This window comes from Saccharopolyspora thermophila (assembly GCF_014646075.1).
GTDB lineage: Bacteria > Actinomycetota > Actinomycetes > Mycobacteriales > Pseudonocardiaceae > Saccharopolyspora > Saccharopolyspora thermophila.
Map to the genome: position 1 here is coordinate 1 of NZ_BMMT01000017.1, position 56,640 is coordinate 56,640.

51 protein-coding genes (1 of these 51 only partly in view) are annotated in these 56,640 nt (G+C 71.0%); 22 read left to right on the plus strand and 29 right to left on the minus strand.

Going from position 1 to position 56,640, the window contains the following annotated elements:
- Position 1: 1 nt before the first annotated feature.
- The gene (locus tag IEY17_RS20340; RefSeq protein WP_229680312.1) at positions 2 to 88 is read left to right on the plus strand and encodes an IS3 family transposase; all 87 of its coding nucleotides are present in this window, start codon (positions 2 to 4) and stop codon (positions 86 to 88) included.
- 155 nt (positions 89 to 243) lie between these two features.
- Here IEY17_RS20340 and IEY17_RS20345 read toward each other — a convergent pair whose 3' ends face one another.
- Complete coding sequence (locus IEY17_RS20345; protein WP_188990177.1) at positions 244 to 939, minus strand: TetR/AcrR family transcriptional regulator; 696 nt, start codon at positions 937 to 939, stop codon at positions 244 to 246.
- Between the two features lie 99 nt (positions 940 to 1,038).
- Here IEY17_RS20345 and IEY17_RS20350 point away from each other — a divergent pair, with 99 nt between their 5' ends.
- Both IEY17_RS20350 and IEY17_RS20355 read left to right on the plus strand, forming a co-directional pair.
- The gene (locus IEY17_RS20350) at positions 1,039 to 2,220 is read left to right on the plus strand and encodes an FAD-dependent monooxygenase (protein WP_229680360.1); all 1,182 of its coding nucleotides are present in this window, start codon (positions 1,039 to 1,041) and stop codon (positions 2,218 to 2,220) included.
- 66 nt (positions 2,221 to 2,286) lie between these two features.
- Positions 2,287 to 3,909, plus strand: coding sequence for an alpha/beta hydrolase (locus tag IEY17_RS20355; RefSeq protein WP_188990181.1), 1,623 nt, complete (start codon positions 2,287 to 2,289; stop codon positions 3,907 to 3,909).
- A gap of 79 nt (positions 3,910 to 3,988) precedes the next feature.
- Here IEY17_RS20355 and IEY17_RS20360 read toward each other — a convergent pair whose 3' ends face one another.
- Positions 3,989 to 4,150, minus strand: coding sequence for a hypothetical protein (locus tag IEY17_RS20360; RefSeq protein ID WP_188990183.1), 162 nt, complete (start codon positions 4,148 to 4,150; stop codon positions 3,989 to 3,991).
- A 283-nt stretch (positions 4,151 to 4,433) separates the two neighbouring features.
- Complete coding sequence (locus IEY17_RS20365) at positions 4,434 to 6,248, minus strand: phosphoenolpyruvate carboxykinase (GTP) (protein ID WP_188990185.1); 1,815 nt, start codon at positions 6,246 to 6,248, stop codon at positions 4,434 to 4,436.
- A 133-nt stretch (positions 6,249 to 6,381) separates the two neighbouring features.
- On the opposite strand from IEY17_RS20365, the gene IEY17_RS25575 reads away from it, so the two are divergent.
- On the plus strand, positions 6,382 to 6,645 hold the full coding sequence (locus tag IEY17_RS25575; RefSeq protein ID WP_229680361.1) for a hypothetical protein: 264 nt from the start codon (positions 6,382 to 6,384) through the stop codon (positions 6,643 to 6,645).
- 18 nt (positions 6,646 to 6,663) lie between these two features.
- On the opposite strand, the gene IEY17_RS20370 is transcribed toward IEY17_RS25575, so the two are convergent.
- The 4 genes from IEY17_RS20370 to IEY17_RS20385 all read right to left on the minus strand — a co-directional run bounded on the left by IEY17_RS20370 (position 6,664) and on the right by IEY17_RS20385 (position 11,477).
- The gene (locus IEY17_RS20370; protein WP_188990187.1) at positions 6,664 to 7,413 is read right to left on the minus strand and encodes a DUF6802 family protein; all 750 of its coding nucleotides are present in this window, start codon (positions 7,411 to 7,413) and stop codon (positions 6,664 to 6,666) included.
- A gap of 143 nt (positions 7,414 to 7,556) precedes the next feature.
- Positions 7,557 to 9,416, minus strand: coding sequence for a dynamin family protein (locus IEY17_RS20375; RefSeq protein ID WP_188990189.1), 1,860 nt, complete (start codon positions 9,414 to 9,416; stop codon positions 7,557 to 7,559).
- Between the two features lie 64 nt (positions 9,417 to 9,480).
- Complete coding sequence (grpE, locus tag IEY17_RS20380) at positions 9,481 to 9,930, minus strand: nucleotide exchange factor GrpE (protein ID WP_373289910.1); 450 nt, start codon at positions 9,928 to 9,930, stop codon at positions 9,481 to 9,483.
- A 5-nt stretch (positions 9,931 to 9,935) separates the two neighbouring features.
- Positions 9,936 to 11,477: a dynamin family protein gene (locus IEY17_RS20385; RefSeq protein WP_188990367.1), complete on the minus strand. Its 1,542-nt coding sequence runs from the start codon at positions 11,475 to 11,477 to the stop codon at positions 9,936 to 9,938.
- Positions 11,478 to 11,711: 234 nt separating this feature from the next.
- On the opposite strand from IEY17_RS20385, the gene IEY17_RS20390 reads away from it, so the two are divergent.
- The 3 genes from IEY17_RS20390 to IEY17_RS20400 all read left to right on the plus strand — a co-directional run bounded on the left by IEY17_RS20390 (position 11,712) and on the right by IEY17_RS20400 (position 14,351).
- Positions 11,712 to 12,512, plus strand: a complete 801-nt coding sequence (locus IEY17_RS20390; RefSeq protein ID WP_229680362.1) for an HAD family hydrolase — start codon at positions 11,712 to 11,714, stop codon at positions 12,510 to 12,512.
- Between the two features lie 169 nt (positions 12,513 to 12,681).
- The gene (locus IEY17_RS20395) at positions 12,682 to 13,629 is read left to right on the plus strand and encodes an ABC transporter ATP-binding protein (protein ID WP_188990195.1); all 948 of its coding nucleotides are present in this window, start codon (positions 12,682 to 12,684) and stop codon (positions 13,627 to 13,629) included.
- On the plus strand, positions 13,626 to 14,351 hold the full coding sequence (locus IEY17_RS20400; protein WP_188990197.1) for an ABC transporter permease: 726 nt from the start codon (positions 13,626 to 13,628) through the stop codon (positions 14,349 to 14,351). Before IEY17_RS20395 ends, IEY17_RS20400 begins: the two co-directional genes overlap by 4 nt.
- Before the next feature lie 397 nt (positions 14,352 to 14,748).
- Here IEY17_RS20400 and IEY17_RS20405 read toward each other — a convergent pair whose 3' ends face one another.
- Entirely contained in the window at positions 14,749 to 15,216 is a 468-nt protein-coding gene (locus IEY17_RS20405; RefSeq protein ID WP_229680363.1) for a universal stress protein, read from the minus strand.
- A gap of 233 nt (positions 15,217 to 15,449) precedes the next feature.
- On the opposite strand from IEY17_RS20405, the gene IEY17_RS20410 reads away from it, so the two are divergent.
- From IEY17_RS20410 to IEY17_RS20420, 3 genes are all read left to right on the plus strand, one after another.
- Positions 15,450 to 15,998: a hypothetical protein gene (locus tag IEY17_RS20410; RefSeq protein ID WP_188990200.1), complete on the plus strand. Its 549-nt coding sequence runs from the start codon at positions 15,450 to 15,452 to the stop codon at positions 15,996 to 15,998.
- A 116-nt stretch (positions 15,999 to 16,114) separates the two neighbouring features.
- Positions 16,115 to 16,759: a tRNA (guanosine(46)-N7)-methyltransferase TrmB gene (gene trmB / locus IEY17_RS20415; protein WP_229680376.1), complete on the plus strand. Its 645-nt coding sequence runs from the start codon at positions 16,115 to 16,117 to the stop codon at positions 16,757 to 16,759.
- A gap of 200 nt (positions 16,760 to 16,959) precedes the next feature.
- Positions 16,960 to 18,156 carry a nitric oxide synthase oxygenase gene (locus IEY17_RS20420; RefSeq protein ID WP_188990371.1) on the plus strand — a complete coding sequence of 399 codons (1,197 nt, stop codon included), beginning with the start codon at positions 16,960 to 16,962 and terminating at the stop codon, positions 18,154 to 18,156.
- Between the two features lie 297 nt (positions 18,157 to 18,453).
- On the opposite strand, the gene IEY17_RS20425 is transcribed toward IEY17_RS20420, so the two are convergent.
- Together IEY17_RS20425 and IEY17_RS20430 are read right to left on the minus strand one after the other, a co-directional pair.
- A complete protein-coding gene (locus IEY17_RS20425) occupies positions 18,454 to 20,679 on the minus strand; it encodes an FtsX-like permease family protein (RefSeq protein WP_188990204.1) in 2,226 nt (741 codons plus the stop codon).
- The gene (locus IEY17_RS20430; RefSeq protein WP_188990206.1) at positions 20,676 to 21,383 is read right to left on the minus strand and encodes an ABC transporter ATP-binding protein; all 708 of its coding nucleotides are present in this window, start codon (positions 21,381 to 21,383) and stop codon (positions 20,676 to 20,678) included. The genes IEY17_RS20425 and IEY17_RS20430 overlap by 4 nt, the downstream gene beginning before the upstream one ends.
- Positions 21,384 to 21,605: 222 nt before the next feature.
- Here IEY17_RS20430 and IEY17_RS20435 point away from each other — a divergent pair, with 222 nt between their 5' ends.
- From IEY17_RS20435 to IEY17_RS20445, 3 genes are all read left to right on the plus strand, one after another.
- Entirely contained in the window at positions 21,606 to 23,405 is a 1,800-nt protein-coding gene (locus tag IEY17_RS20435) for a sensor histidine kinase (RefSeq protein WP_188990207.1), read from the plus strand.
- Entirely contained in the window at positions 23,402 to 24,061 is a 660-nt protein-coding gene (locus IEY17_RS20440; protein ID WP_188990208.1) for a response regulator transcription factor, read from the plus strand. The genes IEY17_RS20435 and IEY17_RS20440 overlap by 4 nt, the downstream gene beginning before the upstream one ends.
- Before the next feature lie 362 nt (positions 24,062 to 24,423).
- Positions 24,424 to 25,749, plus strand: coding sequence for an amidohydrolase family protein (locus IEY17_RS20445; protein ID WP_373289913.1), 1,326 nt, complete (start codon positions 24,424 to 24,426; stop codon positions 25,747 to 25,749).
- 265 nt (positions 25,750 to 26,014) lie between these two features.
- On the opposite strand, the gene IEY17_RS20450 is transcribed toward IEY17_RS20445, so the two are convergent.
- Complete coding sequence (locus IEY17_RS20450) at positions 26,015 to 26,698, minus strand: SDR family oxidoreductase (protein WP_188990210.1); 684 nt, start codon at positions 26,696 to 26,698, stop codon at positions 26,015 to 26,017.
- Positions 26,699 to 26,799: 101 nt separating this feature from the next.
- Between IEY17_RS20450 and IEY17_RS20455 the strand changes: the two genes are divergently transcribed.
- Complete coding sequence (locus IEY17_RS20455) at positions 26,800 to 28,119, plus strand: MFS transporter (RefSeq protein WP_188990211.1); 1,320 nt, start codon at positions 26,800 to 26,802, stop codon at positions 28,117 to 28,119.
- Positions 28,120 to 28,242: 123 nt separating this feature from the next.
- On the opposite strand, the gene IEY17_RS25580 is transcribed toward IEY17_RS20455, so the two are convergent.
- From IEY17_RS25580 to IEY17_RS20465, 3 genes are all read right to left on the minus strand, one after another.
- Positions 28,243 to 28,617, minus strand: coding sequence for a TetR/AcrR family transcriptional regulator C-terminal domain-containing protein (locus IEY17_RS25580; protein ID WP_308424013.1), 375 nt, complete (start codon positions 28,615 to 28,617; stop codon positions 28,243 to 28,245).
- Positions 28,512 to 28,862 carry a TetR/AcrR family transcriptional regulator gene (locus IEY17_RS25585; protein WP_229680365.1) on the minus strand — a complete coding sequence of 117 codons (351 nt, stop codon included), beginning with the start codon at positions 28,860 to 28,862 and terminating at the stop codon, positions 28,512 to 28,514. The genes IEY17_RS25580 and IEY17_RS25585 overlap by 106 nt, the downstream gene beginning before the upstream one ends.
- Before the next feature lie 208 nt (positions 28,863 to 29,070).
- On the minus strand, positions 29,071 to 29,454 hold the full coding sequence (locus tag IEY17_RS20465) for a cupin domain-containing protein (protein ID WP_229680366.1): 384 nt from the start codon (positions 29,452 to 29,454) through the stop codon (positions 29,071 to 29,073).
- A gap of 203 nt (positions 29,455 to 29,657) precedes the next feature.
- On the opposite strand from IEY17_RS20465, the gene IEY17_RS20470 reads away from it, so the two are divergent.
- Positions 29,658 to 32,177 (plus strand): helix-turn-helix domain-containing protein, encoded by a 2,520-nt coding sequence (locus IEY17_RS20470; protein WP_188990212.1) that lies wholly within the window; start codon positions 29,658 to 29,660, stop codon positions 32,175 to 32,177.
- A 64-nt stretch (positions 32,178 to 32,241) separates the two neighbouring features.
- Here IEY17_RS20470 and IEY17_RS20475 read toward each other — a convergent pair whose 3' ends face one another.
- Entirely contained in the window at positions 32,242 to 34,299 is a 2,058-nt protein-coding gene (locus tag IEY17_RS20475; RefSeq protein WP_188990213.1) for a PhoX family protein, read from the minus strand.
- 471 nt (positions 34,300 to 34,770) lie between these two features.
- Here IEY17_RS20475 and erm point away from each other — a divergent pair, with 471 nt between their 5' ends.
- Positions 34,771 to 35,508: a 23S ribosomal RNA methyltransferase Erm gene (gene erm, locus IEY17_RS20480; protein WP_188990214.1), complete on the plus strand. Its 738-nt coding sequence runs from the start codon at positions 34,771 to 34,773 to the stop codon at positions 35,506 to 35,508.
- 132 nt (positions 35,509 to 35,640) lie between these two features.
- On the opposite strand, the gene IEY17_RS20485 is transcribed toward erm, so the two are convergent.
- Positions 35,641 to 35,865, minus strand: coding sequence for a hypothetical protein (locus tag IEY17_RS20485; RefSeq protein ID WP_188990215.1), 225 nt, complete (start codon positions 35,863 to 35,865; stop codon positions 35,641 to 35,643).
- A 102-nt stretch (positions 35,866 to 35,967) separates the two neighbouring features.
- Here IEY17_RS20485 and IEY17_RS20490 point away from each other — a divergent pair, with 102 nt between their 5' ends.
- The 4 genes from IEY17_RS20490 to IEY17_RS20505 all read left to right on the plus strand — a co-directional run bounded on the left by IEY17_RS20490 (position 35,968) and on the right by IEY17_RS20505 (position 39,177).
- Entirely contained in the window at positions 35,968 to 36,804 is an 837-nt protein-coding gene (locus tag IEY17_RS20490; protein ID WP_188990216.1) for a helix-turn-helix domain-containing protein, read from the plus strand.
- A 9-nt stretch (positions 36,805 to 36,813) separates the two neighbouring features.
- Positions 36,814 to 36,996, plus strand: coding sequence for a DUF397 domain-containing protein (locus IEY17_RS20495; protein WP_188990217.1), 183 nt, complete (start codon positions 36,814 to 36,816; stop codon positions 36,994 to 36,996).
- Positions 36,997 to 37,114: 118 nt separating this feature from the next.
- Positions 37,115 to 38,275 carry an NAD(P)/FAD-dependent oxidoreductase gene (locus tag IEY17_RS20500; protein ID WP_188990218.1) on the plus strand — a complete coding sequence of 387 codons (1,161 nt, stop codon included), beginning with the start codon at positions 37,115 to 37,117 and terminating at the stop codon, positions 38,273 to 38,275.
- Entirely contained in the window at positions 38,272 to 39,177 is a 906-nt protein-coding gene (locus IEY17_RS20505; protein ID WP_188990219.1) for an RNA polymerase sigma-70 factor, read from the plus strand. The genes IEY17_RS20500 and IEY17_RS20505 overlap by 4 nt, the downstream gene beginning before the upstream one ends.
- 18 nt (positions 39,178 to 39,195) lie before the next feature.
- Here the strand turns inward: IEY17_RS20505 and IEY17_RS20510 are convergent, their stop codons facing one another.
- Together IEY17_RS20510 and IEY17_RS20515 are read right to left on the minus strand one after the other, a co-directional pair.
- Positions 39,196 to 41,184: a PhoX family protein gene (locus IEY17_RS20510; RefSeq protein WP_188990221.1), complete on the minus strand. Its 1,989-nt coding sequence runs from the start codon at positions 41,182 to 41,184 to the stop codon at positions 39,196 to 39,198.
- 302 nt (positions 41,185 to 41,486) lie between these two features.
- Positions 41,487 to 43,220 (minus strand): hypothetical protein, encoded by a 1,734-nt coding sequence (locus tag IEY17_RS20515; protein WP_188990223.1) that lies wholly within the window; start codon positions 43,218 to 43,220, stop codon positions 41,487 to 41,489.
- A gap of 522 nt (positions 43,221 to 43,742) precedes the next feature.
- On the opposite strand from IEY17_RS20515, the gene IEY17_RS20520 reads away from it, so the two are divergent.
- Positions 43,743 to 44,144: a hypothetical protein gene (locus tag IEY17_RS20520; protein WP_229680367.1), complete on the plus strand. Its 402-nt coding sequence runs from the start codon at positions 43,743 to 43,745 to the stop codon at positions 44,142 to 44,144.
- Between the two features lie 101 nt (positions 44,145 to 44,245).
- On the opposite strand, the gene IEY17_RS20525 is transcribed toward IEY17_RS20520, so the two are convergent.
- The 9 genes from IEY17_RS20525 to IEY17_RS20565 form a co-directional block, all read right to left on the minus strand.
- Entirely contained in the window at positions 44,246 to 46,546 is a 2,301-nt protein-coding gene (locus IEY17_RS20525; protein WP_229680368.1) for an ATP-binding protein, read from the minus strand.
- A gap of 93 nt (positions 46,547 to 46,639) precedes the next feature.
- Positions 46,640 to 47,998, minus strand: a complete 1,359-nt coding sequence (locus IEY17_RS20530) for an MBL fold metallo-hydrolase (protein ID WP_188990225.1) — start codon at positions 47,996 to 47,998, stop codon at positions 46,640 to 46,642.
- Positions 47,998 to 48,345 (minus strand): cupin domain-containing protein, encoded by a 348-nt coding sequence (locus tag IEY17_RS20535; RefSeq protein ID WP_188990227.1) that lies wholly within the window; start codon positions 48,343 to 48,345, stop codon positions 47,998 to 48,000. Before IEY17_RS20535 ends, IEY17_RS20530 begins: the two co-directional genes overlap by 1 nt.
- Before the next feature lie 67 nt (positions 48,346 to 48,412).
- Positions 48,413 to 48,781 carry a fluoride efflux transporter CrcB gene (gene crcB, locus IEY17_RS20540; RefSeq protein WP_188990228.1) on the minus strand — a complete coding sequence of 123 codons (369 nt, stop codon included), beginning with the start codon at positions 48,779 to 48,781 and terminating at the stop codon, positions 48,413 to 48,415.
- Positions 48,778 to 49,119, minus strand: a complete 342-nt coding sequence (locus IEY17_RS20545; RefSeq protein WP_188990229.1) for a DUF190 domain-containing protein — start codon at positions 49,117 to 49,119, stop codon at positions 48,778 to 48,780. The genes crcB and IEY17_RS20545 overlap by 4 nt, the downstream gene beginning before the upstream one ends.
- Positions 49,119 to 49,562 carry a fluoride efflux transporter FluC gene (locus tag IEY17_RS20550; protein WP_188990230.1) on the minus strand — a complete coding sequence of 148 codons (444 nt, stop codon included), beginning with the start codon at positions 49,560 to 49,562 and terminating at the stop codon, positions 49,119 to 49,121. Before IEY17_RS20550 ends, IEY17_RS20545 begins: the two co-directional genes overlap by 1 nt.
- Positions 49,563 to 49,762: 200 nt before the next feature.
- Positions 49,763 to 50,518 (minus strand): MerR family transcriptional regulator, encoded by a 756-nt coding sequence (locus IEY17_RS20555; protein ID WP_188990231.1) that lies wholly within the window; start codon positions 50,516 to 50,518, stop codon positions 49,763 to 49,765.
- A gap of 114 nt (positions 50,519 to 50,632) precedes the next feature.
- Positions 50,633 to 51,433, minus strand: a complete 801-nt coding sequence (locus IEY17_RS20560) for an ABC transporter permease (protein WP_229680369.1) — start codon at positions 51,431 to 51,433, stop codon at positions 50,633 to 50,635.
- On the minus strand, positions 51,430 to 52,392 hold the full coding sequence (locus IEY17_RS20565) for an ATP-binding cassette domain-containing protein (protein ID WP_188990232.1): 963 nt from the start codon (positions 52,390 to 52,392) through the stop codon (positions 51,430 to 51,432). Before IEY17_RS20565 ends, IEY17_RS20560 begins: the two co-directional genes overlap by 4 nt.
- 251 nt (positions 52,393 to 52,643) lie before the next feature.
- Here IEY17_RS20565 and IEY17_RS20570 point away from each other — a divergent pair, with 251 nt between their 5' ends.
- The gene (locus IEY17_RS20570) at positions 52,644 to 54,488 is read left to right on the plus strand and encodes an acyl-CoA dehydrogenase (RefSeq protein ID WP_188990233.1); all 1,845 of its coding nucleotides are present in this window, start codon (positions 52,644 to 52,646) and stop codon (positions 54,486 to 54,488) included.
- A gap of 39 nt (positions 54,489 to 54,527) precedes the next feature.
- Here IEY17_RS20570 and IEY17_RS20575 read toward each other — a convergent pair whose 3' ends face one another.
- A complete protein-coding gene (locus IEY17_RS20575) occupies positions 54,528 to 55,877 on the minus strand; it encodes a glycosyltransferase family 87 protein (protein ID WP_188990379.1) in 1,350 nt (449 codons plus the stop codon).
- Between the two features lie 8 nt (positions 55,878 to 55,885).
- Positions 55,886 to 56,640 carry the 3' portion of a deoxyribonuclease IV gene (locus IEY17_RS20580; RefSeq protein WP_188990234.1) on the minus strand. 13 nt of this gene lie beyond the right edge of the window, so the window shows 755 of its 768 coding nt (coding positions 14-768); its start codon lies off the right edge, out of view — the gene reads right to left on this strand; its stop codon occupies positions 55,886 to 55,888.

Here is a 56,640-nt window from a genome sequence, read left to right on the forward strand (position 1 = left end):
CATCACCTGGTTCAACACCACACGAGGCCACACACACTGCCAGGGTCTGAGCCCGGTCCAATACCGGGCCCAGACCCTCGCCGCCTAGACTCTTAATTAACGAGTCCAACCACGGGGGACCAGTTCAAACTCGGAGGTGCCCTTCACCGGCTGCTGAACCAGAGGACGTGCCGCTGCTTGGGCGCACCCCACCCGGCAGGGGGACCTTCCAAGGGCCGTTGAGCAGCAGCGGGAGCCCGGGAGTCAGGGGCTGCGGGTGGTGATGAGGGTGGCGAGGCCGTCGAGGATGCGGGCCAGGCCGAAGTCAAGGGCTTCGTCGTGGAAGTCGGCTTCGGCGAGGGCGGCGGTGACCGCGGGGTAGCGGTCGCCATGGTCACGCAGGAGGTCGGCCAGGGACGTGTGGAGCTGCCGCTCCGGGGAATCGTCCGGGGTCGCCGCGGCTTGCTGAGCGATGCCGCGGACGTGGCCGACCAGCACGACCACGGCGTCCAGCTGCTCGCTGCCGCGGAGGCCCGTGCCGGAGAGCGCGCTGACGGCCGCCTCCATCCACGCCAGTTCGTTCGGCCCGGGGATGCGCGGCCCGGTCGTCACCTCGAGGACCCACGGGTGCTGCACGAACCGCGGCAGCAGCGCGCGGGCCCACGCGTCGAGCCGGTCGCGCCAAAAGCCGTGGAGCGCGGGTGGTTCCCCCATGGCGAGGTCCGCCATGAGCGCGACCAGTTCGGCCTTGCCCGGCACGTAGCGGTAGAGGGACATCTTGGTGAAGCCGAGCTCCCCCGCGACGCGCTGCATCGACACCGCGGCCAGCCCCTCGGCGTCGGCCACCTCGATGCCGGTGCGCGCGATCCGCGACAGGCTGAGCGCGGGTTTCGGCCCACGTCGCGGCCCAGGCCGGGACCCCCACAGCACCTCGATGCACCCCGCTCGCTCACCGCCCACTCCGGCCCTCCCCGGTGCTCGCCACGAAATTGCGTCTAGAGTACACAGAAAATACTGCTTCCAACGGACACAGAGACGAGGCGGACCATGCGGGCAAGGGTGCTGATCTCAGGTGCGAGCGTCGCGGGCCCGGCGCTGGCGGGCTGGCTGGGCCGTTGCGGCTGCGAGGTCACCGTGGTGGAGATCGCCCCGGCGCCGCGAGGCGGCGGGGCCGCGGTCGACTTCCGCGGCGAGGTGCACCGCACCGTGCTGGAGCGCATGGGTGTCCTGGAGGAACTGCGGCGGCTCCAGACCGGCGGCAGCCCCATGACCTTCGTCGACAACCGCGGCCGCCCCCTGCTGCACCTGCCCGCGGAATTCGCCGGCGGCGACCTCGAGGTCCTCCGCTCCGACCTCTCGCGCGTGCTGCACAACCACAGCGCGGACGTCGCCGAGTACGTCTTCGGCGACCACATCGCGCACCTGGTCGAGGCGGATGACGGCGTGGAGGTCACCTTCGCCTCGGGCGCGCGGCGCTCGTTCGACCTGGTGGTGGGCGCGGACGGCGTGCACTCCGGGGTCCGGCGCCTCGTCTTCGGCCCCGAGGAGCGGTTCGTCCGCCACCTCGGCTACTACGTCGCCACCTGGGCGGTGCCCGATTTCCCGGACCTGCCCGGCGGCGCGCTGTGCCACGGCGCCCCGGGCCGGATGATCTCCGTCGGCCCGGACAACGACGCCGCCAGCGCGTTCGCCATCTTCAGGTCACCGCGGCTCGACTACGACCGGCACGACCCGGAGCAGCAGCGCGCCCTGATCGCGGGCGCCCTCGCTGGGCTGGGCTGGGAGACCCCACGCCTGCTGACCGCGCTGGACTCCGCCCCAGACCTCTACTTCGACTCGATCAGCCGCGTCGACATCACCCCCTGGTCGCGCGGCCGCGTCGCGCTGCTCGGCGATGCGGCGTGCGGCGCGACGCTCGGCGGGATGGGCACCGGCACCGCGGTCGTCGCGGCCTACGTGCTCGCCGGTGAGCTGGTCGCCGCGAACGGGGACCACGCAACGGCTTTCCGGCGCTACGAGTCCCGGATGCGCGACTACGCGCGGGCGTGCCAGAAGGGCGGCGACCGGACGGGGAAGTTCCTGGCCCCGGGGCGCATCGGCAGCTGGCTGCGAAACAGGTTGCTGAGCAACGAGGTCCTGCTGAACTGGATGCTCCGGCAGGGTGAGGACCTCAGCAGCGCGATCGATCTGCCGCACTACGACCTGACATTTGTCGCTGAAAGTGATGCCGAACGGAGGTAGCAGCCCAAGCATTCCCCTGATTGAGTGATCTTGGTTCATCGAAGGTCACCACAAGGAGGGGACTGCATGGGAAGCGCGCGACGCGCGTTAGGGGTCACCGCCGCGCTGGGGGCGTTGCTCGCCACCGCTCAGCCCGCACTGGCACAACCGACCGCGCCGATGTTCGAGGTTCCGGCGAAGTTCGCCGAGCAGCGCATCCAGTGGGCGCCCTGCTTCGCCGGCGAACTCCCACCAGAGCTGCCGCCGGGCTCCGAACGCCTCCAGTGCGGCACCTTCACCGCGCCGCTGGACTGGCACAACCCGGACAACGGCAAGGAGATCAGCATCGCGGTCAGCCGGCTGACCCCGGCGGACGGGCCAACCGGCCGCGCGCTGTTCACCAACCCTGGCGGCCCGGGCGGCGCGGGCCTGGAAATGCCGTTGGCGCTGCTCACCATGAACCGCCCGGAACTGCCCGCGAACTTCGACATCTACGGCATCGACGTGCGCGGCACCGGCCGCAGCAGCACGGTGTCGTGCGGCCCGCAGGAGCAGGACAGCAGCCTGGACCCGCGCGACCGCGACCCGCACACCATCCAGGCGTTCCTGGATCTGACGCAGCGGTTCGTCGCCGCCTGCCAGCAGCACAGCGGTGAGCTCGGCCGCCACGTCACCACCGAGCAGACCGTCGCCGACCTCGACCTGCTGCGCCGGATCGAGGGCCACCAGAAGATCAACTGGTACGGCGTCTCCGGCGGCACCTGGCTCGGCGCGTACCTGGCCACCGCGTTCCCGGAGTCGGTGGACAAGGTGGTGCTCGACTCCAACGCCCAGTTCACCGGGAGCTGGCAGCAGGTCTTCGGCTGGCAGCCGATGGCCTTCCAACGCCGCTGGCGCGAGGACGTGCTGCCCTGGCTCGCCGCGCACGACGGCACTTACCACCTCGGCGCCGACCCGCGGCAGGTTCAGGACACTGTGGACGGACTGCGGGCGCGGCTGAAGGCCCACCCGCTGCCGGTGCCCGACGGCCCGCCGGTCGACCACAACGCGTTCGACGGCCTGCTGCTGCAGAGCATGTACTCGAAGTTCGCGTTCCCGCAGCTGGGTGCGACCCTCGCCGCGCTGCGCGACGGGACGGGCGAGGCTGCGCCGGTGCTCGCGGCGGCGCGGGCGCGCACCATGCCGATGCTGGCCGACCCGCTGGACAGCCAGACCGCCACCCTCTACTCGATCCGCTGCAACGACACCCCGTTCCGCGGCTCGCCGGCCTCGGTGGTGGTGCAGTCCGGTGTGGAGGGTCGGCTGTACCCGCTGTACGGCTACCACAGCATCGCGCAGCCCTGCGTGTTCTGGGACCGCCCGCCGGTGCGGCTGCCGAAGCCGACCGGCCGCGGCGTGCCGCCGGTGCTGATGCTGCAGTCCGAGAACGACCCGGCGACCGCGTTCGAGGGAGCCTGGATCGCCCACCAGGAGTTCCAGGGCTCGCGGATGGTCACCGTGCGCAACGAAGGTGACCACGGCGTCTTCGGTACCGGCAACGCCTGCGTCGACGACGTGGTGAGCGCCTACCTCGTCGACGGGCGCGTGCCCCGCGCCGACGTGACGTGCGAGGGCATACCGGCGCCGGAACCCGCCGGGGTGCGTGGTGCCACGGCGGGCGGCCACAGCCTGCTGGACGTGCTGGACGAACTGGCCGACCTGCTCGGATGATCCGGCCCCGACAACCCGCGGGCGGTGACCGGGCCGAATCCGCTCACCGCCCGCAGGCTCGTGCCGGACTCCGTGCGGGTCATCTCAGCTGTGCCCTCCCGTTCACGCGCATCTCGTCGCGGAACCGATCGATCTCGCCGGCATCGGACTGCTCGCCGGAGTCGTCGTCCTCCGTGCGCAGCGCAAGGAACACGGCGGCCACTGCGATCAGGGACAACGCCAGCATGGCCAGATCAGCCATGACACACCCCCTCGGTGTCGGCGCCCCGTTTGCGGCGTATGCAACTGGGACGCACCCAGTGTCCGTCCGGTTGCTGACGTTGGGAATCGCCAAAAATGGCTGCGTGGGCTGAGCAGATCCACCTGAGCCAACAAACGACAACGGCGTTTCCCCGAAAGAGCTTCAGCTCTGGTGGGGAAACGCCGCACGTCTGCGCACGATCCGCGGGACTCCCGCACCGGACGGGTGGACGGGAGGCTTCCCACGACGCCTCGCCAAGTCCACCCGTCCGGGGGTCGCTCGGTCAGTGACCGAGACGCTGTTTCAATGCCTCCAGCTCATCGCGCATGGAGCTCGGCAGCGCATCGCCGATCTTGTCGAACCACTCCTGGATGAGCGGCAGCTCGGCCTTCCACTCCTCGACGTCGACCCTCAGCGCCTCCTCGACGTCGGCCTTCGGGGTGTCCAGCCCGGACAGGTCCAGGTCGTCGGCCGACGGCACCCGGCCGATCGGGGTGTCGGTCGCCGCCGCGCCGCCCTCCATCCGCTCGATGGCCCACTTGAGCACGCGGGAGTTCTCCCCGAAGCCCGGCCACAGGAAGCGGCCGTCCTCGCCCCGGCGGAACCAGTTCACGTAGAAGATCTTCGGCAGCTTGCTGGCGTCGGCCTCCTTGCCGACGTTCACCCAGTGCTGGAAGTAGTCGCCCACGTTGTAGCCGATGAACGGCAGCATGGCCATCGGGTCGCGGCGCACCTCGCCGACCTTGCCCTCGGCCGCGGCGGTCTTTTCCGACGACAGCGTGGCGCCCATGAACACGCCGTGCTGCCAGTCGAACGCCTCGGTCACCAGCGGCACGGTGGTCTTGCGCCGACCGCCGAACAGGATCGCCGAGATCGGTACGCCCTTCGGGTCGTCCCACTCCGGCGCCAGGATCGGGCACTGCGACATCGGCGTGCAGTAGCGGGAGTTCGGGTGCGCGGCGTTCTCCCCACTGTCCGGCGTCCAGTCGCGGCCCTTCCAGTCGGTGAGGTGCTGCGGGTCGCCCTCCATACCCTCCCACCACACGTCGCCGTCGTCGGTCAGCGCGACGTTGGTGAACAGCGAGTTGCCCTGCTCGATGGTGCGCATCGCGTTCGGGTTGGTCTTCCAGTTGGTGCCCGGTGCCACGCCGAAGAAACCGGCCTCCGGGTTCACCGCGTACAGGCGACCGTCCTCGCCGAAGCGCATCCACGCGATGTCGTCACCCAGCGTCTCGACCTTCCAGCCCGGGATGGTCGGGTTGAGCATCGCCAGGTTCGTCTTACCGCACGCCGACGGGAACGCCGCGGCGATGTAGTAGACCTTGTTCTCCGGGGAGATCAGCTTGAGGATCAGCATGTGCTCGGCCAGCCAGCCCTCGTCCCGGGCCATCGCCGAGGCGATCCGCAGCGAGTAGCACTTCTTGCCCAGCAGCGCGTTGCCGCCGTAGCCGGAGCCGAAGCTCCAGATCGTCCGCTCCTCCGGGAAGTGGGTGATGTACTTGATCTCGTTGCACGGCCACGGCACGTCCTGCTGACCCGGCTCCAGGGGGGCGCCCACCGAGTGCAGCGCGGGAACGAAGTCGCCGTCCTCACCCAGCCGTTCGAGGACCTTCGCACCCATCCGGGTCATGATGTGCATCGAGACCACGACGTACTCGGAGTCGGTGATCTCCACGCCCAACCGCGGCGGGTCGGAGTCCAGCGGCCCCATGCAGAACGGGATCACGTACATCGTGCGACCACGCATGCAGCCCCGGTAGAGCTCCGTCATGATCGCCTTCATCTCGTTGGGGTCCATCCAGTTGTTGGTGACCCCGGCGTCCTTCTCGTCCACCGAGCAGATGAAGGTGCGCTCCTCGACGCGCGCCACGTCCGAGGGGTCCGACGCCGCGTAGAACGAGTTCGGCTTCTTGTCCAGGCGAATGAACGTGCCGGCCTCGACGAGTTGATCGGTCAGCCGCTGCCATTCCTCCTGCGAACCGTCGCACCACACCACCCGCTCCGGGGTGGTCAGCTCGGCTACTTCGCGTACCCACGCAAGCAGGCGCTCGTGTTTGGTCGGTGCCTGGTCGAGACCGGGGATGGTCAAAGCGGTCATCGCGTCGTGTCTCCTGACTGGGCGCCACAGCCCGGACTGGGCGTCGACGGGGCGTCCCGTCGACGTGTGCAGGGAATGCTTCGCCCGCCCCGAAGACCGGGCGAAGTGGAAAAGGGATGCCCCGAGGTTAACGGTGGGAGCGGCGCTGAACGGAGATCAGCGTTGTTCGTTCTCTCACAAGAACGATAAGGGAATCGATTCAGTTGTGATGTCGGGAGTGGTCTGGACGAAAATTTCGCCGTCCGGAGTGCCGGAGATCCCAGAATTTCCGGCGGATCGGACTGCTGCGCAAACTCCGGGTTACGCGCCGGCATCATCCGAATGGCGGTTGTTCAACGTGACCGGGAACGAAAAAACCCGCCCGATGGTGTGGTTTGCAGTCATCGGGCGGGCGTAGAGCAATTACGGCCGGTGGTCAGCCCCAGACGTCATCGGAGTCCGGTCGGCCCGCCGCGCCACCGCCCCGGTGACCGCCCACGGACCCCTCGGCGGCCCGGTCGTGGCCGTGGTCACCGACGCCGACCCCGGCGGCGTGCGGCTGCGCGGCCTCGTCGAAGGTCCACGCGGCGTCGTCGGTCGCCCCGCTCGCCGGGTTCGGGGTGTACTGGCCGTCCTGGTCCATCGTGCCCTGCTCGACCACGGTCCACTCCCCGTCGCCGGTGTGGCGCGAGATGGTCACGTCCCCGGTCTGCGTGATCTCCACGAGCTGGTCGGCGGAGCCGTCGCCGTCCACGTCGGTGACCAGCATGGTGCTGCCGGACTCGGTCTCCACCACGGCGGTGTCGGCCACGCCGTCCTGGTTGGTGTCCTCGGTGGCCGGGCCGACCTGCACATCGCCCTGCGGCGTGTCAATGACCATCTGCTGGCCGTGGTCCTGACCGCCGCCGTCGGGATGCTGCTCGGGGGTCTCGCCGGTCCACTGGCCGGTGCTGGCGTCGTAGCGGGCCTGCTCGACCACGGTGCCGTCGACGACGGTCTGCATCACGTCGGCCTGGCCGTCGGCGTTCTCGTCGATGTAGGCGACGAACCCGTCGTCGGTCATCACCGTGACGGTCTCGTCCACCCCGTCACCGTCGAGGTCGTAGTTGGCCTCGGCGGTGTACTCCTCGCCGTCGACGGTGACCTTGATGTCACCGTCGCCCGCGCCGGTCTCCTCGATGTACACGTCTGCAACCCCTCAGCCGCCGATCACCTTTCGCAACTCTGGGACGCAGCGTAGAGGCCGGGGGTTCCCGTGGTGAAGCACCTGGCCCCCAGACGCATCCGATCGCAACGCGCAGTGAGGGGCCCGGCTGACCCCGGCCCGTGTCAGGCGGCGGTGTCGCGGAGGTTGCGGATGCTGCGGAGCAGGTTCTCGGCCCGCTCGCGGCCCGAGTTCGCCTCCGTCAGGCGGCGGTTCACCCTCTGCAGCTGGCGACTGCGCTCGGCGGCGTCCATCTTCAGCGCCTTGTCCACCTCCCGCAGCTCGCCCTCGATCGCCTCGATCCGCCTGGTCAGCGCGTCGTCGAGGGCCAGCGACAGCTGCTGCTCCGCCTCGATCAGCTGTTCCGCCACGAGCTGGTCCAGCGCTGAGCGGGCGTCCGCGATCGCCTCCGTCAGCCACTGCTTGAGGTGCTGCTTGTCTGCGGCGTGCTTGCGGGTGCGCGCCATCCACCAGCCCGCGCCGAGCCCGAGCACGATCGTCACCGGCAGGACCACCGGGTTCAGCGCCGCGATCCCGAGCCCGGCCAGCGGCATCGCCGCCGCGCGCCCGACGCCCAGCCCGCCCGAGACGCCCATGAACACCAGCAGCTTGTCCTCGGCGGTCGGCGGCCGCCTGTCCGGCGGGCGCAACGTGATCGGCGCCCGCACGCCGCGGGCGAACTGGGAGCGGATCACGTCCAGCTCCTCGGCGGAGAACAGCTCCTTCAGCGACTGCTCGGCGACACCGGCCAGGCGCTCCGACAGCGTCGAGGCGACCCGCGACGACGCCATCTGCAACGCCACGTCGACCTGCCGCGGCAGCTCCGGCAGCTGTCGCCGGTCGGCGCCGTCGATGGCGCGGCGGAACCAGTTCTGCACCTCCCGCACCTGGCGGGTCACCTCGTGGCTGATCTCCACCCGGGTGCGCTGCACCTCGCCGCGTAGCCTGACCTGCCAGCCGCGGGTGGACGAACGCCGCGCGGTGGTCAGCTCGTCCCGACGACTGCGCAGCGACTCGGCCTCGTCCTCGCCGACGGTCAGCGCCCGCTTCTCCGCCTCCAGCTTCGCGACCAGTTCACCGAGCACAGTAGACAGTGCCCGCATCGTGTTGGCCTCGCCGAGCATCGCCGCCCGGCCGCCGATCAGCCGTTCCAGCTCGCTGCGGAGCTCGGCGATGCCGGACTTCTCCCGCAGCAGATCGCCGGCCTGCGGGCTGGGCGCCTTGGCGGCCATCTCCGCCAGCCGCGCGGACACCGGGAAGAACGGCACCTCGGCGAACCGGGGCGCGTGCTCGGCCAGCAGCTTGCGGTCGGCCTCCAGCACCTGCCGCCAGCCGCGGTGCTGATCGGTCTTGGTCAGCGCGAACACCACGGTCTCCACGCGTTCGGAAACCTTGTGCAGAAACTCCAGCTCGCCGCGGGTGAACGGGGCGGACGCGTCGACGACGAACAGCAGCGCGGTCGCCGAGGCCGCCGCCTCCATCGCCAGTTCGCCGTGCAGGGCGTCCAGCCCGCCGACGCCCGGGGTGTCCACCACGGTGACCCGGGACAGCTCCTCCAGCGGCGCGGAGATCCGCACGTAGCGGGGCGGCAGCTGGCCGTCGGGCAGGTCGCGGCCCGCGGTCGTCCAGTTCGGCAGCTCGGCCAGGTCGAAGGGCACCGGGTCCTGCTGGCCCGGGTAGCAGGCGTGCGCCGCCCACTGCTCGCCGTGCTCGAACTGCAGGTACGTCGACGTCGCCACATCGGCGTCCACAGGGGACAGACCGGGGTGCCCGAGCAGTGCGTTGACCAGCGAGCTCTTCCCGCGGTTGGTTTCGCCGACCACCACCACGCTGGGTGTCCTCGGTCGGCTGCGCCGGACCTGCTCGACCCATTCGGCCGCGCTCGGGTCGCTTTCGCGCAGCAGCGCCAGCAGCTTGTCGCGGGTCTGCTTGACCTGCTGCGGCAGGGCCGTGACGACCGCGACGCCCGGTGCAGTCGGCGTCATGTCGCTCCTCCCGTGTTCGACCGAAACCACCGGATTGTCCCCGACTCCGGCGACGTCCGGTAGGTCACTGCCGCAGTTGGTAGACGGTCACCACCGGGGCGCGCAGCACGCGGTCGCGGTCGGCGAAGCCGACCACCTCGGTCTCGGCGACCAGACCGTCCAGCGCCGGATCGTCGGTGGGCACCGTGCCCCCGGCCTCGTGCTGCGCCGGGTCGAACCGCATCCCGTCGGGCCGCAGCACCGAGACACCGATCCCGCTCAGCCCTTCCGACAGCCGTTCCACCACACCGGCGCTGCGCGCGCGGTCCATGGCGTACATGCACAGCTGGATTGCCGTCGCGCGCTCGGCCAGGGCGCGGTTCAGCGGATCGGTCTCGCTGCTCACGGCGGTCATGTCTGTCCCCAACTCTGCGTCGGCGTCCGGGGCCGCGGCAGGGCCCTCGTCCGGCTCCGACGCGCGGGGACCGAAACCGGTTCCACTATCGGGTGAATTGTTCCGGCGTCGCCAACGCATCGTGATCACCCGGACCGGAGCTGCTGCCAGATCAGGAAGTACGCGCGGTGCACCACGTGCGCGATGCGGCTCTGCGCGGGGGTGGCGCCGAACGACGAGAACGACCGCCACCAGTTGGCCCGCTCCAGCGCGTAGTCGGTCAGCTCCTGTCGGCTACGCCCGGGCAGCCCGAGCTGCTCGGCCACGTCGTTGCTGCTGCCGACCCGCATCACCTCCTCGGTCAGGTCCGGCGGCATCGCCACCGCACCGGCCGCGACCAGCGTCAACGCCTCCAGCACGCGCAGCTGGTGCGCTTCCGGTTTGGCCAGCAGTACCTCGATGGCGTCGTGCACCCGCTGTCGTTCGCCCGGGTCGCCGGAGGCGTGCGCGAGCGCGGTCACCGAGGCCAGTGCCGCCGCGGCCTTGATTCCGTCGGCCCGTGCGCGGAACACCGTGTCCAACCGGCCGAGCACCGAGGCCAGCCCCGAGGCGTCCCGCAGCCGCCGCCGCAGCGCACCCGCGGTGATGTCCGGTTCGGCGTCGATCGCCTCCAGCGCGCAGCGGATTCCGTAGAGATCCATCCGCTCCAGCAGGCGGCTGCGGGTGCCCGCCGGGACGTCGCACTCCCAGGTGGTGAACAGGTCCGCGGACATCAGCATCGTTTCCCGGGTCGCCTCGTCCAGCTTCGCCAGGCCGCGCAGCGCCTCCGCGTCGGCGGCGGTGAACGCGCCGGACTCGGCGGTCTCCGCGAGCAGCCCGATCACCGGCAGCACGTCGGCGACCCTGGGCTTGAGCAGCTGCGCCTGCTTCTCGGCGAGCAGCGACGCCGCCTTCCACACGTCGCCGCCGGCGCCCTCCACCGAACCGGGCTCGATGGTGTCCGCCTTGTTCAGCACCGCGATCGCGTTGACCGGCCCGGCCTCCCGGCTCGCGGTCGCCGCGGTGAACGCCGCGAGCGCGTGCTCGTCGTCGGCCCGCACGCCCTGCGTCACCACGTAGAGCACGGCCTCGGCGCCGGCGACCGCGTTGCGCGACACCGGATCCAGCTCCGAGTCCGCGGCTTCCTGCCTGGTGCCCAGCAGTTCCTCGGTGCGGGCCACCGAAGCGGCGTCCAGCGAACCGAGTCCCGGGGTGTCGATCACCGTCAGGTCACGCAGTACCGCGTTGGTCAGGTACGCCTCCAGGTGCGACACCGTGTCGATGTCCACGCCCAGGTCGGCCGGGATACCGCCGTCGGAGTCGAACGGCACCGCCTGCTTGGCGCCGTCGTGGAAGACCACCTCCACCCGGTCCACCGTGCCGTACTGGAACCGCGTCACCAGCCGGGTGCACTCGCCGACGTCGGTGGGGGCCACCCGCCGCCCGATCAACGCGTTGACCAGAGTGGACTTGCCGGACTTGATGCGGCCCGCAACGGCCACCTGCAGCGGCGCGGACAACCTGCGCAGGACCTCGGCGAACCCCGCCGCGGTGCGCTCGCAGACCTGCGGTTGCAGGCCGGTGCACAGGCGCGCCACAGCAGCCGACAGCGGGCCGGGCCAGTGCTGCTGCTCGGTTGCCGTACTCAACGCCGCCCTTTCGGTGCTCGTGGCGATCTGCTGCGCGGTACATCCTGCCACGCACGGTGCACCCGTCGGGCCGTGTCGCCTGATCGGCTCCGTGCGCCGGTCGTGGAGTCCCGGCTGGCAGCGAGGTCGCGAAGGGAGCTGTTCGCATGACCTCGTCGCTTCGGCGGAGCCCGCGAAGCGTGAACTTCGCCTCCCACCAGCCACGATGGGCCCGGGGGCGGCTAGCCTGCGGTGGTGACCGACGCCGCGTGGAAGCCCCGACTCATCGCCCTCGACGTCGACGGGACCCTGCTGGACCCGGCCACCCAGACCATCTCCGAGACGGTCCGCGCCGCGGTGCGCCGCGCGGCCGACGCGGGCGCCCGCATCGTCATCGCGACCGGCCGCAGCCTGCTCGGCACCATCCCGATCCTCGACGAACTCGGTCAGACCGACGGGTTCGCGCTGTGCTCCAACGGCGCCGTGCTGGTGGACGCGGCGAGCCGGGAGGTGCTGTCCGCGGCGACCTTCGACCCGGCCCCGGTGCAGCGCGACCTGGCCGCCCGCCTGCCGGGCGCCATCTTCGCGGCCGAGCGGCTCGGCAAAGGCAGCCTCGTGACCAGCACGTTCCACGAGCACGAACTGCACGGTCCGCAGCAACTGGCCACGTTGGACGAGCTGGTCGCCGAACCGGTGCCCCGGTTCATCGCGAACTGGGTGGGCCACGACCCCGCCGAACTGCACGAGGTGCTGGCCGGGGTGGAACTCCCGTCGTGCACCGTCACCCTCGACCACTACGAGCCGTGGGTCACCGTGGTGCCGGAGGGCGTGACCAAGGGTTCGGCGCTGGAGAAGCTGCGCGCCGAACTCGGCGTGCCCGCCGAGGACACCTTCGCTGCCGGTGACGGCGACAACGACGTTCAAATGCTGCGGTGGGCCGCGCACGGCGTGGCCATGGGGCAGGCGCCGGAGGTGGTGCGCGCCGCGGCGGAGGAGGTCACCGCGCCGGTCTCCGCCGACGGGCTGGCCGCAGCCCTGGACCGCTGGTTCCGGTGAGATCTCCGGGAAAACCCCGAGGCGGTCCGCCCGGCGGCCGAGGTGCACTACGACTCGGAGCTGTCCCTGGGCCCAGCCGCGGGGCTGATGCCCGCATCGGGCGGGCACGGGCACGTTGGTGTCGTGGCCTGGAAGGCCCTAACCGTTGTCGGCGGCAACAGGAGTGATCATGATCGAGGCGATCGGCCTCACCAAGCGCTACGGCTCGAAGGTCGCGGTGCACGACCTGTCCTTCACCGTGCGGCCAGGCCGAGTGACCGGCTTCCTCGGACCCAACGGCGCGGGCAAGTCCACCACCATGCGCATGATGCTCGGGCTGGACCGGCCCACCGCGGGCGAGGTGCGGATCGACGGCAGGCGCTACGCCGAGCTGAAGCACCCGCTGCGCACCGTGGGTGCCCTGCTCGACGCGAAGTGGGTGCACCCCAACAGGTCCGCGCGCGCCCACCTGCGCTGGATGGCGCGGTCCAACGGGATTCCGGAGCGCCGCGTCGACGAGGTGCTGGGCATGGTCGGCCTGGCGGACGTGGCGAACCGCCGCGCCGGCGGTTTCTCGCTGGGCATGTCGCAGCGGCTGGGCATCGCGGCCGCGCTGCTCGGCGACCCGAAGATCCTGGTGTTCGACGAACCGGTGAACGGGCTCGACCCGGAGGGCATCCACTGGATCCGCCGGTTCATGCAGGGCCTGGCCGCCGAGGGCCGCACCGTCTTCGTCTCCAGCCACCTGCTGTCCGAAATGGCGCTCACGGCCGAGGAACTCGTGGTGATCGGGCGCGGCGAGCTCATCGCGCAGTGCAGCACCAAGGAATTCGTCGACAACGCCGGGACGCAGGCGGTGCTGGTGCGTTCGCCGGGCGCGGCGCAGCTGCAGCAGCTCGCGAGTGACCAGGGGCTGCGGGTCCGCTCGACGGACGTCGACACCCTGCTGATCGAGGACGCCACCACCGAGCAGATCGGGGAACTTGCCGCCGAGCATCGGATCGTGCTGCACGAGTTGACCGCGCAACGCGGCTCGTTGGAGGACGCCTTCATGCGGATGACCGGCAACGCCGTCGAGTACCACACCAACCTCGGCGCCCAGGCGACCGAGCTGACCACCTCGGGGGTGGCCCGATGACCCTGCTCGCGGTCGAGCGCATCAAGCTGTTCTCCACCCGCTCGCCGTGGTGGTGCGCGTTCCTCGCCCTCGCGCTGACCATCGGTTTCGCCGCGATGTTCGCCCACTACTCCGACCAGCCGATGTCGGTGTCGCAGACGCAGGTCGGCTACCGGTTCGGGCTGATGGTCGTGCTGGTGCTGGCGGCGCTGTCGATCACCACTGAGTACCGCTTCGGCACGATCCGCGCGACGTTCCAGGCGGTGCCCAACCGCACCGCCGCGCTGCTGGCCAAGACGGTGGTCGTTGCGGTGGTGGCGCTGGTCATCGGCGAGGCGGCGGCGTTCGGTTCGCTGGGTGTGGCGGGTGTGCTCTCGCCGGACTCCGACTTGGCGCTGCGCACTCTGGACGACTGGCGGCAGGTCGCCGGCGTCGGCGTGGTGTTCGCGATCAGTGCCGTGCTGGCCGTCGCGGTCGGCGCGCTGCTGCGGCAGACCGCCGGTGCGGTGGCGCTCCTGCTGCTGTGGCCGCTGCTGGTGGAGAGCCTGGTGGGCCTGGTCCCGGGGATCGGCGACGAGCTGCGCGAGTGGATGCCGTTCATCGCGGTCGGCCACTTCCTCGCCGGCTCGGCCGGTGACACCGCGGTGCCCTACGGCCCGTGGGGCGGCCTGGCCTACTTCGCCGCGGTCGCCGTCGGCCTGTGGGTGGTCGCGCTGGTCGTCCTGCGGCGGCGGGACGCCTGACCAGCGGTGTTGATCTCGGCGGCCAACCTTTCATGATCAACTAGGGAAATCCCCAGTTGGGCGAGGGGATAGCAAAACGTTACCCGGCCCGGCCGAGAGTCTCATCACGTCAACCGATAGGATCCGTGTCAAGATCGAGCCGCAGCCGTAGCCCGCGGGGCACGCCACCTGTGGTCCGCAGCGTCCGTAGCGTCCGCAGTGGACGTCGTGCGAGGTCTGGTGGTTCGCGGTCGACCGGCACAACCAGAACGACCGACTGCAACAGCGCTCGGGGGCGCCGGCGGTCGGGACGGGGGAGGGCCCCGGGCTGTCATTCGGGGGATGGCCCGGGGCCCTGTGCTTCGTGCTTTCCGTGGTCGCGGCTTCGCCTGACTCCCATCTCGAAGTGTCGTTCAGGTCACACTGCGGGGCGGACCACGAGGACCGAGCAGCTCGCGTGGCGGACGCACTGCTCCGCCACCGAGCCCAGCATCAGGCCCGCGAAACCTCCTCGGCCCCGGTGGCCGACCACCAGAAGGTCCGCTCCCTTCGATGCCGACAGCAGCGCCTGCGGAGACGGCGAGTGCACCACATGGATGCGCACGTCGAGCCCCGGGTGGTCGCCGAGCTTGGCCGCCACGATGCGCTCCGTGTCCTCTCGGACCGTCTCGTGGAACTGGCTCATGCTCGGCACCGCGTTCGGCGGGCAGTCCGCCGGTCGCGGCGCGGTTCGGATGCTCCACGCCCGCACCACGTGCAGGATCGCGTTGCGGAGCTTGGCCTCCTCGGCCGCGGCCACCAGCGCGCGCAGTGACGAGGCTGAGTTGTCCACCCCGACCACGACACCGCCGTCGATCTCCACTCGTTGGATCGTCTGGTCTGCCACTCCTTCACTCCATCCCCCAGGGGCCCGGTTGTCGAGCCGACGGGCGGTCGACCCACCGAACACGTTGCGAACCTGTGACTTTGGACACAGTTAGCTTCATTGTGTCATTCTTCGGTCGCGCTGTGGTAAGGCATGAGTAGGGATGTCCCGAACCAGCGCCGCTTGGGGGCATGCGTTGGCCGTGGGCGAGTTCTCTGGGCTCGCAACTTTCTCAACAGCAGAGGGGTGAGCCGATGGTGCGTTCGACGGAAGGTTCCGCAGAAGCACGTGCGGTGGACGAGGTACAGCTCGAACCCGTGCCCCGGCTGGAGTGGTCACTGGCGACCGACGTTCACCCACCCGCGCTCGAGGCCGCCCGACCCGCCTCGTTGCGCCGCAGCTGGATCCACACCGCCCCCGAGCAGCAGGTCCTGGAGTTGTTCCGCAAGCTCAACGGCGCGAAGCGCCGGCTGCCCGCGCCGTGGTGGCTGCGGGCCCTGGACCGCGGCGAGATCCCGTCGCGCGACGCCGCCTTCGAGATCGAGGACGAGGTGCACGCCGTGCTCGGCAACCGGCCCGGCTGGGTCTTCGTGCCCTGGGCCGGCGCCGGCGAGGCCGGGTACTGGGAGTACGCCCCATCCGACCGGGCACCCATGCGGATGCCGACCACCGTGGTACTCACCGACCAGCACCCGGGCTGGTTGAACGTGGTCCCCGCGCACGGTGACACCGAACCGGTCCCGGTGCCGGTGAAGGGTGTCGCGGGCCTGGTCGCGCTGTTGCCGCAGATCGAAGCCTGGTAGCACCTCGCCGGTCGGCGCGGTGGCCCCGTTTGCGATACTGGGACCCTGTGAATGCCTCTGACCAGCAGGTTCCGTTCCGCCGTACCGTCGTCAGCTATGTCCAGCGCGGCGAGCGCATGACGGTGGGCCAGCAGCGGGCCTGGGACCGCCACTGGGCCGAGCTGGGCACCGAGGTGACCGCGCTGCCGGAGGGGCCGCTGGACGTGGACGCCTGGTTCGGGCGGTCCGCGCCGGTGGTGTTGGAGATCGGCTCCGGCATGGGCGAGACCACCGCGCAGCTGGCGGCCGCGCAGCCCGAGGTCAACTACCTGGCGGTCGAGGTCTACAAGCCGGGTCTGGCGCAGCTGATGTTGCGGGCCGAGAAGCTCGGGGTCACCAACCTCCGGCTGCTGCGGGGCGACGCGATCGTGCTGCTGCGCGACCACATCGCGCCGGAGTCGCTGGCCGAGGTCCGCATCTACTTTCCCGACCCGTGGCCGAAGAAGCGCCACCACAAGCGCCGCCTGGTGCAGAGCGGATCCGTGGCGCTGATCGCGTCCCGTCTCGCGCCGGGCGGTGTCCTGCACCTCGCGACGGACTGGGAGAACTACGCCGAGCAGATGCTGGAGGTCTGCGAGGCCGAACCGAAGCTGCGCAACCGCTACGCCGACGAGCCGGGCGGTTGGGCGCCGCGGCCCGACTGGCGGCCGATCACCAAGTTCGAGAACCGCGCGCACGACGAGGGCCGCATCGTGCACGACCTCATCTTCGAACGGGTCTGACGCGTCCTCTGTGGACTCGCTGAGAGTCCACTCTGTCGAGTCCGCTCCAATGGAGGATCAAGAGTGGGCGAGTGCGTGTCGACGGTGATTGCGGCGGGTCGCTCGCCACCTGATCGGGCCTCGTGGCCTCACCGGTAAGAACAAGCGCGCCGGGAGTGACGCGTGAGCGGCGATCGCGACTACTTTTCCGGCCCGTGACGATGATCCGTGATGAAGTCATCTCGATCCGACAACGGCGCCCAGACGGCGCGGTTGTTGCCACCCGGACCGACCCGGCCACGGATACCTCGGCCACGGATATCGCGGCTGCGGAGAACTTCCTGCACGCGTTCCACGACGCCCATCCCGAGGCCGGTTCGCTCACCAGGAGGCTCGCCGAGGTTCGCCGGGACATCGCCGACACCGGCACTTACCGCCACACCAGTGCCGAACTCGCCTACGGCGCCCGGCTCGCGCTCCGCGACAGCGGGTGGTGCCCCACCGGCGTGCCCTGGCGTCGGCTGAAGGTCCGCGACCTGCGCGGCCTGCGCAACGCCTCGGCCATCGCCAGCGAATGCTTCGAGCACCTCCGCCTGGCCACCAACGCCGGCCGAATCCAGCCGCTGGTCACGGTTTTCGCACCGGACACCCCGAACCGCCCCGGTCCGCGGATCTGGAACGAGCAGGTCGTCCGGTACGCGGGCTACGAATACGCCAACGGCACCGTGCTCGGCGACGCGCGCTACCGCGGGTTCACCGCGCAAGTGCAGCGCCTGGGGTGGAAACCGCCGACCCAGCGTAGTCGCTTCGACCACCTCCCGCTCGTGGTGGAAACCGCCCACGAAGGCCCCAAGGTGGTGACTGTGCCGCGGGACGTGGTGCAGGAAGTCCCGCTGGAGCATCCCGAGTACCCGTGGTTCGTCGAACTGAGGCTGCGCTGGCACACCGTCCCGCTGATCAGCAACATGCAGCTGCACATCGGCGGCATCCGGTACCCGGCTGCGCCGTTCAACACCTGGTTCGTGGGCACCGAGATCGGCACCCGCGGCCTCGCCGACGAGAACGCGTACGGCATCACCCGGCACGTGGCCGAGCGGCTCGGTCTCGACACCTCCACCGAGCGGACCCTGTGGCGGGACCGGGCGATCGTGGAGATCAACCGGGCCGTGCTGTTCTCGTTCGACGCCGCGCGGGTCACGATCGCCGACCACCACAGCGAGGCGCTGCACCGGCTGGCGTGGCTGCGGTCCGGACCGCGCACCGGGGGACACCGGCCTTCCTTCAGCGTCACCAGGGAAGCGGCCCACCGTGCCCGGCAGGGAACACCGCTTTGCTTCCCATCCCCCGAACCGCCCCTGCCGAGGGACGATGTGGTGGTGCGGCGCCACTGCCTCGGGACCGGCGCACCCGAGCAGTGACCTCCGACCGCTGCGCGCCACCCGCCGCGGACCACCGCGGCCGCAGCCGGTCCAGGACGTCAGGCAGCACCGAACTGGCGGCCATCAGCACCAGCATCGCCACAGCGGCGCCCGAGCCGATGGCGGACAACACGTCGACGAACATCTCCTACCTCCCTGATCCGTCTCTGCTGACACGTCGAGCATGGCCACCGGGGCCGGTCCCGCGGATCGGTCATGTGGTCGGCTCCGATGGCCGACCGGCCAGTTCTGCGCGGGGCGGGACTGGCCGGTCGTCGGGTCGTCGGCGTTCGGCGACTACTCGTCGGAGATCGCTTCGGTGCTGATCCGGCGCAGCATCGGGCCGCTGCTGGAGGCGGCCAGCACCGCGACCGCCACGCCGATCACCACCGGAGCGAAAATCCATCCGCTGATCACCAGGCGTGGGTTCTCGCCCAGGTCGAGGAACAGCGTGAACATCGCGGCGCCGACGGCGATGCCGCCCGCTCCCGAGGCGAGCGTCGAAATCAGCGCCGGGAGGGCCGCCTCGGTGCGCAGCGCCCGCCGCAACATGGCCACGGGCGTGCCCGCGGCGATCAGCGCGCCGAGCGTGCGCCGCCGGTCCACGACCGAGGAAGCCGCGGTGATCGCGGCGCTGCTCCCGGCGAGCAGCGCGGCCAGACCCAGTCCGATCGCCGTGATGCGCCGCAGATCGGCGAGCACCGTCTGCTGCTCTTCCAGGCGCAGCTCACGGCTGATGAACGTCTGCCCTGGCAAGGCGAGCGACAGCGCGGTACGCACCTTCTCCCGGTCCGCTTCGGTGGCCGGGTTCACCACCAGCGTTGTTTGCCCGGCACCGGCCAGCTGCGGCACCAGCGCCGGGTCGATCAGCACCGAGTCCCGCAGCTCCGGGTCCTGTCCGCCGAGCGGGCGCACCAAAACCCCGGCAGGCAGCGGGACCGGCGGTGGCACCGCCTGGTCACCCCGCGCCGCAGCCTGGACCTGCAGGCCCGAGGAGGGAAGCTGCATGGCCGGGTCCGCCCGGATCGCGGGCGGACCCGCGCACAGGCCGACGGCCATCCTGGTGACCGCCGCCGCGTCCGGGCAGCTCAGCACCATGGCCGGGTAGCTCGCGCCGTCGACGACGTCCAGGGTGACCCGCCCGGCGTTGGCGACCGTGGCGTGCGCGCCGGTGCGCGCCAACTGGTCGCTGATCCGCTGCTGGGCGGCGGCGGCCTGCTTGCCGGGCACGTCCAGGTACAACACGGAGTCCTTGAACGAGCGTCCACCCCCGGTGAACGTCTCGAAGCTGGGCAGCAGGGTCAGCGCCATCGAGCCGACGAACACCGTGAGCACGATGCCGGACACCGACCGGTAGGCGGCCCGGGGATCGCTGTGTAACCGCCGCCCCGCGAGCAGCGTCGCTGGTCGGCGCCACACCGCGGCGAACAGCCTGCCCATGGCACCGGTCAGCCACGGCCCCACGATCGAGGCCGACAGCAGCACGACAGCCAGCGAGGCCAGAAGCGGCGTCAGCCCGCCCGTCCGCTGCGCGGTGGCGAGCCCGAAAGCGAAGAACGCCGCCGCCGCGACGAGCGCGAGCAGCCGCCAGGCCGTCGGCGCCTTCCGGGAGTGGCTCATCACCGCGCCGACCGGCGCCTGGACCACCCGGCGCAGGCCGAGCACCGCGGCGAGCACGACCAGCAGCGGAATCGCCACCGCGACCGCGAGGACCGTGGTGACCGGCGGCGTGAAGTCCGAAGGCAGCCAGGTGCCGCCACCCCACGAGATCTCCGCCCCCACGTACCGCAGCGGCCAGCTCAGCAGCAGCCCGAGGACCGTCCCCGCCACCGCCGCGACCGCGGTCTCCGCCGCGACCGCCCCGACCACCTGCGCCGGTGTGGCCCCGGCCAGGCGCAGGGCCGCCAGGCGGCGCTCGCGACGCGCCGCGGTCAACCGGGCGGCCGAAGCGACCAGCACCAGGCTCGGGACCGACAGCAGGACGATGCCGATCCCGGCCATGAACTTCAGCAGGAAGTCGGTCGTGCCCATGGCCACCCAGCCGGACTCCTCCGCCGCGACGGGATCCAGCGTCCCCGGTGGATGCCCGACGACCGCGACCAGCTGCTCGGGGAACTTCAGCGCCGTCTCGTCCAGCTCACCGACCACCCGGCCGGGGAACCGGTCCGCCAGTTCCTGCCTCGGGTGCTGCGCAGCCAGTTCCGCCAGCCGCGGCGACAGCAGCACCTCGCCGGGACCGGGCAGCCGCGGGGCCCCGGCGATGCGGTCCCCGGAGACGTCCAGCCGGATGATCGTCTCGTTGCCGAAGACGTCCCGGCTCGCCACGGCGAGCGCACCGGACGGGTCCACGGTGCCGCGCTGCCAGCCGGCGCGCTCGGATCGCTCGTCGGTCGCGTTCGGTAGCGTCGCCAGGAACAGGACCAGTGCCGTGGCCACGGCCACCCCGGCCGCGGTGAGCATCGCCGAGAGGCGGCTGCGCGGGTCGACGCGCATCACGCGCAGCGCCAGTTGGACCGGGTTCATCCGACCAGCACCCCGCCAGCGATGTGTCCGTCGCGGATCTCCACGACGCGGCCCGCCTTGGCGGCCAGTTCCCGGTCGTGCGTGACGATGACGACCGCGGCGCCGGTCTGCGCAGCGGCGGCGAACAGCGCGTCCGTGGTCTCCGCGCTGGTGCGGGTGTCCAGCGCCCCGGTGGGTTCGTCGGCGAAGATCACCTTGGGCTGGTGGGCGAGCGCCCGCGCGATCGCGACGCGCTGGGCCTGGCCACCCGAGAGCTCGCCCGGCAGCCGCTCCTCCAGCCCGTTGAGGCCGAGCTTGGCCAGCCACTCCCGCGCACCTGCCATGGCCCGCGCGCGGTCGGCTCCGGCCAGCAGAAGCGGCAGCGCGGTGTTTTCCGCCGCGGTCAGCTCGCCGATGAGCAGGCCCTGCTGGAACACGAAGCCGAACTCCTGCCGCCGCAGCGCGCTGCGGCGGGCTTCGCCGAGCTGGTCGATGCGGTGCCCGTCGAGCAGCACCTCGCCGCCGTCCGGGCGCACAATCCCGGCCAGCACGTGTAACAGCGTCGTCTTGCCGGAACCCGACGGGCCGACGATGGCCAGCACCTCACCGGCCCGCACGGCGAGGTCCACCCCGGCCAGCGCCCGGTGACTGCCGTAGTTCTTCACCAGGCCGCGCCCCACCAGGAACGGATCCCCCGGTTGCCGGTCGACGATGGGAACCGACATTTCTTCCCCTCCAGCTCGTGCTGTGCTCGTTGTCCGCTCGTGTTCGAAAACTCGCGCCGCGGGCCGTCGCCGGGCAGCGTCGGGTTCGAGAATGGCGAGCGGAGCCGGTTTCGGGATCGGCCTGCGGGCCGTTGATCCGCTGCGGAAAGTCGGCCGATCGGCCAGTTCATTCGAACCTTTCGGCCAAGGCGGCCGCTTCAAGCCGCCCAGTACCGTTTCGGCGTGAGCGGTTTCGCGACGCATCCCGGACGTGGACCGGATGCGCCCTGGTGGTGTCGGTTCGGCACCCTGCTGCGTGAGCAGTGGATCTTCGCCGCGTTGCTCGGTCTGGTGTGGTGCGGCGACCTGCTGCTGATGGCCAGCGGGGGAGGGAGCTACCTGCTGCTCGCTCCCAGCGCCACCGCCATGGCGCTGCTCGCCGTCCTCGGCAGGCGACACCCGGTGTGTTGCGGTCTGGCCGCCGCGGTGCTGCTGACCGGCACCACGGTGTTGGTGTTCGCGGGAGGGATGGACGTCTACTCGTTGGGGTTGGCGAACATCCTGCCGACGGAGAACGCGGCGGGACTGCTGCTGGTGCTCTACGCCTTCCGCGCGAAGCCACCGCGCAAGGCCGTGCCGGTCACCGCCGTGCTCGTCGTGGCGTGCGTGGTGTCCGTGTTCGTCCGCGGTCGCGAGTCGCCCGTTTACCCGGACGTCTCGGTCAGCCAGTCGATGAGCTTCGGGTTCCTGCAGCTGGTGCTGGCCGTCGGCACCGGCATGTACCTGCGGGGCCAGTGGCCGGGCCGCGCGAGCGCGGACAGCCCGGTGCGGGCGCTGCTGCGGCGGCAGTGGCCGTTGATCGCGGTGCTGAGCATCCTGTTCTTTCTGGAATTCATTCAGAGCAACGACGTATCCGCGCTGGCCATCGCGACCTTGATGCTGTGCGGGCTGGTCATGTCGGGGCTCGCGGTGTTCGCGCCGATGCGGCCAACCGAGGCGGCCGGGCTCGGCGCCCTCGCGCTGGTGCTGACCACGCTGGTGTTGCGCGTCCTGGGCCTGGACGTCGACGATAACGGGCTGATCGGGCCGGTGCCGCTGGTGGCGACCGGAGCGGGGATGCTGCTGGTGGCGTTCGCGGTCCGGCACTCGGTACCGCGTCGCGCGCTGTGGGCCACCGGCGGCCTGGTGGGCGCGGCGCTGTTCGCGTTGTTCCTGCTGCCGACGGACCACCGCTACGGGCTCAACTTCTACCTGCAGCCGATCTTCATGGGCGGTCTGCTGCTGGTGATCTCGGTGGGCACGGGCATGTACTTCCGGGCGCGAGACGAGGAACGCGCCCGGTCGGTGCGCTCGGCGGTGTCGGACGCGCAGCAGGCCGAGCGGATGGCGCTCGCGCGGGAGCTGCACGACGTGGTGGCCCACCACGTCACCGGCATCGTCGTGCAGGCCCAGGCCGCGCAGATGGTCGCGGAGAAGAACCCGAAGGCGGCGACCGACGCGCTGTCCCGCATCGCCGAGAGCGGCACCGAGGCGCTGACCGCGATGCGTCGGCTGGTCGCCAGCATGCGCGGCGCCGAACCCGCCGGTGCCTCGGGCGCGACCGAGCAGGCGACCACCGACCTGGAGGCCGACCTGCGGGCGGTGGTGCAGGCCACGCAACGACGGTCCGGGCACGGGAACGGGCCCGCGGTGGACCTGCGGATGGACCTGGGGTGGGAGGTCCCGCAGGAGGTGGCGCGGTCCGTGCTGCGCGTGGTGCAGGAATCACTGACGAACGCCGAGAAGCACGCGCTGGGCGCGACCCGCATCCAGATCGACGTGCGGTCCGACGAGGCGTACCTGTACGCGATGATCACCGATGACGGCACCGAGGTACGGCATCAACCGCTCGGCGGGTCGGGCGGCTACGGTTTGGTCGGGATGCGGGAGCGGATCGAGCTCCTCGGCGGCCGTTTCTGGGCCGGTCCCGGGGAACACGTCGGTTGGCGCGTGGAAGCCGTGCTGCCGTTGGCGGAGCAGAGCGGAGAAGTGGAACGGCGATGATCCGGGTGTTGATAGCCGACGACCAGGAACTGGTGCGCGCCGGTTTCCGGATGATCCTGGAATCGCAGGACGACATCGAGGTGGTGGCCGACGTCGCCAACGGGGTGGACGCGGTGCGGGTGGCCCGGGAGAAGCGGCCCGACGTGTGCCTGATGGACATCAGGATGCCGGGCATCGACGGCCTGGAGGCGACCGAGCAGCTGGCCGGTCCGGGTGTCGCGGAGCCGATCAAGGTCGTGGTGGTGACGACCTTCGACCTGGACGAGTACGTCGAGCGCGCCCTGCGCAACGGGGCCAGTGGGTTCCTGCTCAAGGACGCCGGGCCGACCCTGCTGCTGGAGGCGGTCCGGGCGGCGGTCCGTGGGGACGCCCTGGTCTCGCCGCAGATCACGGTGCGGCTGCTCAAGCACTTCGCGCAGCCCCAGCGGCGACGTCGCCAGGCGGTGGAGCCGAAGGTGGAGCTGACCGAGCGGGAGCTGGACGTGGTGCGGGCGACCGCGCGGGGACTCACCAACGGCGAGATCGGCCAGGAGCTGTTCATGTCGCTGTCCACGGTCAAGACCCACCTGGCCTCGGCGCAGGCCAAGATCAAGGCGCGCAACCGCGTGGAGACCGCGGCCTGGGCCTGGCGCAGCGGCCTGATGGACGACGAGTAGGCGCCACCCGCCCGCCGCGGGCAACGGGTTTTCGTGCGGGGTGCACCGGGGCGGCCGGCTTGCGGTTGTTCTGATGCGTCGGGTGCTCGTCCCGGCGGCCGGCGCATCCCGGTGCGGACCCGCGGGCGTTCTCCTCGGCCGGACGGCCGGTAAGCACTGGCCGATCGACCGATGCCAGCGAGCCGATCGACCGAGGTCGGGGCTGCGGGAACCGGCGATAGTGGAGTCATGACACAACGGTGGCAGGACATCGTCCTGGTGGGAGTGCTGGCCGTTATCGCGAGTCTGGCGGGGGTGATCATGACGCAGGTGATGAGCGCCGCGGGCGGCGGCTGAGCGTCGGGCAGAATGCGGGCATGTCGATCGATTTACGCCTGCACGCCCCGATGGTTCTGCCCTGCGATGCGAGCTGTTCCGTGATCCGGGACGCCGTCGTGGACGTCGACGACGAGGGCCGCATCGCGTACTGCGGGCCGCGTTCCGGGGCGCCGGAACGCCCGAACGACGCGGCTGTCCGGGAGTGCAACGGAATCCTGTTGCCTGGCTTGATCAACGCGCACGCGCACAGCCCCATGACCCTGCTGCGCGGTATGGGGGGTGACCTGCCGCTGCTGCGGTGGCTGCATGAGGTGATCTGGCCGGCGGAGGCCCGACTGCGCCCGTCGGACGTCCGCGCCGGGATGGAACTCGGGTGTGTCGAGATGCTGCGGGCCGGTGTCACCACCAGCGCCGAGATGTACTTCATGGGCGAGTCGGTGGTGGAGGCCACCCTGGCGGTCGGTTCCCGGGTGGTGCTCGCTTCGGCGGTGATCTCGACGCCGGGCCTGGACAAGCTCGGTGGTTGGCAGAGCATGCTCGAGCAGGTCAACCGGTGGATCGACGCGGACGGGCTGCGGTTCGGTCCCCGGGAGCGGGTGGAGCTCGCCTACGGCCCGCACTCGGCGTACATGCTGCCGCCGGAGGCGTTGCAGACCATCGGCGAGTCCGCGCAGCAGCGCGGTGCCCTGGTTCACACGCACGTGGCGGAGACCGCCGGTGAGGATGCCGAACAGCGGGCGAAGTTCGGTTCCGTGCCGGCGCTGCTGGACGAGCTCGGCGTGCTGGACGGCCGGGTGCTCGCCGCACACGGCGTGCATCTGTCCGATGAGGACATCCGGTTGTTCGCGCGCCGCGGGGTGGGGGTGGCGCACTGCCCGGGGTCCAACGCGAAGCTGGCGTCGGGCACGGCCCGGCTGGTCGACCTGCTGGCAGCGGGCATTCCGGTCGGCCTGGGCACCGACGGCCCGTCCAGCAACGACGACCTTGATCTGTGGGAGGAGGTGCAGTTGGCCGGTCTGGTGGCGCGCATCGCCACCGGTGACGCGACGGCGCTGAGCGCGAGCGCGGCACTGCTGGCCGCCACGCGGGGCGGGGCGCAGGCGCTGCACCGCGACGATCTCGGGGCGTTGGAGCCGGGCCGGTGGGCCGACATCGTGCACCTTGACATCGACAATCCGGCGTTCGCCACCGGGCTGGACGCCCCGGACGACCAGGTGCTGGCCAACGTCGTCTGGGCGGCGGGGTCCCGGTGCGTCCGCGACGTCTGGGTGGCCGGTGAGGAGGTGCTGCACGACCGGGAGCCGACCAGGGTGGACCGCCGCCACGTGCAGGCAGCGGCCCGAACCGCCGCCCAGTACATCCGGGGCTGAGTGTTCGTGTTCGAAGCGGCGTAGCCGCTCGGCCGAACCACGCGAGTGGCCACCTGCGGGTTCAGACCGTGCCCACCCCGGCGGGCTCCGGCGAGGACCGCGCTGTGTGGCGGACAGGCACGCGTCGGGGATCGGCGAACCCAGGTGGCGCCTGACGGTCCGCCAGGTGACCGTGTGTGCGGAACGGGTTCGAAGCGAGGCTTCGACGTGCGCCGCACGGCTGCCCCGGCGCACCATCCGGGGCAGCCGCGCGGGCGGTGGGTCATCAGGACGGGCGAACGATGATCTCGGTCAGGTGGGCGTCGCGACTGGCACGCACCGCGGAGACGATCGGTTCCGCCACCGACTCCGGCCGCAGGTAGTGGCTCGGCTCGTACTCGCCGCCCTCCTGCTCGCGGACATTGCGCTGCATGTCTGTGGCCGTGCGGCCGGGGAACACCGAGGTGACGCGCAGGCCGTTGCCGGCTTCTTCGGCGCGCAGGACGTCGGCGAAGGCGCGCAGGGCGAACTTGCTGGCGGCGTAGGCACCCCAGTTCGGCCTCGCGGACAGGCCGGCACCGGAGTTGACCAGCACCACGTGGCCCCGGGCGGCCCGCAGCGCGGGCAGCAGCAGCCGGGTCAACTCGGTGACCGCGAACAGGTTCAGCTCGAAGGTGCGGCGCCACGACTCGCTGGGCACGTCAGCGACCGCACCGAGCTCGACGAGTCCGGCGCTGTGCACCAGCACGTCCAGCCGGTCGATGTCGGGGACCGCGGTGGCGACCGCCTCGTGGTCGGTGAGCTCCACGGGCCATGCCGAGGCACCGGGGAGTTCGTCGGCGAGTGCGCGGAGCTTGTCGACGTCGCGCCCGCCCAACAGCAGATCGTGCGTGTCGGAAAGCGAGCGGGCGACGGCGGCACCGATGCCGCGTGAGGCACCGGTGACCAGGGCAATCGGGCGTTCGGGCATGCCTCAACGTTAACTGTGGTGGTCCGCGGCGCAGGCGGCGGCCATCCCAGACCGCGGTCCTGGGCTTGACCGCGGCGGGCGCTGCGGCTTAGGTCACTCGGATGAGCAGTGTCGACGCAGCCACCAGGGTGCAGAACCGGATCCTGCGCAAGGTCGCGGTCCGGTTGATGCCGTTCCTGTGCCTGCTGTACTTCGTGAACTACCTGGACCGGGTCAACATCGGCTTTGCCGGTCCGAACGGGATGAACGAGGAGTTGGGCCTGACCGCCACGGTCTTCGGCTTCGCCTCCGGAATCTTCTTCCTCGGCTACCTCGCGCTGGAGGTGCCGAGCAACCTGGCGCTGCACCGCTTCGGCGCCCGCAAGTGGCTTGCCCGCATCATGATCACCTGGGGTGTGGTGGCGACCGCGATGGCGTTCGTGCCGAACGCCACAACCCTGGTCGTGCTGCGGTTCCTGCTCGGGGTGGCCGAGGCCGGGTTCTTCCCGGGGATCATCCTGTACCTGACGTACTGGTTCCCGGCGGCGCAGCGGGCTCGGGCGGTCGCGCTGTTCATGGCCGCGGTGCCGGTGTCCAGCGCCATCGGAGCCACCGTGTCAAGCGCACTGATCGCCAGCGGCCACGGGCTCTTCGGGTTGTCCGGCTGGCGGTTCATGTTCCTGGTCGAGGGCATCCCGGCGATCCTGCTGGCGGCAGTGACGTGGTTCTACCTGACCGACCGCCCGTCGGAGGCGAAGTGGCTGACGGCCGAGGAGCGGACCTGGCTGTCGGAGCGGTTGGCGGCGGAGAGCCGGGAGACGGAGGCCACGCACGGCTGGCCGCTGCGCAAGGCGTTGACGCACCCGCGAATCCTGGCGCTGGCGTTCGTGTACTTCGGCATCGCGTACGGGTTGTACGCGCTGGGCTTCTTCCTGCCCACGATCATCAAGGGCTTCGAGCAGCAGTACGGCACCGATCTGTCCACCATGGAAACCGGTCTGGTGACGGCGATCCCGTACGTGATCGGTGCGGTGGCGATGGTGTTGTGGAGCGCGCACGGCGACCGGACGCGGGAACGCGTGTGGCACGTGGCGCTTCCGCTGCTGCTCGGCGGTGTGTGCATCCCGATCGCGCTGTACCTGGGAAATCCGTACCTGGCGATGGTGGCGGTGAGCGCCTGTGCGGTGGGGGTCTGCTCCGCGCTGCCCACGTTCTGGGCGTTGCCGAGCAACTTCCTGTCCGGCGCGGCAGCGGCGGGCGGTATCGCGCTGATCAATTCGCTGGGCAACATCAGCGGTTTCGCCGCGCCCTACATCACCGGTGCCCTCAAGGACGCCACGGGTTCGCAGCACACCGGCCTGTGGGTGGTGGGCGCGGTGATGGTCGCCGCGGCGCTCACCGTCATCGCCCTGCGGGCCGCGCCACGGGCGGACAGGAGCTGAGGCGGCTCTTGGTTCTCGGCGGCTGCGGGCACCCGGGGCCGGGGTTTATCCACAGTGGACACATGGACTCGCGGAGGCGGTCTCGCGTCGCTCGGTCAGCGTCGCCGAGTCGGGTCCGAAAGGTCACGCCCCGTACAGCCGGAGGAACGCCCGGACACCGCTGACGATGATCTGGTCCGCCGCGGCCTGGGGCAGCGGGATGACGCCGTAGAAGCTCCGCTGCAGCACGGGGGTGATGGTGAGCAGGTTGAAGTGGTCGGCGGCCTGCTCGGCGTCGTCGAAGGCGAGCAGGCCGCGGTCGGCGATCCGCTGCAGGTACGGCGCGAGCCGCCGGTGCGCCGACTGCGGGCCCGCCGCCAGCCACTCCTCCAGCACCGGCGGCGGAATTCGGGTCACCTCGGCTTCGAGGGTCCGCACCAGCGCGAAGTGGTCGGGGAACTCCGCCACGGCGGCGACGCGGTCGCGGCTGAAGGCGACGAGGTCCTCCGGCAGGTCCACGATCTTGCGCAGGTGAGCTCCATGAGCCGCGCGGTGGCCTCGGTGACCTCCGCGGCCCCGTCCAGCGCGACAGCGAGGAACAGCTGTTCCTTGTCGGTGAAGTGGTTGTAGATGGCGCGCTTGGAAACCTGGGCTTCGGTGGCGATGGCGTCGACGCTGGTGCGGGTGTAGCCGTCGCGGCCGAACGCCTTGCGTGCCGCTCGCTCGATGGCCGCGCGCTTGTCCGGGCGGCCAGTGGACGTCACCGCCTGTCCCTCCCCGCCGGTGTGCACTGCTCGGTGCAGTGTACGTGCCGGGGTCAGCGGTCCCGGCCGCTCCCGGGTCCCCGGCGCGGGTCGATGAAGTAACTGTCGTGCGCGAGGAGGAACTTCTCGCGTTCCTCGTCGTTCAGTGTTGCGAGGTGCCTGACGCCCTCGAAGTATCCCTCACGCGGCGCCCCGGGCGTGAACAGGATCAGAAACGACGTGGGCTCGTCGGACTCGTGTAGAAGGAATGCAGCCCGCCCGGCGGCACGTACAGGAAGTCGCCCTTGGTGGCCTCGCGCCACTTCGCGCCGTCGTAGACGGCCAGCGCGCCGTCGGTGACGAAGAACGACTCGGACATCGACCTGTGGAAGTGGGTGCCGGTGCCCGCACCGGGGGCGAGCTCGACGACGTGGTAGAGCCCGAACTCGCCGTCGGTGGCGATGTCGTGCTCGCGTCCGGTGGGTTGGCTGGTGGCCAGGTAGTAGGTGCGGGTGCCGGCCGGGTTGACCAGCTCGGGGTCGGCGGATGCGGGGCGGAACGAAGCGCTGATCTCGCCGGTGTCGCCGAAGTAGCGGTCGGGCGGGTACGACACGGCAGTCCTCCTCGGAACGCACCCAATGTGCACCAGTGAGAGTAGAAATGCACTGTCGGTGTAAACCGAAGGCGGCGCCCCTCCGCGCACCGTTCGGCCGAGGTCACCGCGCGGATTTCTGCCGCTGTTCACAGGCACTTTTCGTCATTCCGATCAACCACGCACCTGCTGCTGGATAGGCTCCCGCCGGGACGATGGTGGGCTTGCACGGACGGGACGAGTCGCTGCGCCTGCTCGCGGAGGCCACGGCGGCAGCGCGCGCCGGGCGGGGCGGGCTCGTCGTGGTGCGCGCGGATCCAGGGTCGGGCGTCACCGCGCTGCTGGACGCGCATCTGTCGGCAATGCGGAGAACCGGTCTGCGGACGCATCGGATTCCCGTGCTGCCCCCGCACGGCCGAACCACGCTCTCCCGCGGTGCGCTGCCGGAGTGGGGCGCGCCCGCCCTGGTCGTCATCGACGACCTGCACCGGGCGGATGACGAGACGCTGCTCGCGCTGCACGGCATCGCCGAAGGACTCCGCGAGACGTCGCTGCTGGTCGTCGCCGGGCGGCATCGCGGTGCCTCCCCGGACCGGTTCGCCCTGCTGGAGCGGAACGCGCTCGTGCACGACCTGCCCCCGCTGGACGACAGCGCCGTGCGTGCCCTGCTCACCGAGGCCGTCGGCGGACAACCACCCGAACCGCTGCTGCGGCTGGCCCGCGGGGCGCTGGGCAACCCGTGGCTGCTGACCCGCCTGACCGACGACGACCGCGCGGCGGCGGTGACCGCCTGGGCGACCGGTCTGGCGGGCGACGACACTCCGCTGCTGCGCTACACCGCGGTCCTGGACGAGCCCGCGTCGGTGGACGACCTGGCCGCGGTCACCGGCCGGACACCAGTGGAGGTGCTCGCCGGGGTCGAACGGCTCGTCACGCTCGGGTTGATGGCGGCGGACGCCGGGATGGTGCGGTTGCGGCACCCGGTGGTGCGCCACGACGTGGCAACGACCTCGGTGGGTTTGCGCGGTTCCGCGGCGCGGGCGCTGGCCGGACGGGACGCCGCGCCCGAGGCCGTCGCCGCGCACCTGGCCCATGCGCCGGTGGACGCGTGGACGGTGGCGTGGCTGGCCGACCACGCCGACCGGCTCGCCACCGAGCCCACACCCGCGTTGGTGACCCTGTTGCAACGCACTGCTTCCTGGTTGCCGCCCGGCAGCCCGCAGCTGCCGCCGTTGCGGGCCGCGCTCGCCGAGGCGCTGCTCTGGTCGGGCCGGATCGACGAGGCGCGGCAGGTGGCGGCCAGCGGTCTCGCCGCGAATCCGGGCACGCCGGTCCGGCGGCGACTGCGGGCCGTGCTGGCCCTGGCCGCCTTCGGTGAGATGGACCCCGTCAGCGCGGCCGCGGCCGTCGACCCGGAACGCGTCGACGGGCGGCTGCCCCCGCGGCTCGCCGTGATCGACGGGTACGCCTGTCTGCTGGCCGGTGACCTGACCGGGGTGGAACGCGCCGTCGAGCAGGCCGCCCCGGCCGCCGCGCAGGACCCGCTCGTCGAGGTGTATCTGCTGAACATTCGGGCGATCAAACTGTGCGTCTGCCGCGACTTCCCCGCCGCGCTGGAGCTGTTGGACAAGGCGGCGGCACTACTCTACGTGGCGGTGCGCGACCGCGGGCAGTGGCTGGTGACCCGGCTGTTGCGCGCGGTGATCCAGGACCTGTGCCACGACCGGGCCGTGCTGGACACCGTCGAGGAAGCACGACCGGTGGCCCTCGAGTTCGGCGTGGGCATGCTGGCCTGGCTGCGCACCATCTCAGCGCTGGCGTCGCTCAACCACGGCCGGTGGGACCAGGCACTCGCCGAGATCGACGCTGCCCTGGCCGAGCCCGACCAGTACGGCCTGGCGGGGCCGCTGCACGCGGTGGCGACCTCGATCCTGCTGTACCGCGGGGATCTGCCGGCCGCCCGCAGGCACGCCGAGCTCGCCGACAGGGCCGTGGGCCGCGGGGTCGCCCTGTTCTACGAGCAGATCGTCGTCCTGGCCCGCGCCCACCTCGCCGATGTGGAGGAGGACTGGCCGCGTGCGGTGGAGACCGTGCGCACCCTCGTGGACGGTGATGTCGGGGTGCACCACGGCCACGCGGTCGCCGCGGTCGGTGTCGGGATGGTGCGCATCGCGATCCGCGGCGGCGATCGGGCGCTGGCCGTCCGGCTCCTCGCGCAGCTTCAGGGCCTGATCAGCGGCGGGTCGGCTGGTGAGCGCAGTGCGCTCACCTACTGCCAGGCCCTGGTGGACGGCGATGTCGACCAGTTGCTGGTGGCCGCGCAGGAGTTCGCGGAGACAGGGTTGGCCTTCTCGGCCGCCCGCGCGGCGGACGACGCGGCGAGGGCCCTGGCGGAGTCCGGCAGACCGGCGGACGCCAAGGCCGCCTACCAGGCCGCGATCGACCAGTACACCGAGCTGGCCGCCAGCGGCAACATCCAGCGGGCGGCCGCCGCGCTGCGCGCGTTCGGCGTGCGGCGCGGCGTGACCGGCCCGCGACGCCGGCCGAAGCACGGCTGGGACAGCCTGACCACCGCCGAGTACCGGGTGGCGGAACTCGTCGCGCAGGGCCTCACCAACCGGGAGGTCGCCGAGCGGCTGATCGTGTCGGTGCGGACGGTCGACTCGCACGTGTCGCGCATCCTCGGCAAGCTCGGCTACTCGTCGCGGGTCGAGATCGCGCTGAAGTTCGAGGAGCGCGGTTAACCCACGCGGGCACGGGGGTTCCTCAGCCCGAAAGGCCGAAAGACCCCCGCGCTCGCAGGGGGAATCAGCGGCTGCCGATCTCACCGCCGTCCTCGCGCCAGACGGCGACCACCGACGGGCGCGGCACCGTGGTGCCACCGTCGGGCCAGTGCGACGCCGGGTTGTCCGCGCTCGCCCCGTCGACCTCGCCCGGGTGCTGCACGCACACCGTCACCACGGTGTCGCGGATGACCGGGCCGCAGGTCTCGGCACCGCGCGGCACGGTGAGGAACTGCTTGACCCAGCCACGCTCCGGGCCGTCCACCGGCACCGCGAACAGGCCGTCGTTGCTGCCCAGGGCGTTGCCGTCGGTGGTGATCCACAGGTTGCCGTGCCGGTCGAAGGCCACGTTGTCCGGGCACGAGATCGGGCTGACCCTCGACTTGTCGAACCCGCCGAAGTAGGTGCCCGGGTCGTTGGGGTCGCCGCAGACCAGCAGCAGACCCCAGCGGAACCGGGTGCCTGTCGCGTCGTCGTCGATCTCCAGCACGTGGCCGTGTTTGTTGCCGACCCGCGGGTTGGCCTCGTCGGGGCCCGCGTTGCCCGCCGAGCCGCGGTTGGCGTTGTTGGTCAGCGCGCAGTAGATGCGGCCGTTGACCGGGTTGGGCTGGATGTCCTCGGGACGGTCCATTGTGGTGGCGCCGACCTTGTCGGCCGCGAGCCGGGTGAAGATGTAGACCTCGTCGGCGGTGAAGCCGGGCACGAAGGACTTCGTGCCGCTGGCCAGCGGGATCCACTCGCCGGTGCCGTCGAAGGCACCGTCGCCGGGCAGCGTGCCGGTGCCGTCGATCTCGCTCGCCGGGCTGTTGCCGGTGAACTTCGCGACGTAGAGGGTGCCGTCGTCGAGCAGCGACATGTTGTGCCGCCGGGCGTGGGCGCTGGTGCCCGGCTTGACCCTGCCGTGGGAGACGAACTTGTAGATGTAGTCGAAGCGCTCGTCGTCACCGGAGTAGGCGACCACGCGGCGGTCCTTGGTGATCGTGACCGCCGCGCCCTCGTGCTTGAAGCGGCCCAGCGCGGTGTGCTTGACCGGAGTGGAGTTCGGGTCGAGCGGGTCGATCTCGACGACCCAGCCGAACCGGTTGGCCTCGTTGGGTTCCTGGGCGAGGTCCCAGCGCTTGTCGAACTTCTCCCACTTGCGGGTGGTGGCCGTGCCGGTGATGCCGTAGCGGGCGAGGCGCGCCTTGGTGGTGGGGTCGGTGACCGAGTCGGCGTTGGCGAAGTACTGGTGGAAGTTTTCCTCGCCGGACAGGATCGTGCCCCACGGGGTCAGGCTGCCCGAGCAGTTGTTCTGCGTGCCGAGGACCTTGGTGCCGGTCGGGTCGGCGGAGGTTCTGAGGTAATCGCTGCCGGCGGCGGGACCGCGCAGCTCGAACGGGGTGGTGAGGGTGATACGCCGGTTGTACCTGCTCGGCTTCGGCCTGAGCGCGCCGTTCTCGCGCTTGACGAGCACCACCGACAGGCCGTGCGCGGCCCACGCGATGCGGACCTGCTCCTCGGTGGGGTTGTTCTCGTCGTAGCCGGGGAACATGTGTGTCTCGGTGGTGTACTCGTGGTTCACCACCAGCAGGTTCTCGTTGCCGGCCGGGTCGAGCGGGACGAGTTCGGCGAAGTCGTTGTTATAGCCGAACTGCTTCTCCTGCGCGGCCGCGGTCTGGTTGTGGATGTCGAACTCGGGCGCGCCCGGCACCACCGGGTCGCCCCAGCGGATCACGACCTGCTGCTGGTAGCCCTCGGCGGTGACCACCGCGTCCTGGGTGTTGGGGGCGACCGGGGTGAAGTCGGTGCCCGGCACCGGGCGACTACCGCGCGCGGCCGGGGCGGGGGCCGCGGCGGCTGTTCCGGAGAGCGCGGCCGTGCCGCCGACGGCCAGGGCGAGGGCGCCGCCCGCCTTGAGCGCGCCGCGGCGGCTCAGCACCTTCTCGACGATGTCGCCGAAGTACGCGTTGGCCGAGGTGTTGGGTGCTTCGTGGGCGCAGGCGTTGCCGCAGCGGTAGGTGCAGGTGACCGAGGCGCGGTTCGCCGAGTGGTGGGCGAGAAGGGGGAGCGGGACGACCCGCCCGCTGTCCGGTCGGGAAGACAAGCGGACCTCCAGGTGCTCGTCGGGAACACCCGGAAGCTAAGCCGATCAGGCGATGTGTCCAGGACGCGCAGGTGAACAGAGTCCGAACAGGTGGCGCAGAGTTCTCGACGCCGACGAGGCGTGCGCTGACCGGGTTCAGCGAGGACGGACGTGCAGGTGCACCCGGACCCGTCCAGGCAAGGTTGGAACCTCCCGACACTGCCGGAACTGGGATGCGCCGTCCTTCGGGGGGCCTGGGCGAGCCGGCAAGAAAATTCGGTTTCGGTCGTGGGGCGTGCGTAAGTACGTTCTCCGGCATGGCCAGTGATGCTGCTTTCGCTTTCTACTTCCGTCCGCGTTCCGCCTAGGCGGCGCCGGACCTCTCCTCGCGCCGCCGTCCGCGTCCGGGCTGCCCCGACGCGCGGTTCGCGCTGATCGCACTGCGCCTGCGGGGGCCCGGTTCCCGACCGGTCCGCGAACGCAGGAGTCACCATGTCTTCCCGCCGGAAATCGGCGCGCGACCGCGCGCGCCGCGAACTCGGCCAGAACTTCCTCGTCGACCGCGGTGTCGTCCGCCGCCTGGTCGGCCTGCTCGATCCGTCACCGCTGCCGATCGTGGAGCTCGGCGCCGGACGCGGGGCCCTGACCCGTGAACTTCTCGGCACGGGGCGCCCGGTCACCGCCGTCGAACTCGACCCGCACTGGGCCGGTGCGCTGCGGGAAACGTGCCCGCAGGCCCGCGTGGTCCGCTGCGACATGCTCGCCTTCCGCTTTCCAGCGGAGCCGCACGTCGTGGTGGGCAACCTGCCGTTCGGCATCACCACGGCGATGACGCGCCGCCTGCTGGCGTTGCGCGGCTGGTCGGAGGCGGTGCTGCTGCTCCAGTGGGAGGTGGCGCGCAAGCGGTCGACCGGCGGCACGATGCTTACCGCGCAGTGGGCCCCGTGGTACGAGTTCCGCTGCTGCGGAAGGGTTCGCGCGAGCTCGTTCCGCCCGGTCCCGGCGGTCGACGGCGGTGTGCTGAAGGTGCACCGCCGCCCGCGCCCGTTGCTGCCGTTGGTCGAGGTGAAGAGGTACCAGCGCTTTGTCGGTGCGGTCTTCACCGGCCGCGGCCGGGGCCTGGCGGAGGTGGTGCGCAACGTGACCGGGCACCGGCTCCGCGGCCTCCCGCCGCTGCCCAGAGACCTGACCGCCGAGTCCTGGGCCGACCTCTACACCGCCACCAGGTGATCACGGGCGCATGACGTCCTTCTCCCCTGCTGGCGAAGTGAGAGGTGGCCGGGCGCGAGGTCGGGGGACGCCCGGCCACCACAGGGGTCCGGCGCGGGGAGGGGACTCGCCGGACCCGGCTAGAGGCGCGGGTCAGTCCCAACGGGCGCTGATCCGGCGCCAGCAGTCCATGCAGGTGTCCTCGTTGATCCACTCGGTCTCGGGTGGGAGGCGCTGCACCTGCCACGCCTCCACCTCCACGCCACAGAACGAGGTGACGACCGCGTGCGGATCAGCGCGCTTCGCGGCCACCGAGAACCCGTGTCGCCCGACCCCCACGGGCCGCCAGAACCAGTCCACCCCTGCCGCCTCGAACATCCGAACCTCCACTTGATCGATCCCGTTTTAACGGTATTGCTTATCGATCAAATCCGGCATCGCACAGTTGAGTGATCATCGGCTACGGCTACGCTTCGCCCTATGGCTAGCCCGACCATGTGGCGCAAGATGCTGGGCGCTGAGCTCCGGAAACTCCGCAACGCCAAGGGAATCTCTGCCTACCAGATCGCTGAGCTCTTGGGCTGTTCGGAAGCCAAGGTGCGGCACATGGAAAACGGCCGGACCGCGCCGTCGAAGGCGGAGCTGAGGCTCTTGATGGACCACTATGGACTCGCCGAAGAGCGCCGGGTGTCGCTCGAAGAGGCACGGGAGGGTGCTCGCAAGCGGGGCTGGTGGTCGAGGTATCGGCTGCAGAGCTGGTTCCAGGATTACGTTGGCCTGGAAACCGACGCGTCGCGGCTGCGCACATTCGAGATGGAGATCCTGCCCGGACTTCTCCAGACCGAGGCGTACGCGCGGGCAATCCACCTACTGGGCTCTCACGTCACAGCGCCCGAGGAAGTGGAGCGGCAGGTCGCGTTGCGGCTCAAGAGGCAGGAACGGCTCATCGCCGACCCGCCGCTGGAGTACATCTCGGTCATTTCTGAAGCGGCGCTCGCGCGATGCGCGTACCAGAAGTCGTTGGCTGAGGAGCAGTTCGCGCACTTGGTCGCAATGTCGGAACGGCCGAACGTGTCGATCCAGGTGCTCCCGTTCGATGTTGGGCTGCACAACTCCATGACCGGTGCCTTCGTATTGCTCGACTTCCCGTCTGGAACCTGGCCGCCCGCCGTGTACCAAGAGCACGCTGTTGGTGGTCACCTGGGACACGATCGCGAGCTAGTGTCGGGACTCAGCGAGGTCTTCGAGGACTTGCGCAGTCGTGCGCTCTCCGAATCCGCCAGCGTCACGCTGATCAAGAAGTATGCGCAGAGGTGACTGGTAACCATGGAAATCTGGCGAAAGTCGAGTTACAGCGGTCCGAGCAGCAACTGCGTGGAGATCGGGCTCGGCGATGATGTTGTGGGGATCCGGGACACGAAGGATCGGGATGGTGGGCACTTGGCCGTGTCCGCCGCTCGGTGGCGGGGCTTCCTCGACGCGGTCAAGCGCGGCACCTTCGACCTCTGACGAGGGCCGGTAAGGAACCGAAGACGTCCCGGATGTGACCCTCGTCACCTGAGTTCACGGGTGATTCTCCCTGCCTCGTCTGGTGGTTGTCGTCAGGCACGGCAGGAAGGACACGGCAATGCACGAGATCGTCGTTCTCGGTGCTGGGTATGCGGGGTTGACGGCGGCGGTGAGTCTGGCGGCTCGCACCAGGCGCGGCCAGGACGTGCGGATCACGGTGGTCAACGCGGGCGAGCGGTTCACCGAGCGGCTGCGGCTGCATCAGGTCGCATCCGGGCAGCGGCTGGCCGACCTGCGTATCCCGGAACTGCTCGAAGGTACGGGGGTGGAGCTGGTGTGCGGTTGGGTCACCGGCATCGACGCCGCCGCGCAGACCGTCCGCGTTGACGACGAACGCGTTCTGGCCTACGACACGCTGGTCTACGCGCTGGGTGCGGTGACCGACACGGCCGCCGTCCCCGGCGTCGACCACCACGCCCACACCCTCGACAGCGCCGGCGGAGCCGAACTGCTGGCGCGGCGGCTGGGCGAGCTCGGCACCGGAACCGTCGCGGTGTGCGGCAGCGGGCTGACCGGCGTCGAAGCCGCGGCCGAGATCGCCGAGCAGCACCCGGAGCTCGACGTCGTGCTGCTGGGGCGGAGCGAACCCGGGCACATGTTGGGGTCGAACGCCAAGGCACACCTGGATGCGGCGCTGGAACGGTTGCGGGTTCGGGTGCGCAGCGGTGTCGAGATCGTCAAGGTGCTGCCGGACTCGGTGCACCTCGCAGGCGGCGAGAGCGTCGCGGCGGAGTTGGTGCTGTGGACCAGCGGGGTCCGGGTGTCGCCGTTGGCCGCGGCGGCCGGACTGGAGGTCGATGAGCGGGGGCGCATCGTCACCGATGCCGCGTTGCGGTCGGTGTCGCACCCGCAGGTCTACGCCATCGGCGACGCGGCGGCGATCCGGCAGGGCTACGGCATCCTGCACGGCACCTGCCAGAGCGGCATACCGACCGGCGTGCACGCCGCGGCGTCGATCGTGCGAGAGCTGAACGGCAAGCGGCCCAAGGCGTTCCGGTTCGGCTACATCCACATCCCGGTGAGCCTGGGCCGCCGCGACGCGGTCGTGCAGTTCACTCGCCCCGACAACTCCCCCAGGCGGTGGTGCCTCACCGGTCGGTCGGCCGCCTGGTACAAGGAGACGGTGAGCTCAGCGTTCTGGCCGTCGCTCCGGTGGATGCGAACGATGCCGTCGTCGGGTTCGTTCGCCTGGCGCCGTGGCGGCCGATACACCCGATGACCGGCCCCGACCCGTTCCGGGAACACCGCAACCTGCTGTTCTCGGTGGCCTACCGCATCCTCGGCACCGCCGCCGATGCCGAGGACGCGGTGCAGGACACCTGGGTGAAGTGGTCGGCGGCCGACCGGTCCCAGGTCGCCGACCCCAGGGCGTACCTGGTGCGGATCGTGTCGAACGTGGCCATGGACCGGCTGCGCTCGGCCCAGGCCAGGCGCGAGACCTACGTCGGCCCGTGGCTGCCCGAACCGATCCTCACCAGCGCCGACACCGCCGACGACGTCACCACCGCGGAGTCGGTGTCCCTGGCGCTGCTGGTGGTGCTGGAAACCCTGAGCCCGCTGGAGCGCGCGGTGTTCGTCCTGAAGGAAGCCTTCGGCTTCACCTACGCCGAGATCGCCGACGCCGTCGCGCGCTCCGAGGACGCGGTTCGCCAAGCCGCACGCCGCGCTCGCGAGCACGTGCACTCGCGGCGGCCCCGCTTCCACGTCGACCGCGCCCGGCAACGGGAGGTCACCGAGCAGTTTGTCGCCGCCGCCGCTGGCGGCGACATCAACACCCTGATGGAACTGCTCGCGCCCGACGTCACGCTGTGGACGGATGGCGGCGGCAAGGTGCGCCAGGCCATGCGCCCGGTCATCGGCGCGGAGCGGGTGGCCGCCTGGTTCGCGGGCGTCGCGACCCGCCCGTACCAGGGCATCGCACCCGCCGACATGGCCGCCGAAGTGGTCGACCTCAACGGCGCCCCGGGCGTCGTGTTCAGCGGTGCTGGGCGGGTGATCGCCACGCTCAGCCTCGACCTCGACGAGCGCGGCAGGATCACCGCCATCCACAACGTCGCCAACCCCGACAAGCTCCGGTCCGTCGCCACCCGCATCATTCACCCCATCAGGCCGGACCGGTAGAACGAGGGGCCCGGGACGTCAGCGCCAGACCGCCACCACCGAGGGGCGGGGCTGGGAGTCGCCGCCGTCCGGCCAGTGGGAGACCGGGTTGTCCGCACTGGCCCCGTCGACCTCACCCGGGTGCTGGGCCGACACCATGACCAGGCCGTCCTCGATGACCGGGCCGCAGGCTTCCGCCCCGCGCGGAACGCTGAGGAACTGCATGACATGGCCGCGTTCCGGGCCTTCCAGGGGCACCGCGTAGAGGCCGTCGTTCGTCCCCAGCGCCCCCGATGAATCCGTGGTGATCCACAGGTTGCCGTGCCGGTCGAACGCCACGTTGTCCGGGCACGAAATCGGGCTGACCTGGGACTTGTCGAACCCGCCGAAGTAGGTGGCCGGGTCCTTCGGGTCACCGCAGACCAGCAGCAGCCGCCAGGCGAAGCGGGTGCCCGCCGGGTCGTCGTCCAGCTCCAGCACCTGGCCGTGCTTGTTGCTGTTGCGCGGGTTCGCCTCGTCGGCACCGGCCTTGCCCGGTGCACCGCGATCGGAGTTGTTCGTCAGCGCGCAGTAGACGCGGCCGGTCTTGGGGTGCGGCTGCACGTCCTCCGGGCGGTCCATCTTCGTGGCCCCGACCTGGTCGGCGGCCAGCCGCGTGAAGACGTAGACCTCCTCGGCGGTCATCCCCGGCACGAAACTCGTGTCGTTGTGCGCCAGCGGGATCCACTCGCCGACCCCGTCGAACTCGCCGTCGGCGGGCAGCGTGCCGGTGCCGTCGATCTCGCCCGGGCTGTCGCCGGTGAACTTCGCGACGTAGAGGGTGCCCGAGTCCAGCAACGACATGTTGTGCCGCCGGGCGTGCGCGCTGCGGCCCGGCTTCATCCGCCCGTCGGAGACGAACCGGTAGACGTACTCGAACTTCTCGTCGTCGCCCAGGTATGCCACCACGCGGCCGTCGTCGGCGACGCGGATGTTGGCGCCCTCGTGCTTGAAGCGGCCCAGCGCCGTGTGCTTGACCGGCGTCGACTCCGGGTCGTAGGGGTCGACCTCGATGATCCAGCCGAACCGGTTCGGCTCGTTGACCTGCTGGGTGAGGTCCCAGCGGGAGTCGAAGCGCTCCCACTTGCGTTCGGTGGCCCCGCCCTTGATGCCGTAGCGGGCCAGCCGCTGCTGCGTCACCGGGTCGGTGACCTGGTCGGCGTGGGCGAAGTAGAAGTGGATGTTCTCCTCGCCGGACAAAATCGTGCCCCACGGGGTCACGCCGCCGGAGCAGTTGTTCATCGTGCCGAACGACCGCGTGCCCGTCGGGTCGGCCGAGGTTTTCAGCAGGTCGCTGCCGGCCGCCGGGCCGCGCAGCTCGAATGGCGTGTTCAACGTGATTCGCCGGTTCAACCGGTCCAGCACGACCTTCGGCGCGCCGTCGCCGGTTTCCAGCACCACGACGGAAAGCCCGTGCGCGGCCCACGCCACCCGAACCTGCTGCTCGGTGGGGTTGTCCGGGTCGTAGCCGCGGAACAGGAACTCCTCGGAGGTGTACTCGTGGTTGTTCACCATCAGCCGCCGGTTGCCGTCCAGCGGCAGCAGCGCACAGAAGTCGTTGTTGTAGCCGAACTGCCGCTCCTGCGCCTCCGGGGTCTGGTTGTCGAAGTCGAACTCCGGCGCACCGGGCAGGATCGGGTCGCCCCAGCGGATCACCACCTGCTGCTGGAAGCCCTCCGGCACGACCACCGCGTCCAGGCTGTTGGGCTGCACCGGCGTGAAGTCGAGGCCCGGTGGGCGACCGGCCGCGGCGGCGGGGCGGGAGCCGAGCGCGGGCAGCACCGCGGCGGAGGCCGCGACGACCGCGCCGGCGCGCAGCAACCCACGCCGGTCCAGCACCTTCTGCAGCACGTCACCGAAGTACGGATTCGCCGACGGGTTCGGTGGGTGTTCGGCGCACTGGTCGCCGCAGCGGTACCGGCAGGTCACCCGCGCCCGCGCGCCCGACAGCAGCGGCAGCAGTCGACGTTCGCCCGGTTGTGGTGCCACCCCAACCTCCCAAGGTGATCGAGAAATGGAATGGAGCGTAAGGCACGATCAACGAAGAGTGAACACCTTGCAAGACCGAGGCGAATTCTCGCAAAGTTCTTCCCAACAGGCCCCGAAACGCATTGCCCAGGTTGTCCAGCGGTGTTGTGACCCCGGTGCCCCCTCTGCACCTGCCCCGGCGGGACTCCCGACGAGTACCTCCCCGGCCCGGAAGCCTCCCGATTTTGATGCTCCAAAGCTGGGAGTTCGTCACCCGGTGGGGTGTTTCCGCATTTGCCTGAAATGGGCAGGTCGCCCTGGTGTCAGGGGCTTATGGCGGACTCCGCTGCGGTTGCCATGCGCTCGTCTGGGTGGCCGTCGGCGAGTGTTGCGAGCACCGCCGCCGCGCTGCTGTGCTCGGTGCCCGCGATGTCGGAGATCAGCTCCAGTTGCTCCGCGTCCGGCCGCTGCGCGAACTCCGCCACGAACGCCGTGGTGTCCTCCTCGATCGCGGCGGCCATGCCGTCCAGCGCGAACCGCAGCTCGTCGCCGGGGCGCACGAGCGTCTCCGCGTTGCCGGGCCTCGACTGCAACCAGACGCGCGCGGCCGGCCCGGCCACCGGGTGCTCCGCCAGGTCCCGCACCGCAGCCTCGCCGTCCGGGCCGGTGTGCTCCAGCAGCGCCAGCGCCGCCAGGCGGATCGACGGGTCGTCAACGCGGCGCAGCAGGGCGGTCAGCTCCGCGGCCGCCTGCGCCGTCCCCCGGTGGTCGATCCACAACGGCACCATGATCTTCTGCACGTCCGGTGGCGTGTCGAGCAGCACCACCGCCAGCAGCTCCGCCGGGCAAGGCACGAGATCATCCACTGCGGGCACCCGGAACCCGAAGGCGCGCAACGACTCCCGTGCCGCCCACACGCCCGCGGGCAGCAACTCCACCACCCGGCCGTGCTCCGGCGACTCGAAGCCGCGCACCGCCAGCATCGCCTCCCACTGCGCCAGCACCCGGCGCAGCACCCCGGCCACCACCTCGCGGTCCACGTCACCGCCCAGCAGATCGCAGGCCACGCTCACCACCAGGTCCACCGGCACCGCGTCGGTCCGCCCGTACAGCACGCTCAACGCCGCCTGCACGATCTCCGGCAGCGCATCCTCCTCGTCACCGAGCTCGGCCAACTGCTCCCGGAACACGTCGTCCACCAGCACGAACCGCTGCCACAGCCGCATCCACAGCACCTCCGGCTCCGCCAGCAGCGGCTCGGCGACGAGCGTCGGCACCAGCAGGTCGCCCGCCGAGCGGACCAGCCCCGCGCGTTCGGCCCACTCCAGCAGCAGATCGGCCTCGTCCGCGCCGAGCCCCAGCGCCGCCGCCAGCTCGTCCACATCGGACGGATCGCGCCCGGTACCGACCCAGGCCAGCACGGTGCGCATCCGCTCGACGATCGGGGCGCGCGCCGCGACGGTCCGGTGCGGTTCCTCCTCGGCGAGCTCCACCGGTGGTAGCCACAGCGCCGGCTGGTCCAGGCCATTCGCCTCCCGGGCCTCGATCTCCTCGAGCAGCTCGCCGTCCACCTCCACCTCGCCCGCGTCCACCGACGTGAAGAAGGCGGTGACGGCCGGCGCATCCCCCGGGGGCACGCCCAGCTCGCACATCGTGGTGCGCCAGAACTTCTCCAGCCCCCACGCGCTCGGTTCGGCCATTGCCGCCAGGAAGTCCGGCACCGCCCGCTCGACCGCGTCGTGCAGCCGCGCCAGCGGGTCCGGCGAGGTCAGCAGGCCCTCGTCGGCCAGAAAGCCCAGCCAGTCGTGCAGGAAGTCGCGGGCCGCCGACCACCGGGGCAGCACCAGACGGCGCGGCACCACCTCCACCAGAAACCGCTCCAGCTCCTCCTCGCTCCACCACGCCAGCAGGCCGTCCCGGCCGAACTTGTCGTCCAGCAGGCAGGCGAGAAGCTCGGCGTACTCCGGACCCGGCCGCGCGCGGGTGAAGCGCTCGATCAGCTCGCCGCGGACCGCGTCGAACCGCTCCACCTCGCCGTGGATGAAGACCGTGCGCATGATCGCTCCCCTCGCTCAGGTGTTTGGACTGCGTTGAGGGTAGGGAGTCCGCGGGCCGATCCGGGGTAACCGACTGCGACTTCTGCACGTGTGTCGGGACCCCCAAATGGGTGATTGTGCTGCGGACATAGGTATGTGTATCGGTACATGCCCCGCTCCCCCCACCAGGGGCTTTGGTCCATGCTTTCGACACGTCCGGAGAACGCAGCGCCGCGGACTCCGCGACCAGACTGGAACCTGGCGGTCCGACAGCGACCCCACCGAGTCGGTCGCGGCCCACCCCGCCGACCCGGTGCGGAGCGGCCGCCGGGAGCTTCAGTCGCCATTCGAAACAGAAGAGGGGAGGAGGTTGCTCTCAGCGACCGGGCAGCAGCAATCGCCCCAGCTGCTTGTTGTCCGGCCCTCCCAGCAGCGAGGTGGGTGCCACCCGTCCGACGAGGCGGCACCGGACGCCGCCACACCCACCTCGCTGACGTATGCCCCCGCCCCTTCCGACAACCGGCCCGTCTACCCCCCAAGACCATGAACACCAGCGCCCAGTACCGCTCCTACGGATGGTGGGTCGACCACGACCCCCGTACCGATCGCACCACCCTCATCGTCGGCGGACGCGTCAGTGCTCTGCGTATGCCGGCTGAACTCGCCGCCCGGGTCCACCGGGTGCTCACCATCCACCTGCAGGCCGGCCCGGTGCTCGTCGACGGCACCGACTGGGTCCTGTTCACCCAGGCCGACGGTCGCCGCGACCTGCCGGCGGACCTCCGCGACGTGCGCGTCGTGGCCCCCGGCACCCGCCTGGAGCTGCCACCGCCGGACGACGCGCGCTGGGTCGACCGAGCGGACCGCCCGGTCCCGCCGTGGCAGGTCGTCGTCTCAGCCACCCGCCGGGCCTGCGCCGAGGCGACCCTCCGCGCCACCGCCTGACCCCCGGCGACCCGACACCCCCCGGAACTGCGCTGCGTGATCACCGGCTGCGCCGGCGGGCCGGGCCTCGGCCGTCGTGCGAGCGCACCCCGGTGGGGTGGTCAGGATTGTTCGGCCACCCACACCGCGATCTGGGCTCGGGAGGTTGCTCCCAGCTTCGCCAGGATGTGCTCGATGTGGCTGTCCGAGGTGCGCTTGGAGATCACCAGCCGCTCCGCGATCTGGCGGTTCGACAGGCCCTGCGCCACCAGCTGCGCCACCTCGCGCTCGCGAGGTGTCAGCTGCACCGCCGCATCGGGCGGGCGCTCCGGGCGGCTCTCGCCGAGCACCAGGCGCACCAGTTCGTCCATTGTGTACTCCGCGCCGCGCTGCTGCGCCTGCCGCAGGTCCGCTGCGGACAGCTTGCGGCGCACGCGCGCCTCGGCTTCCTCGTGCCAGGCGCGGTACTGCGCCACGCCGAACAGGTAGCTGCCCAGCGGTCGCCACAGCTGGGCCACCGCGGTGAGCAACCGCGCCGCGCGCGCCGCGCGCCCCCGCGCGGCTTCCACCCAGGCGATCACCTCGACGGCGATCAGCATGCCGATCGTGTCGGTGAACAGGTTCTTCAGCCGCAGGCACTCCCGCAGGTGCGCGATGGCCGCGGGGTGGTCGCCCTGACGCCAGCAGGCCAGCCCGAGCAGCAGCTCGGCCCACGAGCGGCACCACAGCTCGCCGTGCTCGTCGCAGATCTCCAGGCACTCCTCGCAGTACTGCACCGCCTGCGCGTTGTCGCCGCGGAACACCGACGCCAGCGCCATGCTCGGCAGGCTCAGCAGCGCGATCCCGTCATGCCGCACGAGTTCCCCGCCGGCCAGCGCCTCGCCCAGCAGCTCCGCCGCGGCATCGTGATCATTGCGGCCCAGCTCCAGCATCGCCGCGATGTGCGGCAGCACCGCCACCACCGTGTCGGCCCCCACCTGCTCGGCCACGGCGCGGGCCTCTCCGATCAGCTCGGCGGCGGCTTCGGTGTCCCCGAGCAGGACGCGGATGAGGCCGGCCACCGCCAGCGCCCGAGCCCGCTGCTGCCCGGGTTGCACCGACACGGCCAGCGCCTCGTCCAGCCAGTAGCGGCCTTCCCGCAGCGATCCACCGGCCACCCAGAAGAACCGCAGCGCCGCCGCCATCCGCAGGCCCTCGTGGCTCTCGTCGGGCTCGGTGCGGCAGAACTCCAGGGCGCCCCACAGGTTCTCGCGGTCCTGGTGCAGCCGGGCCAGCCACTCCACCTGGTGCGGGCCGAGCCACTCGGCGTCCAGGTGCTCGGCGAGCATCAGGTAGTGGTCGCGGTGGCGGCGCCGCAGCGCCAACTCTCCGGCTCCGCCGCCGAGCCGCTCCCGGCCGAACTCCTGGATCGTCTTCAGCAGCCGGTAGCGGGTGGGCCCGTCGTGTTGCTCCTCCTTGGCCAGCACCGACTTCTCCACCAGCCCGGCGACGCCGAGGAACACGTCGTCGGCGCTCACCCCGTCGCCGACGCACACCGCCTCGGCCGCCTCCAGGTCGAACCCGCCGGAGAACACTGACAACCGCGCCCACAGGACCTTTTCCCGCGGCGAGCACAGGTTGTGGCTCCACTCGATCGCCGCGCGCAGGCTGCGGTGGTGCGGCAGGGCACTGCGGTCGCCGAGGGTCAGCAGGCGGTAGGGGTCGGTGAGGCGGTCGAGGATCTCCGCCACCGACAGCGTCCGCATCCACACCGCGGCCAGCTCGATCGCCAGCGGCAGACCGTCCAGCTGCTGGCACAACCGCACCACGAGTTCCTCGTTGGCGGAGGTCACCGCGAAGTCGGGCAGCACGGCGGCGGCCCGGTCGGCGAACAGCTCCACCGCCTCGTAGCCGATGGCCTTGTGCACCACCCGGCCCCGCCGATCCACGCGCGGCATGAGCATCGGCGGCACCTGCCACACCCGTTCACCGGCGATCGCCAGCGGCCTCCGGGAGGTGGCCAGCACCCGCACCTCGGGTGCGGCGGCCAGCAGATCCCGGACCAGCGGCCCGCAGGAGGCCACCAGGTGCTCGCAGCCGTCCAGCACGACCAGCATCCGCTTGTCGGTCACCTGCTCGGCGAGGTCCTGCTCCGGCAACGAGGTCTGCCGGTCCCGCAGCCCCAGACCGTCCTGCACGACGCGCGCCAGCCCGTCCGACTCCAGCACCCGCGCCAGCTCCACGAGCCAGACGCCGTCGGGGAAGGCACGCCGCAGGTCCCGCGCGACGCGGAGCGCCAACCGGGACTTGCCGACCCCGGCCATCCCGGTCAGGGTCACCAGCCGGGAATCCGACACCAGCTTCTTGACCTGCGTGATGGCCCCACGGCGGCCAACGAAACTCGTCAGGTCGTCGGGGAGCCTGCCCACCCGCCGGCGTGCCATGGCGACCACCCGCACTCGCCTAGCGCTCTGGTTTCTGTGAGTGTAGGCCGGATCAGCCGGCTGCCCAGATCGATGAAGGTCCCGCGGTCCCGGCTAGAGGTCGGTGACCAGCGGCAGTCCGGCGTCGCGCGCGGCGGTGAAGTCCTCCTCGTCGACGAACACCACCTCGCGGCCGGTGCGGGCCAGCAGCGAAGCGGCGAACGCCGCGCGGTATCCGGCGCTGCAATGCACCCACACCACCCCGTCGCCGAGCTCATCGGCCCGCTCGCGCAGTTGGAAGAGCGGGATGTGCACGGCGTTGCGGATGTGGCGCCTGCGCCACTCGCGGCGCAGCCGCACGTCCAGCACCACCGTTCCCGGCCCGGCCTCGGCGAGATCGCCGAACGTGGCGCGCGGCAGGTTACGCACCAGGCTCGGATCCGCCGCGAGGTCGTGCGGTGGGCCGACCGCGGACCGGACGCCCTCGACACCGATGCGCACCAGTTCCCGCTGCCCCGCCGCGACCTGCTCCGGCGTCTCGCCGATCAGCGTCAGCGGCGAACCCCAGTCGATCACCCAACCCAGCCAGGTCGCCAGCGGGCCGTCCAGGCCCAGGCTGACCGCCCCGGCCAGGTGCGCCCGGGAGAACGCCTGCCGCGACCGCAGGTCCACCACCCACTCGCCGTCCCGCAGCCGCCGCACGAGCTCCCTCGGCCGCACCCGCTCCGGTTTCCGCAGGTCCACCGGCTCCGGCCCGGCCCGGTTCCGGGGACCGATGTGCGCGTAGTACGCGGGATAGGCGTCCAGCGACCTCAGGGTCTGCTCGACGAACTCGTCCTCGTCGAGCCGGAACACGGCGTTGACCTTCTTCTGCTGGCCCACGGTGGCCGCCCGGCCGGACACCGACCCCGCCGAGCAGAAGCTGCCGAACCCGTGCGTCGGCCACACCTCGGCGTGGTCGGGCAGCACGGCGGCGAGCTTGCGCACCGACGCGTGCTGGTGCCGGGCCAGTTCCACGCTGTGGTGCTGGCCGAGCAGATCGGGGCGGCCGGTCGTGCCGAACAGCAGCGACCCGCCGGTGAACACCCCGACCGCGCCCCGGGCGTCCTCCAGCACGTACGACAGGTGGTGGAAGGTGTGCCCGGGGGTGGCCAGCACGCGCAACCGCAACGCCGGCGACACGACCACCACGTCGCCCTCCAGCAGCGGTCGTCGCGCGAAGGACACCCGGTCGGCCGCGGCCACCCCGTACTCCGCGCCGGTCAACCGGCTCAGCTCCAGGCCGCCCGACACATAGTCGTTGTGGATGTGGGTCTCCAGCACGTGCGTGATCCGCACGCCCGACCTGCCCGCCGCGGCGAAGATCCGGTCCACGTCGCGCTGCGGATCCACCACGGCGGCGACCTCGCCGTCGCTGACCAGGTAGCTACGGTCACCGAGCGACGAGGTCTCGATGACCTCCACTGCGGGCATCAGCTCGACTTCTCGTCGCGGCCGTGGACCTGCGCCGGCGGGTGCGTGGCCTCCACGGCGGTGAATGTCTCCAGGATCTTGTAGTGGTGCTCGGCACCCTTCGGGATCACCCACGAGTCGCCCGGCTCCAGCACCACCGTCTGGCCCTCGCTGTGCAGTTCGGCGCGGCCGCTGATCACGTAGCCCGCGGTCTCGTAGTCCCGCGTCGTGGACGGCTTGTCGATGCCCGGCGGTTCGTCCCGCCACAGCCGCATGGCCAGCCCGACCCCTTCGGCCAGGTAGTACTGTCCCAGTGCGCCGCGCGGCGAGTGCGCGCCGTCCACCTTGATGATCGTGGTGTCGCTCATGAGGTTTCCCTCCCCCCTGCCATGCCGCGATTCTCCCGCTGCGCGTGGCCCGGGGCAGCGCGACGGCTCAACCCCAGATCGCCGCGGCCAGCACCACGCCGACCGCACCGGACCCGAGCCCGGCCAGCACCGAGCCGACCACGTTGAGCACCGCGAACAGGCGCGCGCCGTCGGTGAGCAGCCGGACGCTCTCGTAGCCGAAGGTACTGAAGGTGGTCAGGGCGCCGCAGAAGCCGACGCCGACGAGCGCGGTCGGTGCCGGGGCGCCGAACAGCGTGGCGCCGGTGAGCAGGCCCAGCAGCAACGAGCCGACGGCGTTGACCACCAGCGTGCCCCAGGGGAACCCGGTGTCGTGCCTGGCCTGGACCCAGCGGTCGGTGAGAAACCGCAGGCAGGCGCCCATCGCCCCGCCCAGCGCGACCAGTGCGAACGTCACCGCGGCTCCCGTCCCGCGTAGCGGATCACCTCGACCTCGTCGAGCAGCACCAGGCCCTCGGTGACCAGCTCGTCGAGCTCTGGCAGGAACGCTCGCACCCGCGACTCGTCATCGACGATCACCACGGCCACCGGCAGGTCCTCGCTGAGGGAGAGCAGGCGGGCGGTGTGGATCGCCGAGGAGGCGCCGAAGCCCTCCACGCCGTGGAACACCGACGCCCCGGCGAGCCCCGCCCGCCGGGCCCGCAGGACGATCTCGTGGTACAGCGGTTTGTGTTGGTGGGTGTCGTTCTCGCCGACGATCGCGGTCAGGCGCAGCGCTTTCCCGGACAGCCGCATCACCGCTCACCTCGCCGGAACGCGCGGGACGCCACGCGCGCGGCGACCATGCCCGCGACCACGGCGGCGAGGCAGGCCACCACGGTGCCGACCAGGTACGCCAGGGCCAGGGCGGGCCGGTGGTCGAACACCAGGTGCACGGCGTCGGCGACGTAGGTGGAGAACGTGGTGAACCCGCCGAGGACGCCGACGCCGACGAACGGCCGGACCAGCCGGTGCGTGGTGACGAGCTCGGTGATGACGTGCATCAGGGCCCCGACGGCCAGGCAGCCGACCACGTTGACCAGTAGCGTCGACCACGGTCCCGGCCACGCGAGCGCCGCCCCGTAGCGCAGCAGCGACCCGATGGCGCCGCCGACGGCGACGACCGCGAGCACGTCCCACGGTGCCCGGGCCCGCGGCGTGCGGACCCCGCGCAGCTCCGCGGGGAAAGCGGACCTCATGATCCCTCCCTCGGACACCCCGCGACCCCGGGTGACTTCCGCGAGGGTAGTCGACGCGCTGATGTCCACCGAGGTCGCCGCCGGGGCCACGCGCGGCCTCCTGCCCGGGCCACGCAACCTCGTCCCGGAGCTGCCGGGCGCCGCGCCGCACGCGCCTCGGGTTCGTGCGGGGCGATCCGTCACCGCGGTGCGCGTGCCGGTCAGGCGGCGGCGCGGACGGCGTTGGCGTGGATCGCCGCCCGGACGTACTCCGCCAGGCCCGGTTCGAACTCCTCGTAGTGCGCCGTGAAGCGCTCGTCGGACACGTACAGGTCGCCGAGGCAGCGGTGCAGGTCGTAGCCGCAGTCGTAGCACCAGCGGTTGATGTGCTGGCGGTGTTCCTCGGCCAGGTCCATCGCCCGCTCACCGTCCGGGGCGGCACCGGCCCGCTTGGCCTCCGCCAGGCGTCGGGTGATGTCCTTCTGCTCGGCGATGAACCGCTTCCAGTCCTGCTTGGTGTAGCGGGACATCCGCTCCTGCGACTGCCGGTAGGCGTCGGTGTTGCCCCACCGCCGTTCGACCTCCTCGGCGTGGTCGTCGGGGTCGAAGTCGCCGAAGACCTCGAACTTCTCCTCCTGCGTCAGCCTGATTCCCATCGAGTTCGCCTCCAGTTCGCGTTCCAGCGCCGCGACCATCCGCTGCAACCGCTCGATGCGGCCCAGCAGCAGCTCGCGCTGCCGCTTCAGGTGCACGTGGGCGTCACCGTCGGCGAGGATGGTCGCGATGTCGTCGAGGCTGAGGTCCAACTCCCGGTAGAACAGGATCCGGCGTAACCGGTCCAGGTCCTCGTCGGAGTAGCTGCGGTAGCCCGCGGCGGTCCGGCTGCTCGGCGTCAGCAGGCCGATCTCGTCGTAGTGGTGCAGCGTCCGCACCGTCACTCCGGCGATCCGGGCCGCTTCGCCGACCGAGTAGTTCATCCGGTCCTCACCTCCTCGGCCTCCGAGCGTGCGGCCTCACGCGACGTGAGGGTCAAGCGAAATTCCCACCGCGCACCACCCGCTCGACGGTGACGCCGCGCCCGGCGGGGTGGGTCACCGGCTGGCGACCCGGCGGTAGCGGGCGACCGCCAGGGGCATGAAGACCGCCAGCACCACCAGGGCGGAGACGATCGAGTACAGCACCGCGTGCTGCGCCGGCCAGCTGTCCGGGAGCGGTCCGGTGACCCGCAGCGGGTTGCCGTAGAGCTGGCGCAGCGCGTCCGCGGTGACCGTGATCGGGTTCCACTCGGCGAAGACCCGCAGCGGCCCCGGCATCGACTCCGCCGGGACGAACGCCGACGAGACGAACGTGACCGGGAACAGCCACAGCAGCCCGGCGCTCTGCGCCACCTCGACGCTGCGGGCGAGCAGCCCGATGAACGCGCCCACCCACGACATCGCGAACGAGAACAGCAGCAGGATGCCGAACGCCAGCAGCGCGTCGAGCAGGCCGCCGCGGATCCGCCAGCCCACCACCAGCCCGCACAGCGACATGATCACGACCGTCAGCACGCTGACCACCAGGTCCGACGAGGTGCGGCCGAGCAGCACCGCGACCCGCGACATCGGCAGCGAGCGGAACCGGTCCACGATGCCCTTGTTCAGGTCGTTGGCCAGCCCGATCACGGTGAACGCGCTGTTGAACGCGACGGTCTGTACGAAGATCCCGGCGATCAGGAACTCCCGGTACGCCTCGCCGCCAAGGCTGCCGCCGAAGACGTAGGCGAACAGCAGCACGAACATGATCGGCTGGGCGGTGCTGGACAGCAGCATGTCCGGGTTGCGCCGGATGTTCATCAGGTTGCGCCACGCGACGACGCTGCTGTCGCGCATGCTCGCGGCGAGCGCGGTCACGGTCGGTCCTCCTGCTCCTCGGTGCGCCGACCGGTCAACCCGAGGAACACGTCGTCCAGGGTTGGCCGGTGCAGCGCGACGTCGTGCACGGCCACGCCCTCGACGTCGAGCCGGCGCAGCGCTTCGACCAGCGCCTTCGGCCCGGTGTCGACGGCGACGACCACCTTGCGCAGCTGCTCGTGGGGCTCTGGTGCTCCGGAGCCGACGTCGCCGAGCACCCGCGTCACCACGGGCAGGTCCGCCGGGTCCTGCACGACGAGTTCCAGGCGTTCCCCGCCGACCTGGGTCTTGAGCTGGTCGGCGGTGCCGCTGGCGATCACCCGGCCGCGGTCGATGACCGCGATGGTGTTGGCCAGCTGGTCGGCTTCCTCCAGGTACTGGGTGGTCAGCAGGACGGTGGTGCCGTCGGCGACGAGCTCGCCGATGACGCTCCAGGTGTCCAGCCGGCCGCGTGGGTCGAGGCCGGTGGTCGGCTCGTCGAGCACCACGACCGCGGGCGCGGCCACCAGGGCACCGGCCAGGTCGAGGCGCCGCCGCATGCCGCCGGAGTAGGTCTTCGACGGCCGGTCGGCGGCCTCCCGCAGCCGGAACCGGTCGATGAGCTCGCAGGCGCGCGCGGCGGAGTCCGCCCGGGACATGCCGTACAACCGGGCGACCATGTAGAGGTTCTCGTAGCCGGTGAGGTTCTCGTCGACGGCCGCGTACTGGCCGGAGAGACCGATCGAGCGGCGCACCGCCTGCGGTTCGGCGAGCACGTCGTGCCCGGCGACGAACGCGCGCCCGGCGTCGGGTTTGAGCAGCGTGGTCAGGATGCGCACGGTGGTGGTCTTGCCGGCGCCGTTGGGCCCGAGCAGGCCCAGCACCTGCCCGGTGGGGATCTCCAGGTCCACGCTGTCGAGGGCGCGGTGGTCGCCGAAGGTCTTCACGAGGCCCTCCGCGCGCACGGCTGTCGGGGTCATCCGAGCCTCCGTCGGGCGTTCTGCCGGGTTTGTCAGCGCAACTGTAGGGGTGAGGGCCGACAGCGCGCCGCTGAATTTCCGCCACGTCGCGCCGAGTGACACCAGCCACCCGGCGCCAAGCGGGTGGCGTGGGCAAAGTCGCCTTGGCAGAAGTTACCGCTAGGTAATATCCTCTTGTTACCGACGAGTAAGGGCTTGGGCGTCCGGCGAGCTGGGCCCGCCCGCAGCAGCGCGCAAGAGGGAGCCTTTCGATGGGCCACTACAAGAGCAACGTCCGCGACCTCGAATTCAACCTCTTCGAGGTGTTCAAGGTGCAGAACCAGCTGGGCAGGGGCGCCTTCGAGCAGTCCGACGAGGACACCGTGCGGGGCGTGCTCGCCGAACTCAACGAGCTGGCCACCGGTCCGCTGGCCGAGTCCTTCGTCGAGGGCGACCGCAACCCCGCCCAGTTCGACCCCGCGACCCACTCGGTGACCCTGCCCGAGGCGATCAAGAAGTCCTACCGGCAGATCGTCGACGGCGAGTGGTGGCGGCTGAGCCTGCCGGACGAGCTCGGCGGCTACGGCACCCCGCCCAGCGTCGTGTGGGCCGCCGCCGAACTCGTGCTCGGCGCCAACCCGCCGATCTACCTGTACATGGCGGGCCCCAGCTTCGCGACGATCCTCTGGCGCAACGGCACCGAGGAGCAGCGCCGCTGGGCCAAGCTGATGATCGAGCGCGGCTGGGGCGCCACCATGGTCCTCACCGAGCCCGACGCGGGCTCCGACGTCGGCGCCGGCCGTACCAGGGCCATCAAGCAGGAGGACGGCTCCTGGCACCTCGACGGCGTCAAGCGGTTCATCACCTCCGCCGACCAGGACCTGACCGAGAACATCATGCACCTGGTCCTGGCCCGCCCCGAGGGCCCCGGCGTGGAGAGCAAGCCCGGCACCAAGGGCCTCAGCCTGTTCCTGGTGCCCAAGTTCCTCTTCGACACCGACACCGGTGAGCTTGGCGAGCGCAACGGCGCCTTCGTCACCAACGTCGAGCACAAGATGGGCCTCAACGCCTCGGCCACCTGCGAGCTGACCTTCGGTCAGCACGGCATCCCGGCCAAGGGCTGGCTGCTCGGCGAGGTGCACGACGGCATCGCGCAGATGTTCCAGGTCATCGAGTACGCCCGGATGATGGTCGGCACCAAGGCCATCGCCACCCTGTCCACCGGCTACCTCAACGCCCTGGACTACGCCAAGGAGCGCGTGCAGGGCGCCGACCTCACCAACGCCGCGGACAAGACCGCCCCGCGCGTCACCATCACCCACCACCCCGACGTGCGCCGCATCCTGATGTTGCAGAAGGCGTACGTCGAGGGCCTGCGCGCGGTGTACCTCTACACCGCCAGCTTCCAGGACCAGGTGGCCCAGGCCCAGCACTCCGGCGAGGACTTCAGCAAGGCCGAGCAGATCAACGACCTGCTGCTGCCGATCGTCAAGGGCGTCGGCTCCGAGCGCGCCTACGAGATGCTGACCCTGTCGCTGCAGACCCTGGGCGGCTCCGGCTACCTGCAGGACTACCCGATCGAGCAGTACATCCGCGACGCCAAGATCGACAGCCTCTACGAGGGCACCACGGCGATCCAGGCGCAGGACTTCTTCTTCCGCAAGATCGTGCGCAACAACGGCGCGGCCCTGGGGCACGTCGCGGCCGAGATCCAGGCGACGCTGGAGGCCGAGGGCGCCGACGAGCGGCTCAAGGAGGAGCGCGCCCTGGTCGGCCGGGCGCTGCAGGACGCGCAGGGCATGCTGGGCACGATGATCGAGTTCCTGACCTCCTCCCAGGAGGACGCCAAGAACATCTACAAGGTCGGCCAGCACGCGGTGACGCTGCTGATGAGCATGGGCGACCTGCTGATCGGCTGGCTGCTGCTGCGCCAGGCCGAGGTGGCGCTGGCCGCCCTCGACCGCGGTGCGTCGGCCAAGGACCAGCCGTTCTACCAGGGCAAGGTGGCCGCGGCCCGGTTCTTCGCCAAGAACGTCCTGCCGGAGCTCACCGCCCGCCGCACGATCATCGAGGCGGCCGACAACTCCCTCATGGAGCTCGACGAGTCCGTGTTCTGACGAGCGGGTGAGGGGCACCCTGCAGGAGGCGGGTGTCCCTCACCCGAGCGGCTGGGGCGCGGGTGTCACCGAGCGCCGTCCGGTTCCTCGTGCGCCGGAACCGACGTCGTCCACGGTGGAGGGGGCGGCCAGGAACGCGACGAACAGGCCGACCAGCAGCGCGGCCCGCCCCCACACGCCGATCATCAATGCCTGCGCGGTGAAACCGTCGTGGACGCCGCTGGGCGCACCGGTCATGTACAGGTAGAACCAGCGGAAGATGCTGATGCCCATGGCCGCGTCCGCCACCAGGTACGCCACGATCCAGCCCCAGCGCACCGCCAGCAGCACGAAGAACGGCAGCAACCACAACGTGTACTGCGGCGAATGCACCTTGTGCAGCAGCAGGAAACCGCACAACATCGCCGCCGACACCTGGATCCACGGATAGGTCCCGCTGCGCTCGTACCGCAGCCACCCCACCGCGCACGCGACCGCGAACGACAGCAGGACCAGCAGCGGCGAGACCACCCCCATCGCCGCCTGGAACCCCTCATCCCCGGTCCAGTGCCGGAAACCCCAGTACCACACCGAGTTCGTGCTGACATCCACCTGCCGCCGCGCCTGGAACTCGAACGACGCCAGCCACCCGCCGAACCCCGCCACCGCGAACGGCAGGTTCACCAGCACCGCCGTGCCGACCGCGGCACCCACGACCTGCAACGCCCCGCGCACGTCCAGCCGCCGCGTGCCCTCCGCGCCGCCGGTCAACACGTACAGCGCCAGCGGCAGCACGAAGATCGCCGGGTACAGCTTGAGCGCGAACCCCAGCCCCAACAACACCGAGGCCACCGTCGCGCGCCGCGGCAACGACACCGAGGTCCAGCGGTGCACCACGTAAACCGCGGCCACCGCGCACGCCACCACCGGCAGATCCCAATTGTGGAACGCGTAGAGCACCAACGGCGGACCGAGCGCCCACACCAGCGCACGCCACCCGCTCAGGCGTCCCAACCACCACGCCACCGCCAGGCCGAACGGCGCCATCAACAACGCCGACGCCGCCAGGAAACCCGCATCGGTGCGCGCGAACAGCGCCCCCAGCCACATCAGCACCCCGGTCAGCACCGGGTACTCGACCACCCCGCCGTACAGCGACCCGTCAGCGGTGATCCCCCCGTGCACGTACGGGAACACGTGCCGATCGATGTCCCGACCGATCCACAGGTTCTGGATGTCGGAGTAGCACACGTCGCCGTAGGCCCGCTCCTGGTACGCGGGCTCGGAACGTCCCCACTCGTCGAAGTCCGGTCCCGTGCACCGCGCCTTGTTCGCATACCCCAGCGCCAGTGCCAACGCCGTGAACATGCACAGCGCGACCAGTCCGGACAGCGTCAGCCCGCGGCGCATCCGGCGGATCACGAAACCCTGCTGCGCAGGAACGCGATGTCGGCGGCCTGCCCCTCGGCCGGCGTCTCCACCACCACCGGTGCCCCGGCGCTCTCGCACACCGCCACCAGCAGGTCCGGATCGATCTGCCCCGACCCGATGTTGGCGTGCCGGTCCCGCGACGACCCGAACTCGTCCCGCGAATCGTTGAGGTGCACCAGGTCGATCCGCCCGGTGATCGCCTTCACCCGGTCCACCACGCCCAGCAGCTCCTCACCCGCCGCGTGCGCGTGGCAGGTGTCCAGGCAGAACCCCGCCCCGAACTCGCCGACCGCGTCCCACAACCGGGCCAGCGCGTCGAACCGCCGCGCCATCGCGTTCGCCCCGCCCGCGGTGTTCTCGATCAGGATCGGCACCTCGAACCCGCCCTCGGTGGCCTGCCGCTCGAACATCTTGCGCCAGTTCGCCACGCCCTCGGCCGGATCGTCGTCCTTCGTCACGTGCCCGCCGTGCACGACCAACCCGCGGGCCCCCACCGCCGCGGCGGCCTTCGCCTGCTGCACCACCTGCTTGCGCGACGGGATGCGGATCCGGTTGTTCAGCGACGCCACGTTGATCGTGTACGGCGCGTGGATGAACACCTCGAGCTCGCTGGTGCGCAGCTGCTCGGTCAGCGGGTGCGGCTTCGGCGCCTTCCAGCCCTGCGGATCCGACAGGAAGAACTGCACGACCTCCGCACCGCACTCCGCGGCGGCGGTCAACGGATCGTCATCGCGAACGTGGG

Bases quoted from the DNA above. Each gene is read 5' to 3' on its own strand.
- IEY17_RS20355 (WP_188990181.1), top strand. From the start codon at position 2,287: ATGGGAAGCGCGCGACGCGCGTTAGGGGTCACCGCCGCGCTGGGGGCG.
- IEY17_RS20360 (WP_188990183.1), bottom strand. From the start codon at position 4,150: ATGGCTGATCTGGCCATGCTGGCGTTGTCCCTGATCGCAGTGGCCGCC.
- IEY17_RS20365 (WP_188990185.1), bottom strand. From the start codon at position 6,248: ATGACCGCTTTGACCATCCCCGGTCTCGACCAGGCACCGACCAAACAC.
- IEY17_RS20375 (WP_188990189.1), bottom strand. From the start codon at position 9,416: ATGACGCCGACTGCACCGGGCGTCGCGGTCGTCACGGCCCTGCCGCAG.
- grpE (WP_373289910.1), bottom strand. From the start codon at position 9,930: ATGCGTTGGCGACGCCGGAACAATTCACCCGATAGTGGAACCGGTTTC.
- IEY17_RS20395 (WP_188990195.1), top strand. From the start codon at position 12,682: ATGATCGAGGCGATCGGCCTCACCAAGCGCTACGGCTCGAAGGTCGCG.
- IEY17_RS20400 (WP_188990197.1), top strand. From the start codon at position 13,626: ATGACCCTGCTCGCGGTCGAGCGCATCAAGCTGTTCTCCACCCGCTCG.
- IEY17_RS20410 (WP_188990200.1), top strand. From the start codon at position 15,450: ATGGTGCGTTCGACGGAAGGTTCCGCAGAAGCACGTGCGGTGGACGAG.
- trmB (WP_229680376.1), top strand. From the start codon at position 16,115: ATGACGGTGGGCCAGCAGCGGGCCTGGGACCGCCACTGGGCCGAGCTG.
- IEY17_RS20420 (WP_188990371.1), top strand. From the start codon at position 16,960: ATGATCCGTGATGAAGTCATCTCGATCCGACAACGGCGCCCAGACGGC.
- IEY17_RS20425 (WP_188990204.1), bottom strand. From the start codon at position 20,679: ATGAACCCGGTCCAACTGGCGCTGCGCGTGATGCGCGTCGACCCGCGC.
- IEY17_RS20430 (WP_188990206.1), bottom strand. From the start codon at position 21,383: ATGTCGGTTCCCATCGTCGACCGGCAACCGGGGGATCCGTTCCTGGTG.
- IEY17_RS20440 (WP_188990208.1), top strand. From the start codon at position 23,402: ATGATCCGGGTGTTGATAGCCGACGACCAGGAACTGGTGCGCGCCGGT.
- IEY17_RS20450 (WP_188990210.1), bottom strand. From the start codon at position 26,698: ATGCCCGAACGCCCGATTGCCCTGGTCACCGGTGCCTCACGCGGCATC.
- IEY17_RS20455 (WP_188990211.1), top strand. From the start codon at position 26,800: ATGAGCAGTGTCGACGCAGCCACCAGGGTGCAGAACCGGATCCTGCGC.
- erm (WP_188990214.1), top strand. From the start codon at position 34,771: ATGTCTTCCCGCCGGAAATCGGCGCGCGACCGCGCGCGCCGCGAACTC.
- IEY17_RS20485 (WP_188990215.1), bottom strand. From the start codon at position 35,865: ATGTTCGAGGCGGCAGGGGTGGACTGGTTCTGGCGGCCCGTGGGGGTC.
- IEY17_RS20490 (WP_188990216.1), top strand. From the start codon at position 35,968: ATGGCTAGCCCGACCATGTGGCGCAAGATGCTGGGCGCTGAGCTCCGG.
- IEY17_RS20495 (WP_188990217.1), top strand. From the start codon at position 36,814: ATGGAAATCTGGCGAAAGTCGAGTTACAGCGGTCCGAGCAGCAACTGC.
- IEY17_RS20500 (WP_188990218.1), top strand. From the start codon at position 37,115: ATGCACGAGATCGTCGTTCTCGGTGCTGGGTATGCGGGGTTGACGGCG.
- IEY17_RS20505 (WP_188990219.1), top strand. From the start codon at position 38,272: ATGACCGGCCCCGACCCGTTCCGGGAACACCGCAACCTGCTGTTCTCG.
- IEY17_RS20515 (WP_188990223.1), bottom strand. From the start codon at position 43,220: ATGCGCACGGTCTTCATCCACGGCGAGGTGGAGCGGTTCGACGCGGTC.
- IEY17_RS20520 (WP_229680367.1), top strand. From the start codon at position 43,743: ATGAACACCAGCGCCCAGTACCGCTCCTACGGATGGTGGGTCGACCAC.
- IEY17_RS20525 (WP_229680368.1), bottom strand. From the start codon at position 46,546: ATGGCACGCCGGCGGGTGGGCAGGCTCCCCGACGACCTGACGAGTTTC.
- IEY17_RS20530 (WP_188990225.1), bottom strand. From the start codon at position 47,998: ATGCCCGCAGTGGAGGTCATCGAGACCTCGTCGCTCGGTGACCGTAGC.
- IEY17_RS20535 (WP_188990227.1), bottom strand. From the start codon at position 48,345: ATGAGCGACACCACGATCATCAAGGTGGACGGCGCGCACTCGCCGCGC.
- IEY17_RS20545 (WP_188990229.1), bottom strand. From the start codon at position 49,119: ATGCGGCTGTCCGGGAAAGCGCTGCGCCTGACCGCGATCGTCGGCGAG.
- IEY17_RS20550 (WP_188990230.1), bottom strand. From the start codon at position 49,562: ATGAGGTCCGCTTTCCCCGCGGAGCTGCGCGGGGTCCGCACGCCGCGG.
- IEY17_RS20555 (WP_188990231.1), bottom strand. From the start codon at position 50,518: ATGAACTACTCGGTCGGCGAAGCGGCCCGGATCGCCGGAGTGACGGTG.
- IEY17_RS20565 (WP_188990232.1), bottom strand. From the start codon at position 52,392: ATGACCCCGACAGCCGTGCGCGCGGAGGGCCTCGTGAAGACCTTCGGC.
- IEY17_RS20570 (WP_188990233.1), top strand. From the start codon at position 52,644: ATGGGCCACTACAAGAGCAACGTCCGCGACCTCGAATTCAACCTCTTC.
- IEY17_RS20575 (WP_188990379.1), bottom strand. From the start codon at position 55,877: ATGCGCCGCGGGCTGACGCTGTCCGGACTGGTCGCGCTGTGCATGTTC.